The following is a 57,671-nucleotide window of genomic DNA, read 5'->3' as shown; positions in this document are numbered from 1 at the left end:
TGAATATTTCAATAACAGTATGAGGAACTGAGCTTACACCATGTTCTGAAGAAAGTGGACCAAACTCGTTAGCTTCAATCATCTCTCCGATAATATTATCATTTAATAAAGCTGATTGATGTCCAGAAAATACAGCTTTTGGACAGTATGGACATGTTGGAGTTATGAATACTCTAATTCTCATTTTTTTATCAATTGTTTTGATCTTATTTTGTGTTTCTTCAGAAAAGTCTACTCTGTTTCCTGACGATACTGAAAGTATGTCTTGTAATAAAGTAGAAAATTCGTGACCAGAAGGGATTCCATAGAACCTTATTCCGTTGTCATTATTATCTTTATCTAATAAAACAATGGCTGGGGTTAAATCTTTTTCAATGTCATAAACATCAGCTTTTGGGTCGTCAATATTCAACATTTCTAATTCTATTTTAGGTTCTACTTCTTTCAATTCATTTAATAATTCACCTGTTACTTTTGAATATTCATTTTCTCCCTGAAATAAAACAAATTTTACGTTATTTTCCATTTTTGAAAGTAAATCTTTTACCTGTTCTCTTGTGTTGTCATCTAATAAAGCCATTATATAACCTCCATTATTTAATTATTTAATACCCTACATAGGTATTATAACTCCGATATATTTAGTCTACTTTACAACTTTGTATAATTTTCCTGTCTTAAGAGTTTTCATTAATGAAGAAATAAAGAAAAATATAGTAGGTATAATAATTGTAAGTATATTCAATTCATCATGAAAATCCATCAATAAAACATTAAATAAAAAATGAATTCCAACTCCATAAAAAAAACTTTCAAGAATTTTGTTTATTATCTTTTTTGATAAAAAAGATTCAAAATAACTACTTCTTGTATATCCAAAAGATAATATCATAGATCTAAATCTCTCATGGTATTTTTTCCTGGACGAATCAATAGATCTTAAATAATACAAAATATAAATGAAAGTAATTAACATCTCTAAAAGTAAAGCATTATTATAAAATCCTTTGATGTAGATTAAAATTAAAGATATACTAGTTAATCCATATATAGAAAAATACTCAACTATGTTAGGTATTTTGAGATTTTGAATAGTAGCATATTTCATAATAAAATACGCAATTATTGCAGCTATTAAATTTATAATAATAGAATATAAAAACATTTAATCACCATTATTTTTTATTTTCTTTGTTTTCATTTTTATTTTGCAAATCAGTTTTTGTTGCTTCGAACATAGCTGAAACAGAACCTAAAACACCTGATATTTCATAAGGCAAGAAAATCTTACTTGCTTGTCCATTAGAAATGTCTTTTAAAGCATCAAGGTATCTTATTGTAATAAGATCTTGAGTTGGATTACCTTCATGAATTGCTTTGAACACTTTCTCAATCGCATTTGCTCTACCAGCAGCTTCTTCAGTAAGTTTATATTTTTCCGCGTCTGCTACTCTCTTAACAGATTCTGCTTGACCTTCTGCTTTAAGTATTGCAGCTGTTTTGTCACCTTCAGCTTTTTTAATTTCTGATTGTTTATAACCTTCAGATTCTAAAATAGCTGCTCTTTTCATTCTTTCAGCTTTCATCTGTCTACTCATAGCATCCATAATATCATCTGGTGGGTCTATTTTTTTGATTTCAACTCTTGTTACTTTTACACCCCATTTATCAGTTGCATCATCCAAAACTTCCCTTAATTTTGTGTTTATTCTTTCTCTCGAAGTTAGTGTTTGGTCAAGTTCGAGCTCACCAATTACATTTCTTAGATTTGTTTGTGCTAATTTAACTGCAGCTGAAGAGAAATCTCCAACATTATAAATTACTCTGTAAACATCTGTAATTTCATAGTATATTACAGCATCTACAGTTACTATAACGTTATCATTGGTAATAACTTCTTGAGGTGGGACGTCTATAACAGTTTCCCTAATGTCAATTTTTGTAATTCTTTCAACAAAAGGAACTATAAAGTTCAATCCAGATTCAACAGTTCTGTGATATCTACCAAGTCTTTCTACAAGACCTTTTTCATAAGGTCTTACAATTTTCAAACTACCAGAAACGATGAAAATCAAAAATAAAGCAAGTATAATTAATACATACATTGACATGATTATTCTCCCTTATCTATTTTTTTAACATAGATTATATTTCCAGATTTTTTTGTTACTTTTATTTTATCTCCAACATTGAGTTCTTGAGAATCATCTTCACTATAAGCTCTCCATTGATCTCCTTTAATATTTACGATCATTTTACCTTCATTATCAATGGCTCTAATAACCCCTTCTCTACCCTCAAGAGTATCCAAATAAAGCTTGTTTGGGGAAGAGTTTTTATACCATCTTGATACAATTTTTCTTGTTGAGATCCACAATAATAAAGAAACAATTATAAAAATAGCTAAGTTCAATGTAAAAGATTCTATAAACAGAGAAACTACTCCTGATACTAAGGCACCTATTGCGAACCAGAAAAAGAAAAATGTTGGTGATATTATTTCAACGAAACCAAATATTACTGATAGTATTATCCAAAAAGCCCATTGTGGCATAATACTCCCTCCTTTGATAAACCAAGATTAAAAAATTATAATTTATGAGTTTTTTCAGGGTGTATGATACTTATATCAATATTAGGGAATTCTTCTCTAAGTAAGCTCTCATTTATTCTAATTAAAGAATTATATCTACTTGATACATGATAAATTATAACTCTTTTTGGATTACTTTTTCTTATCAATTCTTTTAATTCATTTAAAGAAGTGTGATTTCTTATTTTTCTGTCTTCTTCAACAAAAAAAGTACATTCATGTATTAACGTTTCAGCTGAATTTGCTATCTCTGGTGAAATAGGCAGTGAATCACCAGAAACAGTCAAAATATTTGCTTCATAATAATCGTTCAATTCTTCACGTCCATATTTTTTTACAATATCTATTATTTCATTTTGTGAAAAAGATTGGTATTTTTCTTTTAATTTGTTTCTTCTTTCTATTATTCTATAACCATAAGATTTTTCGGCAGGGGTATGTAAAGTCTTAAACGGTTCAATGAATCTACCATTCTTTAAACCAATTTTATCAAAAAGAGATAAAGGCATTATATCTAATTTATATCTTAAATGATTGTTTGAGTCTAAGATAAACTTTAAATATGATTCAATTTGCCTAGAATTTTCTGGATAATATATTGTTAAATCCTTTTCTCTTGAACCCATTGCGTTGTTTCTTGTATTAATTAGTCCCCAAAGTCCAGCAATATGATCAATATGAGAGTGGGAAAGAAATATTTTTTCTATACCATAAATCTTATTACCCAATTTAGCACTAATGCCTTCTCCACAGTCAAACAAAATTCTATCAGGTTTATAATAGATCCAAGTGGTATATAATGCCTTTGATTTTATGATAAATTCCAAAATTGTTCACTCCTAAAAAAATGCGGTGGTTTAAAAACCACCGTTTATTTAATTGGAATAACGTTAATTTTTATTTCGCCTTTAACATTTTGGGGCAGTTTTACCCTTATAATATGCTTCCCTAATTCTTTTATATTAATTTTTTCGTTAAACCATTTTTTATCAAAATCAATTCCTGCGACTTCTTTTATTCTTTTTGTTAAATCCTTTGAAGTGATAGCTCCAAAAAGTTTACCATTTTCTCCAGCATTTGCTTTTATCTCATAGGTGTGAGATTGTAATTTTTCCAACAAATCTTCTGAAGTTTTTCTTTGGTTTTCCTTTTTCTTTTTTTCCACCTTTTTCATGTCTTTTATGTGTTTTATTTTTCCCGATCCTGCTTCTGTTGCAAATCCTTTTGGCAAAAGATAGTTTCTTGCGTACCCATCTGAAACATCTACAATCTCATTTTTATTTCCAAGATTTTTAACATCTTTAAGTAGTAAAACTTTCATTCCAACACCTCCCTAAATATTTTACCATATGAGTTAAACTAATACAAACGGGAGGCAATAGCCTCCCGCAAATTATTATTGATCTGTTGTGTAAGGTAATAACATTACATGTCTTGATCTATGAATAGCTTGTCTTAATAATCTTTGATGTTTTGAACAGTTCCCTGTGACTCTTTTTGGTAATATTTTACCTTTTTCGTTTATATAATCAGATAATAAATTTAAGTCTTTATAATCAATGTAGTTAACTTTCATTGAACATAATTTACATTTTTTTACTCTTCTTCTCTTTCTTCTATATGCCATTAAATTTCACCTCCATCATCCTATAATGGATTATCGTCAGAGCTTAAATCGCTCTCAATATCTCCAAATGGATCTTCATCGAACCCAGGCATTTCGTCTGAAAACGATTCATCATCTATATCTTGAATAGCGTTCTTCTTTTTATCATTATTGTTTGAGTACCCTTCTTCAACTTCAATGTTCATATCGTCATAAGATTGACTCTCCATTTGAGCCTTTTTTGTTTCCATAAAGGTCATTCTATTAGCCCAAACTTCAGCAGATTCTCTTTTCACATCATTTCTATCAGTCCATTTGTTAATTCTTAATTGTCCTTCAACAAGAATAAGCTTTCCTTTAGAAAGATAGTTACTTGCAAAATCAGCTTGTCTTCCAAAAGCAACTATATTGATAAAATCAACGTCATTATTGTTTTTAGATTGTCTGTCAACGGCTAATGAAAAATTGGCAACATTAGAACCACTAACAGTTGACCTTACTTCTGGATCTCTTGTAAGTCTTCCGACAAGAATTATCTTGTTATACGCAATAGACATTTATAATCACTCCGCTGAATTTTCTTCGGATACTGGTTCTTCTACAGTTATATTTGATTCTTTTGATTTAGCTTTTTTGTCTAAATCTTCTCTTCTTATAGTTAGATGTCTAACTATATCTTGTGTAATATGGAATCTTTCGTCTAAAGTGTTGATTTTTTCAGGGTTAGCTTTATACACAAAATATGTGTAGTCACCTTCGTTTAAGTTTTCTTTTTGAGTTCTGTAAGCAAATTTTCTCAAACCCCATCTTTTTTCTTCTTCGATAGTTCCATCAACAGTATCTGTTATCCAACCTTTTACCTTTTCAGTTAAATTAGTTCTTTCTTCTTCTGAAAGGGTAGGTTTGATAACGATCATTGTTTCGTAGAATCTCTCTCTAGCCATTGTTGCACCTCCTCCCTTGGAATTAGCCCATTTCTGAGCGGGATATATACCTTGACAATTATAACAAAAAATATGTTGAGTTTTATAATATTAACCAAAAAATAACATATTTTAATGTAAAGATAAATAAAGAAAATAAATCTATCATTTTAATTGTATTTATATTATAATATAAGTGACTACAAATTATAATAAGGAATGATTAAATTGGAGATTTATATTCAAAAATTGAGAAGATTTATTTTCTCAATATTGATAATATTTTTAGTTTTTGTTGTGGGGACATCGGGGTACATGATTTTGGAAAATTGGGAATTTACTGAATCTTTATTTTTTACAATTGTAACTCTAAGTACAGTTGGTTATACAATCCCAGAAGGGATTAGTATGTCAACAAAAGTCTTCACTATTTTTATAATATTAAGTGGCATTACAGTTGGAGTTTATGCTTTATCACAACTAACGTCTTTCATTGTTGAAGGGGAAATGAAAAATATTATGGGGGTAAGAAAAAGAATGAAAAAAATAGCTAATCTGGATAAACATTTTATAGTAATTGGAGCTGGTAAAACAGGGGCTTTTGTTTGTAGGAATCTTCTAAAATCTCATAAGGATTTTGTGGTAATAGATAAAAACATGGAAAGATTAGAACAACTAAAACAAGAGCTTGGGGAAGACATTCTTTTTTGCCAAGGAGAAATAAAAGATGAAAATGTAATGATAAAAGCTGGAATGGAGAAGGCATCTACAATAATATTAACCCTACCTTCTGATGTGGACAACTTGTTCGCAGTTTTAACTGCTAAAACAATAAACAAGGACATAAAGGTTATAGCAAAGGCAAACGAACCTGAATCTGTTAAAAAATTAGAATATGCAGGAATAGATAGAATATTAGTGGAATCTGAAATATCTGGAAATAGGCTTGCATATATGGCTACCCAGCCAAATGTTGTTACATTTCTTGAAACTGTAACAAGAGCTGCAAACAAAGAATTACAATTAGAAGAAGTTGAAATTCCAGAAAAATCTTGGATGGTTAATAAAACTTTAAAAGAAATTTCTTTACCATCTTTGGTCAACCTTATAGTTATATCAATTCAAAAAAAAGAAAATAAAAATATATTCAATCCAAGGGCTGAAACTAAAGTAACCAATGGCGATGTTTTAATAGTTCTTGGTGAAGAAGAGAAGATTGGAAAATTAAAAAAGATAGTTACAGAAAGGGGTAATTAAATGTTTTTTGAAAATCCATTTTTATCAGCTTTTGTTCAGTTTGCAATTTTGGGAACTTTAGGTGAGATAGCCGCTAACATTTTATCGAAAAAAAAGATTTCGATATTAAAGACAATTGGATCAATTTTTGTTTGGGGAATACTTGGAATTGCTATTAAATTTGTTTTTTCTGGATTTACCGGATTTGTAGAACACCTCACAAATATAGGGTACTTGCCTGACGGGGAATTCTACAACGCGTTTTTCAAATCAGTATTTACAAATGCCATGTTTGGTCCATGGTTGGTAATAGGGCATAGGTTCTTAGACAACTTGTTACGATTTAAAATAAGAGTTCCAAAGGAAGGATTAAAAGGAGCTCTATTAACTTTGATATGGTTCTGGATACCTGCTCATACGATAACTTTTGCTCTTCCAAGTGATTGGCAAATTACGCTTGCTGCGGTATGGAGTTTTGTTTTAGGCTTAATTTTAAGTTTGTTTGTAAAAAAGCAAGATAATAATAACATATAAAAAATTGGGAATAGATTTCTATTCCCAATTTCAAACGTTCTATTTTATTTTAAAATTATTACCGGCTCATCTCCGTCAACGTTATCGCCTTTACTTACAAGTATTTTATCCACTACTCCTGTAAATTCTGAAGGGATTTCATTTTCCATTTTCATTGCTTCTATTACCATTAACTTATCTCCTGGATTTACTTTGTCTCCAACTCTAACTTTAATATCTATTACCACACCTGGTAACGGAGCTAAAACTTCTTTTTCACTTCCGTCAGAAGATGGAGCTGGCGCAGGCTCTTTTGTTTCTTCATTTCTTACTGGTGAAGGTGTAGGAACAGTTTTTTTGACTTCTTGATTGGGCTCAGGTTTTGATTCTTGATCAGGCTTCTTGTTTGAAGAATTTGATTCAACTTCTTCAACTTCAACATCATATGATTTCCCATTTACCTTTACTTTAAATATTCTAGACAATTTATATCCCTCCGTTATCTATTTGTTCTCCAAGTGTTAACTGGGGGAACAGATCCCCATCTTGAATTATTCACTTTTCTAACATTTTTACTTTTGTTTATACTCTTTATTTTGTATTTTGAACTATCTATAATAGAGTAAATAGCTCCAGATATCGCTGCAATTTCTTCATCTGAATTTTTTGATTCAAGGTTTTCTAATTTAGAAATTGGTTCAGGATTTTTATTTGTTTCTTTTGGTGTCGGAATATTTTTTATATGATCTTTATTTTTACTGTTTCTATTTGCAAAGTAACCAAATAGATAATAAACAATCATTAAAATAATTAAAACAGTAAAAACAGTAAATATTCCGCTAATTGTTATTAAACCAACATTATTCATCTAATACCCTCCAATTATAAAGGTATGTTTCCATGCTTTTTAGCAGGTTTTGCTTCTGCTTTGTTTTCAGCCATTGTTAAAGCGTTCATTAATTTTCTTCTTGTTTCTATAGGATCGATTATATCTTCTATATATCCTCTTGCTGCTGCTTCATAAGGATTAGCAAATCTGTCTTTGTACTCTTCAATTTTTTCTTGTCTTTTTAATTCGGGATTATCAGAGCTTTTAATATCTTTTGCAAAAATAATGTTTGCAGCTCCCTCAGGTCCCATTACTGCGATTTCTGCAGTAGGCCAGGCAAAAACAAAATCTGCTCCAAGGTGTTGTGATGACATAGCTATATAAGCACCACCATAAGATTTTCTTAAAATAACAGAAATTTTAGGAACACTTGCCTCTGAATATGCATACAGCAATTTAGCTCCATGTCTAATGATGCCTCCGTGTTCTTGTCCTACTCCTGGTAGAAATCCTGGAGTGTCAACAAAGGTAATAACAGGTATATTAAAAGCATCACAGAATCTAATAAATCTTGAAGCTTTATCAGATGCGTTAATATCTAAAGAACCAGCTAAAATATTCGGTTGGTTTGCAACTATTCCTACAGACTTTCCACCTAATCTGGAAAATCCAATAACTATATTTTTAGCAAAGTGAGGTTGTATTTCAAAGAAAGATTCTTTGTCAAATATTTCATTTATAACCTCTCTTACATCATAAGATTTTTTAGGATTAGGAGAAACAATATCGTATATTCTTTCATTTAAATCGAACTCTTCAAAATCAACATCAGGTTTTGGGTCTAAGTTATTTTGAGGGATATAAGACATAAGCCTTCTTGAAAGTTGCATAGCGTGTTCATCGTCTTTTGCAATTAAATGAGCTACACCACTCTTAGAATTATGAACCAAAGCGCCTCCGAGTTTTTCTTTATCTACGTTTTCTCCTGTGACAGCTTTTATAACTTGAGGACCTGTGATGAACATTTGGGATGTTTTATCAACCATAATTATAAAATCGGTAATTGCAGGTGAATAAACCGCCCCCCCGGCACAAGGCCCTGCTATAACAGTTATTTGAGGGATAACACCAGATGAGATAGTATTTCTGTAAAAAATACCACCATATCCATATAATGCATCTATAGCTTCTTGAATTCTTGCTCCACCTGAATCGTTTATTCCAATAACAGGTATTCCATATTTCATAGCCAAATCCTGGATTTTCATTATTTTTTTGGCGTGCATTTCTCCCAAAGAACCACCTTGGACTGTAAAATCTTGTGAGAAAACAGCGACTTTTTCGCCATTGATAGTTCCAAAGCCAGTAACTACACCGTCGTATGGAAAAGATTTTTTATCCAATCCAAAATAAGTACTTCTGTGTTTTACAAATTTATCTATCTCTTCAAAAGATCCTTCATCAAGTAAAAGATCTATTCTTTCCCTTGCAGTTAATTTACCTTTTCCATGTTGCTTTTCGATTTTCTCTTTTCCACCACCGTAGTTAAGAGACTCATCTTTTTCACGAAAATCTTCCAATAAATTATCAAAATTTTTATCAGACATTATATAAACCTCCTATTTATTGTGTTGTACTAACTCTGTGAGGATTCCATTGGCTGATTTTGGATGTAAAAATACTATTGTCGTGTTATGGGCACCAGGTTGTCCCTCATCAGTAAGTGGTTTAAACCCCAAATTTTTGGCTTTTTCAATGCTTTGTTCAACGTTTTCTACTTCATAAGCCATATGGTGAAAGCCTGGACCTTTTTTCGACAAAAACTTTGAAACCTGAGAATTTTCGTTCAAAGGTTCTAACAATTCTATTCTTGTATCTCCCATTTCTAAAAAAGCTACTTTCAATCCTCTTTCTTCTAAAACTTCTTCTCCAGATGGTTTAACACCAAGCAATTCACTATACAGTTTTATAGATTCTTTGATGGAATTGACAGCAATTCCAATGTGATCTATTTTACCCTTCATTGAACTCCTCCTTGCTTATTTGCCCAATAATATCCCTTTTTATTTCAAATAAATCTTTATTGTCAGGATCATAATTTTTAACGAACAAATCTATCTTTCTAATTATGTTACTTCTTGCTCTTCTTTTTCTTCTCCTAATGATTCTATCTTTTAAAAGTCCTTCTTCTATTAACTTATCTTTATGATTTAATAAATCTTCCATTAATTCGTCTAAACCATCATTCTTTAAAGCACTAATACTGAATATTTTTCTTTTTGACTTTTCTTCATACTCCAAAGATAGAGTATTTTTCAACTGAGCCAAAAATCCTGAAGCTTCAGGCAAATCATTTTTATTAACTACGTATATATCTGCTATTTCCATTATTCCAGCTTTAAACATCTGTACTTCATCTCCAGAATCTGGAGACATAACCAATAAAATCGTATCAGCTACATACACAACTTCAACTTCAGATTGACCAGCTCCAACAGTTTCTATGATTATTTTTTCAAATCCATAACTATTCATAACGTCCACTATATCATATATCGAATCACATAGGCCCCCAACACTTCCACGAGACGCCACACTTCTTATGTATACATTTTCTCCAGATAAATGTCTCATCCTAATTCTGTCTCCTAAGAAGGCTCCGCCTGAAAAAGGGCTACTTGGATCAACTGCAATAATACCAATCTTGTGTTTTTCAGATAAATCCTTTACTAATTTTGAAGTTAAAGTACTCTTCCCAGCTCCAGGGCTACCTGTTATGCCAATAACATGTGCTTGTTTATTGGGTTTTGGTAGTTTTTGAATAATTTCCCATGCTTCATCTGGATTATTTTCAACCAGCGTTATCATCTTGGCAAGTGCATATTTTTCACCATTATTAAAGCCATCAATTATTTGATCATACTTTTTTGCCCAAGACAATATCTCTCACCTTCTGTATAATTAGTTCTAATGGAGTACCTGGACCAAATACTTCTGCTATTCCAATGTTTTTCAATTCTGGGATATCGTCTTCAGGAATAATGCCTCCCAAAAATACGGGAATATTTTCGACGTGTTTTTCTTTCATTTTGTCTATCAATTTACTACTTAATCTAATATGAGCCCCTGAAAGAATTGAAAGACCAATTATATCAGCATCTTCTTCAATTGCTGTTTCTACAATTTCTGAAGGTGTTTGTCTTATTCCAGTATATATCACTTCCATGCCAGCATCTCTCAAAGCTCTTGATACTACTTTTGCCCCTCTATCATGCCCATCAAGTCCGGGTTTCCCAATAACAACTCTGATTCTCTCTTCCATTTTGTCTTCCTCCTTAATGAAAAACAATTATTAGTTTTATAAAATGACTGATTCGTTGTATTCACCGTATACATCTCTTAAAACATTTGTTATTTCTCCCAATGTTGCATAAGACTGCACAGCTTCAATAATATATTCCATCAAATTTTCATCGCTATTAGCAGCCTTTTTAAGAGCTTTTAAAGCATTTTCAACTTTTTTATTATCTCTTTTTTCTCTCAATTTTTTCAATTTATCTTTTTGTTTTTCTTCAACAGTAGGATCTAATTTAAGAACTTCTCTTGGGTTTTCTTCTTTAGTAGAGAATTTGTTAACCCCAATGATGACATCTTTCTTGTTTTCAATTTTTAATTGGGTGTCATAAGCCGTATTCAAAATTTCTTTTTGAACGTAACCATTTTCAATTGCTTTAACCATACCGCCCATTTCATCTATTTTTTCTATGTATTCCCAAGCTTTCTTCTCTATTTCGTCTGTTAGTGCTTCAACAGCATACGAGCCAGCAAATGGATCTATAGTGTCTGTAACTCCAGACTCATAAGCGATTATCTGTTGAGTTCTTAACGCAATAGTTGCCGATTCTTCTGTTGGGAGTCCAAGTGCTTCGTCATAAGAGTTTGTATGTAATGACTGAGTGCCTCCCATTACAGCAGCAAGAGCCTGTAGAGTTACCCTAACTATATTATTCATAGGCTGTTGTGCAGTAAGAGTTGAACCCGCAGTTTGAGTATGAAATTTCAATTTCATAGCTCTTTCGTTTGTAGCGTTAAATCTTTCTTTCATTATTTTAGCCCATATTCTTCTTGCGGCTCTGAATTTTGCAATTTCTTCAAGAAAATTATTGTGTGCGTTAAAGAAGAACGATAAATTTTTACCAAAAACATTAACATCTTGTCCAGCTTTGATGGCTGCATCAACATAAGCTATACCATCTGAAAGAGTGAAAGCAATTTCTTGAGCAGCATTTGCTCCTGCTTCTCTAATGTGGTAGCCACTAATACTAATTAAATTAAATTTTGGAAGATTTTTTGAACCATATTCAAAAATATCTACAATAACTTTCATTGATGGTTCAGGCGGGAAAACATAAGTTCCTCTCGCAATATATTCTTTTAAAATGTCGTTTTGTATAGTACCTCTTATTTTATCCTTTGAAACTCCTTGTTTTTCAGCTACTGAAATTAACATTGCCAACAATATAGAAGCAGTAGAATTAATGGTCATGGAAACACTAACTTTATCCAAAGGTATTTCATCAAATAAGATTTCCATATCGGCAAGAGAATCAATTGCAACTCCAACTTTACCAACTTCACCATCTGACATCTCGTCATCAGAATCATAACCAATTTGAGTTGGTAAATCAAAAGCTATAGACAAACCTGTTTGTCCTTGTTCTAATAAATACTTATATCTTTTGTTTGATTCCTCAGCATTGGCAAATCCCGCATATTGTCGCATTGTCCAGAATTTACCTCTGTACATAGTAGGTTGAACACCTCTTGTAAAAGGATATTGACCGGGGAACCCAAGATCTTTGCTATAATCCATATTTTTAGTATCTTCTGGTGTATAGAGTCTTTTGATTTCTTCATCAAAAGTACCCTTAAATTCTTCTTTCCTTTCAGGGAATTTTTTAACGGTCTTTTCTACCTGTTTTTCTTCCCATTCTTTTTTTTGTTCGACAATCTTTTCAATGTCATCATTATGTGCCATTATTGCACCCCCAAAAAATATTTAATATATACAACTTTATTTTACAATAATATCTGTAATAATACAAATTCATAAACGCTTATTATAATAGTATTTTAATTACATAATGAAAAAAATTTCACGCTAATTAACTCTCTTTTCTTTATTTCAAATATTAATGAGAAAACTTTTTGTGGTATTATATTATAGAAAGAAGTTTATTGGGGGGGAGTGACAATATGGAAGATTTTATATTTGCTAAAATCGTAGACGGAGACATTGTATTTTACTTTGAAGAAGGTTACACTCAAAAAGATTTGTTTGAGTATTTTCAAAAAAAGTTAAACACGATGAAAAACTTTTTCAAATTTGGGGACAGTTTTTACATTTATTTAAAAGACGAAAGCCAGTATAATCTTCTCCCTAAAATTGCTAAGTTTGCAAGGACTCTTGATCTTAAATTAGCAGGAGCATATTTTGGGGAATTACCTCCTTCAAAGTCTCAAAAAAAAGAACTCGACCTTTCAAGTACAAAAATATATAGAAAACACGTAAGATCCGGACAGGTAATAGATAATCCGGGGGACATTATTATATTTGGAAACGTTAATTCAGGAGCAGAAGTTAATGCAGGCGGGAGCGTTATTGTATATGGAAAAGTCTTTGGAGTTATTAGAGCTGGTTTGACTAATAAAAGAAATGCTTTTATTATAGCTTCTAAAATGGAATCGTCATTAATAGAAATAGCAGAAATACCTTTTTTTAATCATGAATGGCCAGATGCTCCAGTTTCCATAAGAGTTGAAAACGATAAAGCTCTTGTTGAATCTTTAGAAATTTAGTATAAGGAGGTTTTGTAATGGATATTTCCGAGATATTGAAAAAATTGTCAGACAGCTTTGGAGTAAGTTCATGGGAACATAATACATACTCTATAGTAGAAGAAACTTTAAAAGAAATAAATTCAGAAATTGAGATATCAAAAAGAGGGACTGGAAGTCTTGTTGCAAAATATGGAAATGACGACAAAAAAATAGCCTTTTTTGCACATATAGATGAAATTGGTATAGCAATATCAAAAATAGTAGATAAAGATTTTGTTAGAGTAGAAATGGTTGGTGGGGTAGATCCAAGAACTTTAATAGCTAAAAGAGTTATATTCAAAACTGAAAAAGGCGACAAACTTGGTGTTATTGGAATGTTGGCACCACATTTGCAAGACAAAGACAAAAGAGGGCAATCACCTTCTTTTGACGAGCTTTTTGTTGACTTTTCTATCTCTGGCGGAACAGAAGGTTTAAATGTTGGGGATATAGGAGTTGTTGAAGCTAAATCAAAAGAATTAGAAAACAAAACGATATCAGGAAAAGCAATAGATAATAGAGCAGGTGTTGTCTCAATCATAAAAGCCCTCGATTATTTGAAAAAATTCAAATTCGATGGGACATTGTACCTTTCTTTTAATAAAGGAGAAGAAGTGGGTCTTGTCGGAGCCAAAGGTATGGCTTATGATATTCATCCAGACAACGCGATTATAGTAGATGTTACTTTTGCTGAAGATTTGCCTGATAACATAGAGACTATGAAAATAGGTAAAGGACCAGCTATAGGAATAGGAGCTGCTATTAACAAAGAAGTTAATAAAAAGCTTACAGATATTGCAAAAAATGAAAATATTGATCATCAGATAGAAGTTCTTCCTATGGGAACTGGAACTGAAACAGATGTTGTTCAGTTAACAAAAAATGGTGTAAAAACAGGCTTATTATCTATACCAATATACAACATGCATTCACCTGTAGAAGTTGTAAATGTAAACGATATAGACCTTACAGCAAAACTTCTTGCATTATACGCATATGAAGAAGGTGGAAATAAATGAGAAAGTATTTAAAAGAAATGACAGAATTAATGGGAGTATCAGGGCACGAAGAAAAAGTTAAAGAGTTCATAAAAGAAAAAATAGATGGAATGTATGATGACATATATGAAGACGTAATGGGTAATATGATCGTTTTAAAAAAAGGTAAAAATAGCTCTAAAAGAGTTATGGTTGCTGCACATATGGATGAAGTTGGTTTTTTAGTAACAAAAATACACAAAGACGGAAAATTGGGAATATCAATGGTTGGTGGAGTCGACCCAAGAGTTGTAAAATCTCAAAGACTATTGATTAAAAATGAAATCCCTGCAGTAGTTAACTCAAAACCAATTCATTTAGAAAAAGAAACTTCTTCAGTAGCCAAATATGACTCTTTAAAAATAGAATGTGGATTCAAAAAAGATGAAGATGCAAAGAAAAAAGTCAATCTTGGTGACATGGTTACATTTGACGTTAAATATTATGAAAACGGAGACTATGCTCTTTCTAAAGCTTTTGATGACAGAGCAGGTTGTACAGTAATGATGAATATTTTAGAAAGCTTCAAAAACAACAATACTAAACCTGAATACGATACTTATTTTGCTTTTGTTGTCCAAGAAGAAACAGGCCTAAGAGGTAGTGGAGTTGCTGCTGAATACATAAATCCAGATGCAGCTTTGATCTTAGAAGGTACAACTGCAGGAGACAACCCAGAAAATGAGCCAGAAAAATGGGCGACTCATTTAGGAGACGGACCAGTCTTAACCTTTATGCACTCAGGAGTTGTTCTCGAAAGAAAAATATTTGAAAATATAGTGGAAACAGCAAAAGGAATGGGAATAAAATATCAGTACAAAATGAGAACAGCTGGTGGAACAGATGCAGCAAGACTTGCAAAAAGTTTAGGGGGTATTCCAGCTGGAGTAATTTCTGTACCTTGTAGATATTTACATTCACCAAACACAATAATCAATTTAAAAGATTATGACGGTGTGTATAAAATAACTGAGAAATTGTTAATTGATGGGAGGATGATTGCAGAATGAAGGAATTAATTAAAAAAATTACCGAAATATATTCACCAAGTGGAAGAGAAGATGAAATAAGAGAATTCATAAAAAGCGAGATAAAAGATCATGTAGATGAAATAAAAATAGATAAGCTGGGTAATTTAATAGCTATAAAAAAAGGTACTTCAGATAAAACCGTTTTGTTCGATGGGCACATGGATGAAATTGGACTTGTAGTAACTCACATAACCGACAACGGATTTTTAAAAGTGGACGCAGTAGGAGGACAAAATCCTTTAAACTTAGTAGGGACTCAATTTCAATTCAACGGAAACATTGGTGTTGTAGGGATTGAAGGAGAAACAACTAAAGAATTGAGAGAAAATCATTCTCACCTAAACTTAGATGTACTTTTTGTAGATATTGGTGCAAAAACAAGAGAAGAAGCAGAAAAAATGGCTCCAATAGGAACATTTGGAACATACGCAACTGGATTTCACGATCTTGGAGACCATTTAGTGTCAAAAGCTATGGATGACAGAATAGCTTGTGCTACGATGATTCAATCTATAAAGGAAATGGACAAACCAAAAAACAACGTAATATTTGCCTTCACTGTTCAAGAAGAAGTTGGAATAGTTGGAGCTTCTGTTGCTTCATACGATTACGATGTGGATATGGCAATTGCAATTGACGTTACTAAGGCTTTGGATACCCCAAAAGCTATTAAAAGAATGAACATGAAACTTGGTGATGGCCCTTGTATAAAAATAAAAGACAACGCAACTATATCAGATAGAAATGTAGTGGAATTTATTAAAAATGCTGCAATTGAAGAAAAAATCCCTTATCAATTTGAAGTATTATTTGGTGGAGGAACAAATGCCATGGGGTATCAAAGAACAAAATCTGGTATTCCTGTATGTACAATATCAATTGCTACTCGATACATTCATTCACCTCACGAAATGGTCTCTTACGAAGACGTTAAAAATACAGTTAAAATGATTAAAGCAATATCAAACAAAGAGATGTAACCTATGGAAGATAAAAAAATTAGCGTAGCCCTAATAGCTCATGACAAGAAAAAACTTGATTTAGTGATGTTTGCAAGAGAGTGGAAAGAAGTTTTTCATAAGTGTAATTTACATGCAACAAAATCTACAGGAAAATTATTAAAAGAAAAAGTTGGTTTAGATATCAAAACTTATGAATCTGGACCAATGGGCGGAGACCTACAAATTGGTGCTTTACTGGTTACTGGAGAAATAGGCTTTGTAATTTTTTTGAGAGATCCTTTAACTGCCCAACCTCATGAACCAGATGTTTCAGCTTTTCTCAGAGTTTGTGATGTTCATAATGTACCTCTTGCCACAAATTTGGCGACTGCAGAAGCTTTAACAATAGAAATAGAAAAAAAATTAAATGAATAATAAAAAAAATTGGCATATTTAAATATGCCAATTTTTTTAATTTAAGAAGCTATTATTCAATAACAACAAAATTGAGGTGAAAAAATGAAAGTACTAATAACAGGGGCTAATGGGCAATTAGGGAAAGAATTTTCAAAATATTTTTTCATGGGAAAAATAGACTATCTTAGTACAAATAAATCTAATTTTGATATAACTAATTTAGAACAGATGAGAGAATTCTTAAAAAGTTACAAAGATATAACCCATATAATAAATTGTGCTGCATACACAAATGTTGATGAAGCAGAAAATAATTGGAATAAAGCTTACCTAATAAATTCTAAAGGGGTAAAAAATTTGGTAGAAATATCTAAAGAAATAAATTTCGAATTAATACATTTTTCAACAAATTACGTATTTTCAGGTGAAAAAGGGAATTATAGCACAAAAGATAATACTAATCCCATCAATAAGTACGGGAAAAGTAAAGCTCTTGGCGAAAAAGAATTAAAGGAAAACAAAAAAACTTTTTTAATAAGAACAAGTTGGCTATTTGGTCAGAACGGGGATAACTTTGTAAAAAAAGTTATTAGATGGGCTAAAAACAACGAAACTCTGAAAGTCGTAACAGACGAAAAGAGTTCTCCAACTTATACAAAAGATTTGGTAATCGCAACAATGAATTTACTTAAAACAAAAAAATATGGAATATACCACATAACAAATACATCCTGTACAAGATACGAGTGGGCTGAATATATATTAAAAGAGGTAGGTTGGAAAGGAGAATTGATTAAAGCAAAACAAAAAGACTTTGATCTCAAAGCGAAAAGGCCTAAGTCATCTGTCTTAGATATTTCAAAAGTTGAAAGAGTTACAGGAACAAAAATGCAATCTTGGCAAAACGCAACTGATAGATTTTTAAAAGAAGAAACATTTTAAAAACAAAATAACATAAAAACAATATATAAAAAAATAAAATGATTTTAGTATATAATGATAATATGTCAAAATAAAAATCAGGGGGATAATATGAAAAAAATATATTATATAACTATGATTATGACTATTTTTCTCTTGATATTTATCTTGAAAACGATTTTACAGAAACATTTTATATAGCTTTTGATACTTATGAAAAAGATGTAGGAGAATATGTTTTAAAAAATGATTAAGAAATAATGCTGACGACCCCAGTAACTTGGATGCAGTTATAAAAGAATGGAAAAGGATTAAAGTAAGATTACCTTGGGTTTTGCTTCAATTTTCTGACCCAAGTCAAAGTAATATTTTATATGGATATGAAAGCGAACCAAGAGATATAATTACTAATAGAGTTTCAGATGGAATTTCTATGTCTTTTAATTTCTATGATGAATTGAGCGAAACAAATAAGTTCAAAATCCCAAATTGGGATATAATATCTTTTTATGAGCTAGAAGAAAAGAAATCCTTTGATATTTTTATGAGAAATGCAAGATCTTTACCTTTTATAATTAATTAAAAAATGAAGCAGATTAGTTCTGCTTCATTTTTTGTATTTCATTTTATACATCAAATTATCTACTATGTTTAGGTTTTCTTCAATAGTTAAATTTTTGTCTAACTCCAGCAATCCATAAGAAATAGAAAGTTTAAAAAGAGAATTTTGAAGTTTTATGTTTATTCTGTCAATAATCTTTTTTGCTTCTGACAAACTTGTCTCGTTTAAAACTATTAAAAATTCGTCCCCACCATATCTTGCTAAAATGTCAGAATTTCTTATACAATTAAAAATTGTTTCTGCAAAGAAAACTAAGCATGTATCTCCATAATTGTGTCCATGTTTATCATTTATACTTTTAAAGCCGTCGATATCTACAAAAATCAAAACATATTTTTCACCATATCTTTTAGCTTTTTCCAGCGCATTTTCTAAGTATTCGCCTAAAAAAACCCTGTTGTAAGCATTAGTAAGCTTGTCTTTTATGGCGAGATCATATATTTTTTCTTTCTCGTTGTTCAAGTCTTCATACAACTTTGCAAACTTTAAAATGGATAAAATAGTATATGAGAGCTCTTCTAAAATTTTTATTTCAGGTTTTAAAAAGCTATCATAACCTTTTCTTTCAAATAAAATGGCCCCTTTTAAACCATTACCAACATCAAAAGGAATTCCAAATACCGAATAAACTTCTGGTTTTGAAGCGTGAAATATTTTAAATCCTTCCTGCATATCTATTTCTAAAGAATTTTTTATGTAGATACTTTGCTTTTGAGTACTAACATATCCAGTTAAAGAATATTTTGGCAAATATAAATCGGAAAGGTCATGAGCTTTTATTTTACCAAAATTAATGTACATAAAGTCGTCATCTTCTAATGAAATAATAAAAGCATCCAGCATCATTTCTTTTTCTAAAATGGAAAAAATTTGATTAAAAACATCATAACTTTTAAAGTTTGAATTTGAAAGAATTTCAGTAGATAGTTTACTTATGTTTTTTAAAAGTTCAAAAAATTTGTTGTTCATAAGTTTAAGATTTTTATGAAGAGGTTTTAAAGTGAATACATTGTATTTTTCTCCGTTGTGTACAAAACCAGTATAAAAAAGTTCCAAATTACTTTTAGAAAGGGCCATCGTATGATGTGTCCTATCTTCATTATCATTTGAGTTGAATTTTTTATACTTTTCTAATAAGTTCTCTAAAAAAGAATATTTTTTATAAATTTGAAAATCTTGATTATAGTTTTCGTTGATATCTAACAAAGTCTTATAGGAAGCTTCTATTCCCAAAGTGTTAAGATAATTTTTAAAATTTTTATTAATATGCCTTACTTTATCATTTTTCAAGACTAACAGGCCTACATTCTTGCTCTGCATTATGTTTTGGAAAATTACGCCTATCTCTTCATTTGTCATAAAATAAGATCCTCTCTAAACTTTATACAGACCAAAAACATTATATCACAATTTACATTCAATTACAACAGTGTAAAGCGTATAATTATTTTTATTATTAAACACATTAAAAATCTTAAAGTATTGTTTACAAAATTGAATTATATCCGATTAATAACAAATATGAAAAATTAGACCACTTATTTGCTATAATAGTAAAAAGAAAGTTAGGAGATGAAAAAATGAAAATAGATTTTTGCACATGTGAAGATTTTGACTGTCCAAATCATCCATCAAACCATGATAAAGGGTGTACTCTTTGTATAAAAAAGAATTTAGAACTTAACGAAATACCAAGCTGTTTTTTCAAGAAGATAAACAAAGACTTATCAGATCAAGAAGATTTTACAATAGATGGTTTTGTGAAATTATATAACATTAATAAAAAATAAAGGAGGAATAAAATGTATAAAGATATTTCCATTTATTATGAATATATATTTCCTGTAAAACCCTTGAAGATAGATTTTATAAGCGATATATCGAAAGATAAAAAGAATGTTTTGGACATAGGCTGTTCTACAGGAGAGTTGTTAATAAAATTAAAAGAAAAATATCCTGAGAAAGAATTTCATGGTTTGGATTTAAACCAAAATATGATTGAAATAGCAAAAAGAAAGACAACTAACATAGATTTTAAAACTGGAGATATGATGGAAATTGAAACTATTTACTCTAAAAATTTTGATTTGATAATTAGTTTAGGTAATACGTTAGTCCATATAAAAAATAAACATAAAAAAATATTTTTAGAGAAAGTATATAATAAATTACAAAATAATGGAGAGTTAGTTATACAAATTCTGAATTATGATTATGTTTATCAAAATAAAATTGATGAACTGCCATTAATTGAAAACGATAAAATAAAGTTTGAAAGATACTATGAATTTGAAAATGATGCCATTATTTTCAAAACAAAACTATATGTAAAAGATGAAAATAAAAAAATAGAAAATGGAATTACCTTGTATCCAATCAAGAAAAATAAATTAGAAAAATATTTAAAAGAAGTTGGGTTCAAAAATATAAATTTTTATGGTAATTATAAAAAAGAAAATTACAGTAATTCTTTACCACTTATATTACATTGTAAAAAATAGGTGCATAATGGTATTAGGGCAAGAGCTTATTTCTCAAAAGCCATATTCTATTTTTTTTATTAGTATTTTTAAAATATATAAAAAACTTATCTTCTACACGAAATTGCGATTTAATAATTTCCTCAAGATTAGAATCAGATAAATTGTGAAAATATAGTCCAGAAGTTTCGAGATAAAAATTTTTTTGTAGCTCTTCTTTAAAAATCTCTTTATTGCTTAAAACATCTTCGCCTTCTATATAATCATTCAGTTTGATCAATATTTTTCCATCTGGTTTCACAATTCTGTGAATCTCTTCCAAAATAAACATTCCGTCTTCAGGTAAAACATTGTCCAATATATTTGAAAGAATAGCAGAATCAAAAAAATTATCTTGTATTTCATTTAATTTGAGATGATTCCCTTTTTCTATAATATAACTATCTATATTATTCTCTTCAAGGTTAGCCATTCCTTTTTGAACAGCCTCTTGGCTGATATCAATACCTAACCCATTCTCAATACCCAAATAATAACTTCTTGCCAAAAAAACTCCATCTCCACAACCATAATCCAGAACACTGTCAGAACCTTTTGCTAACCAATTCAAAGCCTTTTCCAATTCTGGATAAGGTAAAGGTTTATCTAATTTTTTTGTATTTTCGTTTGAAAAAACATTGTTCCAAAACTTTATAGTATCGTCATAATTCATAATTACATCTCCCTTTGTATATATTATATCATTGAAAATTTGTATCATAAAAGTTAAAAATGTTATAATTTAAATAAAAAGGGGGTGATTTATATGGGATTAATTGAAGACTATATAATCTCTTTAGTTAATCTACAGGGCATTATTCAAAAAGACATGGTTATAAAAATATATAATCGCCAAAATGATGACAAAATAAAAAATATAAGCTTAACAGAAATGAAAGTAGATAATCAAAAACTAGATGAAGAATATCTTACACAAAATAAAATAGAAGCAGTAGATGATTATTTTGTGCATTATGTAGTAAATGAGACGAAATATTTGAAAAATTGAAAGGAAATAAAGAAGAAGCTCCGTATTATATTCCTAAAAAAGAAATTCTACTCAAATATAAAGATGACAAATATTTTGAAGATTATGAAGAATATTATGATTTGAAAAATTATATAAAAGAAAATTACTTAGATGATGAAAAAAAGCTAAATGATGTAATGGCAATACTTCGTAATTTAGTAAAAATATACAAAAAAAATGATGATTTAGTAGAAACTTTTAAAAATGAATTGAATATTGAAAATATAACTAAAAATTCTCTTACAACTTTATCAGAAAAATTATTAGAGTTTACTTTTCACACAAAATCTTGGTGGAAAAATGGTTATTCAACTGAAGAATTACTAATAATTATGAGAGAATCGAATGATAAATACAAAAAAAGCGAAAGTGAGATGAACGAAGTAGAAAAATACTTAGTCGCTGCTGTAAATTTATATGGAACAATTCATAAAGATAAATTTATAGATATTTACAATGTTAACGATGCTCTAATAAACTATGAAGATACAGTGGAATACCTAAAAATGAAAAAAAATAAACCATATTACATACCAAATAAAACTGAATTTATAAAATATCTTGATTCATATTACTTTGAAAAAGACAAACATTACTACGAGCTACTGAATTTTGTAAAAAAAGAAATAGTAAAAGATGACAAAGAATACGCAGAAGAAATATTAGACGACATACAAATAGGCTGTTCTATGTCGAACAAATTCAGCACAATAATTAACGAATTCCAAAGAAGGGGAATCATTTTTGATAGTGAAGATCAAGTAAGAAAATTATCCGAATTAGTCATAAAATTCTATAACAATACAAGAATGTGGGAAAACAACGGACACACTCCAAAAGAAATAAGAAGATTATCAAACTTAAATAAACCTAAAAAGGAAATCGGTAGAAACGATCCATGCCCTTGCGGTAGTGGCAAAAAATGTTGTATGAATAAAGAGAAAAATTGAAAGAAATAAAAAATAAAACTAAGCATCCTTTAAAAGGATGCTTTTTATATAGATAATAACCAACACTTGCCAAAATGAAATCAATATTGGCAATTGTTGGATAAGAAAAATTATTATTGAATCTTTAGATAATAAAATTAACCTATCAACTGTTTAACTAATTAACATAGTTTTGTTGTAGAATTTAAGTGAAGTTAGAAAATAAGGAGGATTAAAAATGTCAAAGTACGAAGTTAACAATAATTCAATTGAAACTATTTTATCTTGGATCAAATCAAAAGAAATTGCTATACCTGAAATTCAAAGACCTTTTGTTTGGGATTCATCAAAAGTAAGGGATTTGATAGATTCATTATACAAGGGTTATCCTATAGGATATTTGATCACTTGGAAAAGCGCTGAAATAAAATTAAAGGATGGTTCAAAATCTGAAGGCAGAAAAATAATTATAGATGGTCAACAAAGAATAATGGCTCTAACGGCTTCTTTATTAGGACAAAAAGTTATAAACAAAGACTATAAGAAAAAGAATATTACTATTTCTTTCAACCCAAAAGAAGAAAAATTTGAAGTGGCCAATCCAGCAATAGAAAAAAATAAAGAATGGATATATGACATTTCATTAATTCACAAAGAACAAATCAGTACAAGGCAATTGACAAGAAAATATTCTAAGTTAAATGGAATAGAAGACATAAACGAAGTAGATAAGATAGGGGATGCATTAGACAACCTATATCATATAAAGCATAAACTTATTGGTATGATAGAATTATCTCATTCTTTAGATATAGAAACAGTAACAGAAATTTTTATTAGAATAAATTCAAAAGGGGTAGAACTTTCTCAAGCTGATTTTGTCATGTCAAAAATAGCTGTTAATGAAACGTTCAAAGGAAATACTATAAGAAAGATTATTGATTATTTTTGTCATTTAATAGAAAACCCAACTGATTTCGATATTATTTTTAATAATGATAAAGATTTTGCTAATACTGAATACCTCAATAAAATAAGATGGGTATCTAAATATAACGAAGACGTATATTCCCCCGAATACAAAGATCTTATAAGAGTTGTTTTTGCTAAAAATTTTAATAGAGGTAGATTGACAGATTTAGTTAGCTTACTATCTGGTAGAGATTTTGAAACTAGGGAGTATAAAGAAGAAATAGTAGAAAATTCATTTTCAAAGTTAGAAGAGGCGGTACTAGACTTTATTAACGAAAATAATTTCAAAAGATTTATCATGATTCTAAAATCCGCAGGAATAGTTTCGAGTTCACTTATAAAATCAAAAAATGTTTTAAATTTTGGATATCTATTATATTTAAAACTAAAAGATAAAAAGGTAAATCCTGCAGAAATAGAAACTTATGTAAGAAAATGGGTCATTTTCAGTATATTAACAGGAAGATATTCTGGTTCGCCAGAGTCAGCTTTCGATTATGATATAAAAAGAATTGAGCAAAATCACGTTGAATTTATAAGAAATGAAATAGAAAATGCTTTATTTGATAACTTTTGGGAAAATATACTACCTTCTAAGTTAGAAGCATCATCGAGAAGAAGTCCTTTTTTTAGTGTTTTTATAATAGCTCAAGTTAAATTAGGAGATAAAGGTTTTTTGTCAAAAGATATTACTGTTAAAGATTTAGTTGAGGAAAAAGGTGATATACATCATATTTTTCCTAAAAAATACCTTCAAAAAAATGGTTTTAATACTAGTTCCATCTATAACCAAGTAGCAAATTATGTATATATGCAATCGGAGATTAACATAAAAGTAAAAGATAAATCTCCTCAAAAGTATTTCAATGAACTTCTAGAGCAATGTAGAACTAAAGATAGTATATATGGAGGAATAATTGATCAAAATGATTTGAAAGAAAATTTAGTAGAAAATGCTATACCTTTAGAAGTATTTGAGATGACTTTTGAAGACTATGATGATTTTCTAAAAAAAAGAAGAAAGTTTATGTCAGAAAAAATCAAAAAATATTTTTTTAGTCTATAGTTTTGTAAAGATACCTCCAAAGTAGACAGGTAATTAATAAAAATTACAAAACTGCTTTGGAGGTATGTTAATTATGTCGATAAGAGGGAAATATAGAAAATAAATATAAAAAGTATGTGAAAATTACATGAGTCTGTAAAATAAATTGTGTAAAAACACCGAATAGGTAGTAAAATAAAACCAAAGAAGGGTTTTTTATTTTACACATTTTTTTACACTCTCAAAAATCTTCTGTTTTTTATGCATTCTTGCATATCAAAAATGAAATGACTATGTAAATGCGAATATCAATTTTGAACTGTATACAGCTTATTGAATAATTCTTATGTGATTTTAAAGAATCATAAAAAATCACAAATGGTTATAATGTCATAAAATTTTATATTTACCTTTTCCAAGAAAAAGTATAAATTTTTTGTCTCTTAATATTTGTAATTGTTGTCTTATTTTTGCTTTTATATTTTTGTTACTTTGATGTCTAGTTTGAAGAAAAGATTCAAAATTATATATGTCTCTTAAAGAAAACTCATTTTTATTTATTTTATCAATGCAATATAAAATATCATAAATCCAACTTCTTTTTTTTAAATCATTCATGATGTTTGAAAAATTAGTTTTTTGCCATTGTTCTTTAACAGCGGAATTTTCAATTTTAGTACTATTTTTAATATAATATATTTTTGAAAATTTAGGAATTTCAGATATTAATATATTACATCCCACCCATCCTTTTCTACGGGCATTGCTACTTAATGGTTTTCTTTTTTCAATTATTTCTGGTACAAAAATATCTTTTGATACACCAAAAAAGTTATTTATAATATAATTTTTATTATAAATTAAGAAGAAAAAATTTGGATTATTAATACTTGTAATTCTATCTATCATAGTAGAATAAGATCCATCAATTATTTTTTCCCCTTCGCTTTGACCTTTTTTAGCTTTTAATTCATAATCTTCTTTGCATATATCACAAAAAAAATCTGCAACAGGTCTATTATTCTCATATTTTTTTAAATTATTACCACAATTTGGGCAAAATATATTTTTCTGGACCCATTTTTCTGTTATTACTCTTGTTATTTGGCTTTTGCTTTTATAATTTTTTGCTATTGATAAATCAAGTTTATTAATCATAGACTCCTCCAAATGCAAAAACATTAATAAATAAATGTCTTATTTACTATTATTATAAAACAAATTTACGTTAATTAATTAAACAGTTGATAGGGTTAATTCCTCATATCTTGAGTTGACTCAAGAAATAAAAAAATAGCGCTAACAAAAAGATCATTAAACGATTATTCAAAAAATTGTGAGGAATTGAAATGTTGAAAAGAAATAGACTTGAAGAGAAGAGAGTTTATAACGCAAAGAATTATTTATTTGAAAAACAAAAAATACTTGATGAAATAAATAAAAAAAGGCTATTTTGATATCGAATCATCAGTAATAAAAGAGTATAGAGAACCAAGGCTAATGACAAAGTTTGATCACAAAGTTAACTTGCCTCAAATCTTTCAAAAAAATAAACTTTCCATATTGCCTTTAACTAGACGTTCTTATAGAATAGGACATTATGATATCTTTAAAGAAATTAAAGATATAAACAAAAAGATAAAAAATTTTCAAATACCTAATAATATAAAAAGTATTGACCCAAAAAATTTATATTCTGAAACATCTGTATTACACTCTGCTTATGCAACAGGGATGCTCCATGATTTATTTAATATTGAAAATAATGATTTTCTAATTCCAACTATCTCTGGAAGAATGTCTTCCAAAAATTTTGAGTTTAACATAATAAATCAAAAATCTGGAAAAAAAGATAGAATTGAAGTAAATAATTCTCAAATAGAAATAGACGCTGGATACGAATCAAAAAATGAACTAATAATAATTGAAGCCAAAAATTTTAAGTCAGAAGATTTTGTTATAAGACAATTGTATTATCCGTATAGATTATGGAAATCCAAAATAGACAAAAAAGTAATTCCTGTTTTCCTAAATTATTCAAATGATATTTTTTCTTTTTATGTATACGAGTTTGAAACCTTAGAAGACTACAATTCATTAAAACTTATAGATTAAATGAGATACAAGATCTCTTCAAATGAAATATTAGAAAAAGATATAGTAAATATATTGAAAACAACAACTATTAAGCAAGAACCAAATATACCTTTTCCTCAGGCGAATGATTTTGAAAAGGTTGTAGATCTTTTAGGTTTTTTAAATGATTCGGAATTAGAGCAAGAAGAAATAACTTTGAACTTTAGCTTTGATCAAAGACAAGCTCATTATTATACTCGAGCTGCCAAATATTTAAATTTAGTTGAAAAGAAAAATAATAAATATCAATTAACGAAATTGGGTAATAAGATTATAAATAGTGATTTTAAAGATAAGTATTTATCACTTATATCTAAAATATTAGAGCATGAAGTATTCAATAAAACTTTAAAAAAATATTTTAATGATAATAATAATATTTCAAAAAATGATGTAATAAAAATAATGAAAAAATCACAGATTTATAATTCAAAAACCAAAAATTTTGAAAAACTTTCAGAATCCACAATTGAAAGACGTTCACAAACAGTTCTTAAATGGATAGAATGGATAGTAAAACAAATTTATAAAAATGATTAATAGATTAATTATTTTACAGAGAATTATTCATAAAAAACAGGAGTCTGTAAAACAAATTGTGTAAAAAACACCGAATAGGTAGTAAAATAAAACCAAAGAAGGCTTTTTTTTATTTTACACATTTTTTTACACTCTCAAAAATCTTCTGTTTTTTATGCATTCTTGCATATCAAAAATGAAATGACTATGTAAATACGAATATCAATTATGAACTGTATACAGCTTATTGAATAATTCTTATATGATTTTAAAGAATCATAAAAAATCACAAATGGTTATAATGTCATAAAATTTTATATTTACCTTTTCCAAGAAAAAGTATAAATTTTTTGTCTCTTAATATTTGTAATTGTTGTCTTATTTTTGCTTTTATATTTTTGTTACTTTGATGTCTAGTTTGAAGAAAAGATTCAAAATTATATATGTCTCTTAAAGAAAACTCATTTTTATTTATTTTATCAATGCAATATAAAATATCATAATTCCAACTTCTTTTTTATATTAAATTCTAACCAACAATTACCAAAATGAAATCAATATTGGCAATTGTTGGTGCTATAATAAATTAATAGTTTCATATAAATAGAAGAATGCTTCTGGATTTATTTTTTTAATTTTATTTAATTTATTTATTTTGTATTTTCAATAAATTTATCATTTAAATTTTCACCTTTTTTAAACTTTTTGATTTCAAGATTATTATTTTTTAATAATATAGAAATATATGCTGCTTTAGCCGCATATGTATAAGATGAATTTAAATTAAATGAACCATCTATAACATAAGAGTTAAACCTTTTAATTCCATTTTTTAATTTTAAAAAACTTTCTCTATTTAAATATCCATTATGACATAATGTAATGGAAGTCTCAAATATATCATTTAAAACATCTATACTATTTATATTTAATTTTCTATATTCAATTTCTTTTGCAGCTATTTTTTCAAATGTTTTTTTTACTGATGTTAAATCTTTTGCATAATCGAAAAGAATTCCAATATCAAACATTTGTTTAATTATTTCTAAATTTTTATTAGTGTCATAAAGAATACCTGTAGTACTTGGAGCAAATGCGGTTAATTTATCTCCTAAAATATCTTCAACACAAGGAATATCAACTTCTAAATAAGGCTCTTCTGTAGATATGAATTCACAGTTAATATCTTTTTTGATAATATTAGAATAATTATTTTTTTCATATAAAATATCTAAAAGAATATATTTCTCAGAATTGTCATAAAAAGAATTATAAAAAAATTTATAATGTGATTTTGGTATATTATGATTATTTCTTCTTATTTGTTCTTCATATTTTATAAAAGATGAATCATTAATTAAATTATTAAAAAAATTATCTAACTTATCGGATTGATTTTCCAAAATAATATCTACGTCAATTGAAAATCTGTACAATTTATCAATAAGTAAAGTTAATGATGTGCCTCCTTTAAAAATAAAATCCAATTTTACTTTTGAGAGACTTTCTAATAAAGTTAAAGCCATAATTACTCTTTAAATTAACAACGGATCAGCTTTAATAAAATTTTCTTTCAAATCATTTACCCATTCTTTAGAATAAGTACTTTTATTTATCATTTTTTATCATCCTTTTATTTCTGAAAATAAATTTTTTGAAGATCTTCTTTTTAAATAATTATTTAATGTATTTTGATTTATATTATATTGTTTGCTTATATTATTAAAAATATTTGTCATTTCTTTACCTTGGTAAAAATAAAAAAGATTTTTATCAACTAATAAATCTACTAATATTTTTTCTAATTTAGGAGTTTTAATTCCTTCATAGTTTATAATAGGTGATCTACTAATAATATTTTTAACTATTATGCATTTTTTCTTACCTATAATATATTTTTCTATATCTTCTTTATCAGGATCTAAAAAAACTGAATTATAATTTTGTTTTAGTTCATCAAATACAAACTCTTTAATATCTTTATCAACTTCAATAATAATTAGTTTAGAAAATGGTTGATGTTCCATGAAATCATTTAAAAATTTACTATCCCAAATATATATATCTGAATACATAAACTTATTATTTAAGAAATTATAAATATTTTTTACCTCATCAGAAATAAAAGGTTTATTATCCTTTTTATTATTCATTATATATTTCCCTCTACCTACCGAATGAATAATATTGTTTGATTTTAGCTTATAAACAATCCATCTAATTGTAGAATCAGGAACATCTTCTTCTAGAGTATGATAAAATTCTCTAAATTCCTTTAAATTAAATGTTTTATTATGTTCTAACCAAGAAATTATTTTATTGTAATTTTTCAAAATGATCACCTTTCTTTCAAAAAAAGTTGTAAATAAAAATTAATTAATTCATATAAATTATATCATTATTGCCAACAATTACCAAAATAAATCCAATATTGGCAAAAGTTGGTGAGGTAATATTAAAAAACTAAAAAAAATATATATAATTAATAAAAATAATTATTAATTTTAATTATTAACACAAAATATTATTTCGACATAATAAATTAACATATAAGAAAAAATTACGCAACTTAAGATGTAGTATAATCATACTAAAAAATATCGTAGTATATAAATACTAAAAAATTAGGAGGGCTATATATGAATTATTTTGAAAGAATTCAGGACCTCGCAGAAGAAAAAGATATTAATAAAGTATTTGATCAAGTGATCAATTATTATGAGAAAATCCAAAAAGATGAACCATTAGAAAACAAAGAAAATGATAAAAAGATTTATGATTTAATAAAAGAAAGATATGATGAAATAGACCTTTTTGAGGTTTATAGAGAATATATAGAGGTGTATTTAAGAAGATATGATGGAGTTTCGCATAAAGCATATGCATATTACTCAAACTATATAAAAGAATTAACAAACCACAGCAAAATAAAAACAGCACTAATCTGTGACTCTTATGATTTTTTAGAAATTATTCCAGAATTACTCACTAAATTCAAAAAAATAAACTTCACTTTACTCTCACAAAATAGTGATCTTCAAAAAATCACATTACTAATGCAAAATAAATATAAAAACATAGAAATAAAAGAATTAGAAAAATATGATTTAGTAATTTCAAATGTTCATGGATTAGCGTATAAAATAAGTAGTTCTCAAACTGATTATGAATTTGAAAAATATATTTCTGAAAAAAGAAAAAATATATCCAAAGAAATAATATGGAATTACCAAAAATCAAAGAAATACATAAACATATTAACAGAACCAACTATATTGAAAGACGAATATAACTTCACAACAAAAGAATTCATAAAAGAGAATTCAAGCATTCAAAAAATAATAGATTATTCTTACTGGAATGCTAACAATAATGTAAAAGAAAAAATGTTCTTTGAAATGACTACAGATCCATCTGAGCAAAATCAAGTGGATATTGGAAATTCTGCGAGAAGAACAGTAGCGATAGAATTTGATTCTTTATTAAATGATTATCATCTCTCCAAATACGACAATATAAGACCTATAACAAATTACGAAGAATACTTGAAAGAATTCGACAATGTAAAAAAATTAAAAGAAATAGCAGATATAAAAATCACATCAAAAAGAATATTTTTTGGTGCTAATGGTGACATAGAAATAAAAGTAATCCATCCACATAATATTAAAGATAAAAACGGTATATTTGAATATTATTCATATAAAAATGAAAATGTACATAAAAAAATCTACGATAAATTGAATTTTGTAAAAAAAGGTGATATACTGATCCCAACATTTGGTAGATTACACAGGATAATAAAAATAAATGAAGATCACAAGAATTTGACCTGTTCACATTCATATGCAATACTAAGAATAAAAGACCAAAAAGCCATAAAACCAGATTATGTATATTCTTTTTTACAAACTGATATGATGACTAAAAAAATAAAAACACTCTCATATAACAGGTTGATGCCAACAATAAACCCAGAAGAACTAAACGAAATAAAAATACCCATAGTATCATTAGAAAAACAAGAAAAATTCACAAAAGAATTCTTAGAAAATAAGATAGAAAACAGAAAAACACAAGAAAAATTAGAAAGATTAGTCAGCAAACTAAAAGGGGCATAAAAATGAAAAGCAAAACAACAAAAAAACTAAAAGACATTGCATATTTAAAAAGAGGATATAATATAATAACAAGAAATTTATACGATGATAATGGTGATTATTTCCTTGTTAATTTGGGGAACATAGATGATTTTGGGGATGTTGTGTACGATGGATTAAAAAGAATTACAATCCCAGAAAATAAATTGAAGAATTTTAAAGAAAAATATCTTTTAGAAAAAGATGATATACTTCTTACTTTGAGAGGTAGAGCAGGTAAAACGGCGTTTATAAAAGAAAATGTTGATAAATTAACAGTCTCCTACAACTTTTTAATTATCAAAGTAAAAAATACTGAAGAAATTCTGGTGAAATACTTATTTTATTATTTAAGAAAAGAAAAAAATGTTAATAGGATAAGAGATTTATCTACCAAAAAAATAATAGATGTTGTATCCACAAAAGATATTGAAAATTTTGAAATAACATATCCAGACATTGAAACTCAAAAAAAATATGTAGATGAAATAGAAAAAACAAAAAAAGAATACTTTGAGGCGAAAGAAAAATATGAAAGATTAATAAAAGAAATCTAAAAGGGGTGATCCTTTGATAAATTATAAAATACTTAATCCTCATCTGAGAAATGGTTATGATGGAATTGACAAAATATGTAGAGTAAAACACAATTTTGAAAAAATAGATACATTTTATATACTCTTTGCTGCAGTAGAAAAAAAGTATTTATACAATAAAATAAAATTTAATCCAAAAGTTTTTAACAAATTAGTTAATAACTTTTTATCCTTTGCGTTAAATGAAGACATAGAAGATAATAATATAAATAAAAATTTAGATAAATATATTTATCGATACATAAAAAAAGAGAAAAATAGAGAAGAAATAAGATTAGAAGATATATACTTTATATTAGAAAAATTTTCTGAATATTCTGGATATAATGTACATATATATATTTCTTTGGAAATTTATATAAAACTTGGTTATTTACACCTATCTATGCACAATGGAGATATAACTTTAGACGAAGAAGCAGATAGAATATTAAGAGAATACCATTTAAGAATACACAAAATTCTACCTCCAGAAGACAATAACGATTATTCTCATTATGAAGAAGATGACAAAGCATATAAAAAATATTTTGGTAAATATTATTATTACAAAGCATACAGCGAAAATTTTAATTATCTTTTAGAAATAATGGAATTTGAAAAAATGATAAAACCATTATACAAGTAAAAATCAAAAACCTGCATCTGTTAATGGATGCAGGTTTTTAATTATGATTACCAAATAAAACTAAATCAAGAAACAAATTTTAAAGTTAGTCTTATGTCATGTCGACTAAACGAAGTGCATGGAGACATCTGATCAGTAAATTTCACGTAGTGAAATTAAGTTTTTAAAATCATTCATTTTTCTGCGAAAATTTACTGAAGAGTCCTTTCGACAAGCTCAAAGTGACATACACAAAAGCTTTTAACAATTGTATTTTTAAACAATAAACCAACAACTGAAATCACCTGTCATCCTGAGCATCGTCAAAGGGTATAATTTTAGCTAATCCCCTCTGAATGTGTTAGAGGGGACGTGCGAAGCACAGGGGTGTTTAGGCTCTTGATTTTTTTACCTTCAACTTCCAACCTCGATCCTCCAACAGAAATCACCTGTCATCCTGAGTAACGTCGAAGGATCTGTGATTTTTATACTATCAACCAACAACAGCAAATTTTTTTCTCACTTGACAGAAAAGGATATAATTATGTATAATTATACAAACATATTCACAAAAAATCAAACAAAAATTTGGTATAATTGAGGTGAGAGATGGGGGAAGAAATAAGAAAAATAATAAACCAACCACACGACACATTCTTCAAAAAAACCTTTGGGGATAAAGAAATATCAAAAGAATTCATAAAAACATATATAGAAGAAGAAATAACAAGAGAAATGGATCTAAATCAATTAGAAATAATAGATGGAACATACATAGACAAAAAGCTAGAAAAAACATATTCAGATATACTGTATAAAACTAAAATAAAAAATACAGATACTTATGTCTATATACTATATGAGCATAAAAGCTATCCAGATAAAAAACAACATTCCAACTATTAGAATACATAAACAAAATAATGAAAAAAACATTAAACCCAAAAACATCAAAAACAAACATAATAATACCTGTACTGATATACCATGGAAGTCAAAAATGGAACATGAGCAACAAGCTAATAGACCACATAGAAAACAGAGAAAAATATCCAGAAAAAATAAACAAATACATACCAAACTATGAATACGAAATAATAGAACTAAACGACAAAACAAACCAAGAAATAAAAGGACCGATACTATTAAAAATAATCTTAGAAACATTAAAAGCGATAAAACAAAAAGAAAAAAACAAATTTATAGACAACTTCAAAAAGATATTAAATCTAATGGATAGTTACGAAAAGATAGACTCACAAAAAGCAAGAGAAATATTTGGGTTTATAATATACTACATATTAATAACAAGAGACGATACAGATGAATATGAATTAAAAGAAATAGACATAAAAAGAGGTGATTTGATTATGACAAGAGGTAGACAACTTTATGAGGATGGAATTAAAAAAGGAATTGAAAAGGGTAAATTAGATGCTGCTAGAAAACTTTTGAATAAGGCTTTAGATAAAAAAACCATATCAGAAGTTACAGAATTATCAATTGAACAAATCAAAAAAATTGAAGAAGAAATGAATCAAAATAAGAATTAATACACTGCCTCCTTTAAATAGGAGGCATTTTTTAATTATTAAATAAAAAAGCAATAAAAATTAACCTATCAACTGTTTGATTAATTAACATGAATAAGGCATATAATTTTAGTGAATAAAATAATCAGGGGGTGTAATAATGGGTTATTTTGATGATGTGGTTAGAATAGATTTTGAAATAGGTGGATTTTTTGGTGGGTTTGAAACGTATACAATAAATTTCAAAACAAAACAAGCCTGTTTATATGAAAGGATAAAAGATAAATATACCAAAACAAAAGATCTAAGTGATGAAAAAATTAAAAAGATAAAAAACAAACTTGAAAAATTTGATATTGAAAATTGGGAAGATAGTTATGTTGAGCCTGAAATTTGTGATGGGGAAGAATGGGGTTTAGATATTTTATTTAAGAGTAAAATAAAAAGGAAAATATATGGACACATGAGATATCCAGATAATTTTGATAAAGTAGAGAATTTTTTTAAAAATATAATAAAATAACTTAAATAAAAATGAGTACTGAAAAAGATAGGGGGGCGTAAAATGAACAACGAAGCAATATTAAATAAAATCTATAAAGATAAATATATTGAAATTGCTATCGAAGCATATAAACTGTATATCGAAACAGATAATTATAAAATGATAGAAAAAAATGTGGACGATATGAATATAAAAAATTTCTGCAAAAATTTTGAAATTAATTTTGAAGATTTTGAGGTAAAGGATCTTAAATTAATAATAGATAATTTGTCTGAAAAATACAGTCTATCTAAATCTGAAATAAAAACTTTTCTACAATTAATGAGTGATGAAAACGAGTATAAGTTCAATATATATACTGCTATAAAATATTTGAGTCATCATTCACAGTTATTATATAAACTAAAAAATAATGAAAGTGACTTACTTGTTTACATAAATGATTTAGATTATGATTATTTAAAATCATTAAAAGACAAATATGCAAATAATGAAAAAGTAAACAAGATAAGACATGAAGTTATAGAACATCTCCTAGAGAATAAAAAAATAAACATAAATACGTTAGAAAACATAAAAGATAATATAGAAAAACAATATGATAAAAATATATTGCATAGTTGGAATAATTTTACAATCTTATTTCCTCTCTATTATTATAAATTTCAATTTAGAGTTCAAAATGAACTTTATAGAATTTCAGATTTTATAAAATCGATAAATAAAATAAATGAACAAAAATTAAAAGAAAAAATTGTTGGATTTTTTGGAGGTCAAAATTTTGGGAACGATTCTTCTTGGTTAGTTCTCTATCCTGAAAATAATAAAAGTCATAAAAATTCACAATTACTTGCTTTTGCTGTGGAAAATAAAGAAATAAAATTTGGCCTAGATTTTGGAAACAACATAAAAAAAGAAAGAGATATGGAAAAAGTAAATGTAGACCATATTGACTTTGACATTACCAATAAAATGAAAGAAAAATATTTGCAAGTTTATAATGAATTTATTAATTTTAAGCAGATGGAAAATAAATATGATGAAAATATAATAAAAACATTTATTCAATTTGAATTTATTGAACCAATTGATATATTTTTTGAAAGGGTAAAAAAATATATATGATGATTTAAATTTAAAAGAAAAAAACATAGCTACATATACCTTAACAAACACACAGGATAATAAACTTTCATTAACATTAAACAGTAGATTAGTATTTAGATTAGAGATAAAAAATAATAATCTATCTTTTGCTATTATGATTGATAAGGATTATTATTTTGAAAATAGTGATTTATTAAAGGATTATTATAAAGAAGAATTTAATAATAAAGGACCAGAAAGTTATTTAATATGGATTCCATTTAATGATATTGTAGATAAAGAAATGTTTTTTTTATTTGTTCAAATGAAATTATCATCAAAGAAATATTATGATTCAACAAAAAATTGCCCATATAAAAAATATGAGAATAAAATATTGTGGGATTTAGTAGTAGATGAGCAGTTGAGAGAAAAGTATTATAAATATTGTGATTTGAAAAGTTCTATTATTAAAACTACAAGACAATACTGTTGGTTAAATTCAAATCCATCAATTTGGTCGGTAGATAAGTTAGATATAGGTCAAGAAATAAATTATGAAACTATTAATGAAAGAGGGAATAAAAGGAGAATTTACAAACATTTTGAAGCTGCTAAAAAAGGGGATTTAGTTTTTGCTTATGAATCGACTCCAACAAAGAAAATAAAGGGACTTTATGAAATATCAAAAGAGTTAAACAATAATGAATTAAATTTTAGATTAATTAAAAAGTATAAAAACATGGTTTCTTATGAAGAACTGAAAGAAATTAATGATCTAAAAAATTCAGAACCAATGATAAACAATCAAGGTAGTTTATTTAAATTGACTCAAGATGAGTTTGAAATAATATATGATCTAATAGAAGAAAAAAATGGCAAAGAAAAAGAAAAAACACCATACGATTTTAAAACAGATCCAGACACACCATTTTTATCAGAAGAAAAATTCTATAACATAATAGAAATGCTAAAAAGAAAGAAAAATATTATCCTACAAGGACCTCCTGGTGTGGGAAAAACTTTTATAGCAAAAAAGATAGCTTATCAAATGATGGGTGAAAAGAACAATGAGAATATAGAAATGATACAATTCCATCAGTCATACAGTTATGAAGATTTTATACAAGGTTATAGACCAACTGAAGAAGGTGGTTTTGAATTAAAAAATGAAGTGTTTTACGAATTTTGTGAAAAAGCAAAAGGATTTCCAGAAGAAAATTTCTTTTTCATAATAGATGAAATAAACAGAGGAAACATGAGCAAAATATTTGGTGAACTAATGATGCTCATAGAAGCAGACAAGAGAGGACCAGAAAACAGAGTAAAAATAACTTACAGTGAAGATTATTTTTATATACCAGAAAATCTATACATAATTGGAACAATGAATACAGCAGATAGATCGCTTGCAATAGTAGACTACGCACTTAGAAGGAGATTCGCTTTCATAGATATAGAACCAAATTTTGATAATAAATTTGAAAACTTTTTAAAAGATAAAAAAGACTTTGAATATGAATTTATACAAAAACACATAAAATCAAAAATAATAAATTTAAACACAAAAATAGAAAATGACAACAACCTTGGAAAAGATTATAAAATAGGCCACAGTTATTTTTGTACATACAGCTCAAATAACAATAACCACAAAGAAAAATGGTTAAAAGAAGTATATGAATACGAAATAGTTCCACTGTTAGAAGAAATGTGGTTTGATGAACAAGAGCAATGTAAAGAAGAAAAGAAAAAATTATTAGAAGGATTAGATGAACAATGAATTTCAAAGTTCCAATAAAAAACATATATTTCATGCTTTGCTATTCTTGGGGTTTCTTGGAACAATTAGACGAAACAAAACTCGAAAGCATAGATAAACAAAACTTCTACGATTTTTTCACAGAAGTCTTGATCAAATCATTACAACCTTTAATCAAAAAAGGATTTGATAGAAATTACATACAAAAAAACGAAGAAATAAAAACTATAAAAGGTAAAATAGACTTCTCAAATACATTCAAAAAAATGAGCCTAAAAACAAAAGGAACGATTTATTGTGATTTCGAAGAATATAGTTATAACGTACTCCAAAACCAAATAATAAAAACAACAATAATAAACCTTCTAAAGATAGAAAAATTAGATAAGGATTTAAAACAAGAGCTACATAAAATTTCCATATATTTCAGTGAAATAGACAGAATAAAATTAGATCAAAAAATATTCAAAAAAGTACTCTTTCATAGAAACAACACAATATACAAATTCATAATAAACATATGCCAACTAATATATGAAAATCTTCTTTTAAACGATGAAAAAGGAGAACATATATTCAGATCATTTGAAGAAAATGAAGAAAAAATGGCAAGATTGTTCGAAGATTTCGTTAGAAAATATTACCAAAACCACAGACCAGAATTAAAACCAAAAAAAGAACAAATACTATGGAACTTTCAAGGTGAAAATTTTGAAATGCTCCCAATAATGGAAACAGACATTTCTCTATTAGACAAAAAATCAAATACAAAGTACATAATTGATACAAAATATTATAAAGATGCTATGAGAAGCAATTATAATAAAGACAAGTTCATATCAGCAAACCTATATCAACTATTCGCCTATTTAAATAATTATAATAATGAAAAGAATTACCAAATGAAGGGTATTCTGCTATATCCAGAAAACGGAAAAGAATTGGATTATAGTTATAAATATAAACACATGGACATTGAAATAAAAACAATAAACCTAAACCAAGATCATAAAAATATCAAAAAAAGATTAGAAGAAATAATATAAATTCCTGATTGGGGAGTTGAAGAAAAGAATTTTATAAAGTAAGGCGTATGTAATGTCGACTAAACGAAGTGCATGGAGACAACCCATAAGTCTATTTTAAAAAAATTTGATATAATTGAATTACAAATGATATTAATCCGAGGTGATTATATGAACAAAAATATACAAAATGAAATTGAAAAAATTACTAATAAAATAAAAGATACAGAAAATATAAAAAGAATATACCTTTTCGGATCATATGCTTATGGTAGTCCAAACATAGATAGTGATATAGATCTTTGTATAATCTCGGAAGGAAATAAAAGAAAAATAGAAATAATGAACGACATAAGAGAAAAAATTGGTTATTCTATTGATTACCCTTTAGATATAATAGTATATAAACCAGAAGAGTTTAATGAAAGAGCAAACTCAAAAACAAGTTTAGAAAATAAGATTTCTAAAAATGGAGTTGTTATCTATGAAAAAAGAGTATCTTAAATGGATGTAAAAGAGAAGATGCTGAAATAGCTTTGAAAGATATAATGAAAATTATTGATTTAATTAATAAAAAAATAAAATAAAAATATAGCCTCCTTTTTATGGAGGCATTTTTTATGCATTTTTGAATATCAAAAGTGAAATTGCTATGCAAAAATGAATATCAAAATTGAGCTATATGCAGCATTAGAAGGTTCTTATAAAGGATTAAAAAACTATAAAAAATAACAAAAAAGTGAAACATTTATTTATATAATCTTGAAAACACGTGTTAACACACGTCAGCAAATTTCATAAAAAAGAATAAATATAAGATAATATATCGACATCGATGTCTTTGGGTTTGAAAAGCTTCAGTAAGGGATAACTATAAATATATTAAACACCCAAAGGGGGAAATATGATTATGAAAGATAGTTTAGAACTAATAACGGCAAAAGTTTTCTCAAAAAAATATTACTTGGATTATAAGGATGTGTTATCATATCTGAAATTATCCAGAATAAAACCAATGTACAAAGCAATAAACATAACATTATACGAAGAACAAGAAATATATAACCACATAAAAACAATGGATCCAGATTTAGAATGAACAAAAGATAATTAATCATCTAAAACATATAACATATAAAAATAAAAACTAAAAATATGATATAATAATATTAAGAAAAATAAAATGATAGGTGATTAATCATGCGAAATAATAAAATTAAAAATAAAACAATTATTTAAGAGTTCTCCTTTAGGAGAACTCTTTTTTTTAATTAACCTATCAAGTGATATACAAATAAGTTCAATTTTCAACAAAATTGATTAATTAATTTTTTGGAGAGATTTTTGTGAAAAAAGTGTTATTTTTAAGTTTAGTTTTGGCGGTTAGTTTTTTGTTTGTTGGATGTACTGGAGGAATTTTTGCTTCAGACGAAGATTTAGCAAAAAATGCAGTTTTAGGTTTTTATAATGACTTAAGTGGTGATGAAGTTTCAGCTTCAAAAATAGTTGAAGATTATTTTTATATGGAAGGATTAACTGCTACAGAAACAGATCAAATAGCTGCATTAATGACTTTTGCAAGAAGTATGATGGAAGATCAAAAAGTTTCATTTGAAGTAAACAATGTGACTGTAAAAGAAGCACCAACTTCAGCTCCAGGAAAAGTAGAAAAATTAGCAGATGTTGAAGCATTAAAAAAATATGAAGATGAAAATATGGAAGATGATTTAGAAACTATGACCATTGCAAAAATAGAAGGAGCTTGGTATTTATATTATATATATAAAGAGAATAGCGAAATGCATAGTTACCCAGAAGATTTAGTATCAAGTGGAACAAACTGACAAACAAAAACGGATGATCTTAAATGATCATCCGTAATATTTTTTATTCAACTCCCATTGCTTTGAAAGCAGCATCTATTGGATCTGAATAGAATATAGGAGTAAATTTAACTATTAAATCTTGTGGTATTGTCTGATAATCTGCAACAGAAGAGGCAGGTATAAGTATTTTTCTTGCTCCTGCATCTACCGCAACAGAAACAGCATCAGCAAAATTCTCTATTTTTGGAATTGTTCCACTTACAGTCATATTTCCCATAATTGCTAAACTTTCTAAGACAGATTTACCCAAAGCAGCTGAGACAAGACCAACTAATTCTCCAATTGCCAGTTCTCCAGATAAACCGTATCCTTGTAAATCAGAAATTTGCATTAAAAAATTATTATTTTTTACGCTAATAGAACTACTAAAGCTATTGTGGTTAGATCCAAAATATCTAAAGGCTATATCTATGCTTTCTTTGGCTCCACTGTTATTTCCAACACTGGTCTTGGTAAACTTACCATTTCCTGTTGAAACACTGTTCTCGAGCTTATAAACACCCTTCATGCCACTATTATTAGAGCCAACTACATAAACATCTCCTGGTTTAAGCTTTCCATTTGGAATAAGTTTTCCTCCACCCATTTCTGGTACAGAGACAAATTCTTCTTGATTAGTTTCTCTATCCAAATAAGAAAAATGAACGTCATAAAACTCCATTCCTCCTATTTTTTTCAACTGTTCTTTTACCCTTCTTCTTCCTACAAGAGCATATTTTAAAATTTCTTCAATATCTTCTTTTTCAAAATTACCATCTGGATAAATCAATTTTGTTAATCCAGAAATAGTTTTTCTAACAGCAGTGACGTCCCTTTGGTTTAAATCACTACCTAATTTATAATATTTTTCAAAAGCATCTGAATAAGATATTTTTCTCATTTCTCTGAAAAATTCAGCCAAATAGTCAACAATAAAACCATAATTATCTGTGATGAGTTTTGGGCTTAATTTAGGCATTTCCCATCCAGGAAGATAATAATGCATTCTATCAAAAAAAGCTGAATCAGTAGACATTTCTGGTGGAAAAGGAGCAAATAAATGAGATGTTTTTACCAGTGAATCAATACTTTGATTAACATTACCCACAAAGACCATAGAAGCAGTACCTTGTTTTTCATCACTACCCCTTACAAAAGAACCAGAGTTCATATAATCTTTCATAATTTGAATACCGTCTTTGTCTTTAAATTTTATTCCCGCTACTTCATCAAAGGCTACTGTATCCCAAAGTCCTACCAAACCAATTTTTTTAGTAGACATATTAAAAAATAAATTTGCAACTGTTGTTTGTCCTCCTGAAACCAAAATGCTGTTAGGAGAAATTTCCTTATAAACATGCGATTTACCAGTACTTCTTGGTCCAAGTTCACAGAGGTTATAATTATTCTCTACCAATGGAACCAGTCTTTCAAGCAAATGCCATCTAACATTTTCTTCTATATTACTTGGTTCCATTCCTGTTGATCTTATTAATACATCGATCCATTCATCTTTGGTAAAATTTTTTCTGTTTTCTTTTATCTCGTTAATATCAACATTAGGAAGTTGAATAGGCTTTAAAGAAGATATAATAAAAGGGCTTTCATCTCCTGCTTCTTCGTAAAAATATTCCATGTCTACAATACACCAAATTCCACCACCAAGTAGTTTTTCAAACTTAGTGACATATTCAGCACCAATGGTTACACCTTTAATGCCAAGGTTTGAGAATTCTGCTTCGTATCTATCTTTTTTAAAATTTAATTTAGCAGTTATCTTGTCTATAATTTTGTAAATTCCATTCTCTTTTATCTTTGACTTTATCCTTTCTGCTTCATCTGGTCGTACAAAATTATCATACAAAATAGATTTAACTCTTTTTACCCCTTCTTCTATTTCTTGTTCATCATCAGTTGAACAATATGAACCAAGCAGATATTCAAGAACATAAATAGGTACATTTAGCCCTTCTTTTATAGAATTAGTCAAATCTTTTCTCACTATTCTTCCAGCAAAATCTTGTTTTAATTTTTCATCTAAATTAAAATTTTCCATAACTATCCCCCTGATTAAAAGCCAAAATCATCAGAAATTAAAATATCTATAGTAAAATTATACCTTTTTTCTGTATCTGTTGTGGTATTTTTTATAACAAGATAATAATCTTTAGATTTATCGAAGTTTTCGTTCTTTAAATTGAATCTTTCAGAATAAGTTCTATTTTTATTATCTTTATCTGTGCTATTGGCAACAATTTTTACCAAATTAGACACGATCTTTTCTTTTGAATCAACAAGATATATCTCAAAATCAGAAGGATTATTTTTCCCTCCAACAGGCTCTTTCTGATAAAAATTCAAACTAAAAAAAGTATTTGTAATTTTCTTTAAATCATTTACTAATTCTAATTCAACATTTTTTGATTCATATTTATCTGAATCCTTTCTTGTGCTTTTAACTGGTTTAAAGATTAATTCTGGGATAACTATCTCTTGTAAACTTAGTCCACCATGAACAAAGTTAGAACCAGCACCTTGCGTGTTGAATCTTATATTCCCCTTTGGGAAATAAGCAAATAAATCTTGATTAGCAAGATAATCAAGTTTAAAACTCAAGTAATTGTGGTTTTTAATTTCTTTATTTGTTATAAAATAACGTCTCTTATAGCTTATATAATCTATTTTTTCTCTTGGTAATTTTTCATATGATTCCATTTTCGATTTTTGGTATAAAAACCCATGGTCAGAAGTTATTATTATATTTGTAAAACCTATATTTTTCAAAGCCCTTGAAAGATTGTAAATTTCATCTATAGCTTCTTTACAAGCGTTAAAAACTCTTTCTTCAGAAGCAGCGTTATCCCCTGTTGCGTCAATACTGTTATGGTATATATAAATTAAATCATTTTGTTTTTTAAATTCTTTTTGTTCTTCAAGGTTCATATCCATAAAATTATTGAACTTTATAGCTGTTGATTTTTCTCTATCACTTTTTAAAATCTCTTTTCTATTATCAATATTAGAAGTTGGTTTATCTCCTATTAAGACAGATCCATCATCTTTAATATTTATATTTTCATTGTTAGGGAGTAAACTCGCCATACCAATACTTGTTATAGAAGGAATACTTGAAACTCTTGTGTTTAATTTTGTTTCACTACGAAAATTTTCGTTTAATTTTTCTTCTAACTCTTTTGCAACTTCGAACCTCAAAGCATCAGATATTATAACCACAGATTTGACTTTGTCAAACTCTCCAGAATTTTGACTATAGAAATTTCTCTGTGCTTTAATACCATAAAATTCCCAATCTCTTTTTAATTTTAAAGTCCTTACCCATGCTTCATCTAAATTTGGTATAAACCAATTAACGTATATATTTTCAATTTCGTTTGCAATATTTTTTATAAATTCTGGTTGAGAATATTTTCCGAATTCGTAAAAAAATTTTCTATAATAGTAATCCATTTTGTATAGCTCTTCAGTATATCTCTTTATTCCTTCTTCAAAATCACTTAGAAAAGAAGAAGAACTATAAACTTCTTTAAAAGATAGAATTTCTATATAATAGTGTAACATCTTATAATATTTTCCATATTTATCGTTCCAAAAAGAAGATTGCCTTTTATTTATAATTTCTTTGAAATCATCAAACTTGTGAACTTCAGATTTTAAAAAGTTATATATTTTTTTGATAATTTGTTTTTCTGCACATTCAAAAAGAAAAATGTTTTTTATTGAATCTAAGTCAGAATCTTGTAAAACTGATTCAATTTCTAAAAAAGAATCTATCTTTTGGGAGACTTCTTCAAAAGAAGAAGGGTTTCTATGTTTCCAGTGATCCAAAAATACAAATATTTGTGGAATATAATTTTCGTTTATATAATTTCTGAATCTAGAAAGTATTTTATTGTCAAAATCATTTGCAATACCATTTACAAAAAGATAGGCAGCGAATTTTTTTAATGTATGTTCTCCAGAATATCCGTACATTTTTCTTAACATATTCCAAAATATTTCTTCTTCTATATAATTAGCTATTTTTTCATAGTAATCATTTTTTTCCAAGCCAGAAGAAAGTAATCGTATTATCATCTCTTCTTTATCTGGATAATTCATATCTAACAGAGCATACATCATACCAAGATAAAGATTATCAATAATTTCATAATTCAAGTTATATGTTTTTAATTTTTCTATTCTTTTGTTTCCAAAAAACTGTCTATTTTTTCTAATAAAAGAATAAATATCCCCAGAACCAAAATCTATTTTCAAATTTTTTAATATTAAAGAAATTTTGTCTGCTCTAAAAATTTTCGAGTGAATTTTGATATCAGCAACAAAATCATCATCTTCAACATCAAAATCTGTATAGACAATATAATCCTTATCTTTATTTTGATAAAATATTTGGAATTTTGATCCCAACCTGTTGTTTTTGTTCAGGTAGATTTTTTCAACATTATCTATTTCAATTTCATCGAATATGTCTTCAAAGTCTTTTTCTTCATCTATCCAGAGGACAATAGTTCTTACTGGACCAGGTTTGAAATAATCTTTTATATTTTTAATAATGCTTTCTCGATTATCTGCCATAATAATACCCCTTATAATTTGACATTAACTAAAATATCTTGAAAAATAGAATAATTGTTTTTAACCCCATCATCCAAGTCAATCTCTATTCTCTGATCAGCAAAATGATGAACTTTTTCTTCGTAATCTCTTGTTTCTTTCAAATCTTTCTTCAAATCTTTTAATTTGTTTTCTAATTCTTTTTTATCTCTTGCAGTCATGTTATCACTGTTTTCAAGTCTTGATTGTATAAAAGATATTTCTGTTTCGAGTTTTTGTTGGTATTCGTGGATATAGTCAGTTCTTAGTTTAGATATAGTGTCTTTGTTATATCTGTGTAGATATATCAGAGCTTTAAAAGAATTGTTATTTCCAGAATCAAACATCCAGTATATTGGTCTCTTTTTATATGTTTTTACATGATCCTTGTAAAAATCTTTTATAAAATATTCTCTTATTGTTTGTTTTGAGTCTTTGTTATTTTTCTTTAGTGTATCTGCAATGAAATCCAGGTTTTCTTTTAAGTGTTCTTCACCAAAAGTGTATTTAACAAATTCTATGAATTTTTCTACTATGTCGTCGCTAAAAAGGTTGTGTTTTAGAACAGGTATTATTCCGTCTTCATCTGGTTTGTATTTTGGGTATTCTTCCATGTTGAATTCTCCTCCAGCATAAATAAGTCCTTTTTTATCTGGAGAATATCTTCCTGCAATACAACCAACAGCATAAGATATAAAAGATTTTATATCTCTTTCTTTATCTGCTTTGTTTATAGTAACGTCTTTTTCTTCTACGTCTGGTGTCATTTTATCTTCTAAATCGTATATTTTCAAGAATATTTTGTTTAGTTTTTCTTCATTTTGCCAGAGTTTGTTGAACTGTTTTTCTGCAAAATCTTTCCAGTTCTCAAAAGCATTTTCTATATTTCCGTCTGTATTGTGTTCTAAAATTGGATGTGTTTTAAAATCCCAGCTTGTTTCAAAACTATCCCAATCTTTTTTTGATATTTCTATGTTTTCTTTTACTATTTCGTCTATTTTTTCTTTTGTTTCTTCGTTTTTTGGGAAGATTATTGGGATATTTTTTATTTGACCAACTTCATAATTCAGTGTTGGAGACATAAAATATAAAAAATTTAGAGATAATTTTGAGTTTAATACTCCATTTAAATAGAGTATGTTTTCATCTGGGAAAAAAGTAGTTCCAGCAACATCAAAAATATTTCCATTGAATTTCTGTCTAAATGAAATTTTTGAACTGGAAATTTTTGACCAAGTTAAACCTTCTCTAAAATAATAATTTGTATTTTGTGGTCTTGATCTTAGTTTACCTCTATCATCGAAAAAGTTTCTTATTTCATAACCATCATTTTCCCAATTAACAATATAATCATTGTTACCATACCATTTTCTAAAATCTCCTCCTTTATTATATGGGAACCATTTTAGGCCTGATTCTTTAGCTTGTTCTCTATTTTCATATCCAAAACCAACATTGTTTTTGCTCACTTCGTGCCATAATCTTAAAAACCTTTTATTATCTGAAGTAGCAAGACCTTGTCTAGCATCACCAAATTCAGAGAGTTTTTTTGAATTTTCAAAAATATCATAAATTTTATCGCTAACCCAATAGGCGATTGGTGAGCCTGGGATTTTTTTGAAATCATTTTGTTTTGCTGTGTACCAATTTTCTTCTTTTTTAAATTCAATTTCTTTTAGTTCAGCATTTTTATAATCAACCAATCTAGAATAATTTGCAATATAATCTAATGTTTTAATATTTCTTTGAGAAAAAGAAACTGCTTGTACAACCTCACCACTAATCTCTTTAAAAGCTCTTGGCCCTAAATGATTCATATTTATTATAGTAAAATTGTTCAATAGATATCCTCTTAATTTTTCAAAGCTGGACAAAAACATCCAAGATTGCATAGTTATCATAGCATTAAATCCATTTGGCTTTAAAAAATCTAAGTTTCTTTCTATGAATACAGCAAACATATCAGTTTTTGAATCTTTAAAATATTTTTTCAAATAATCTTTTAATTTTTTATTCATACCCTTAGACCCCAAATAAGGAGGGTTAGTAGAAACAACATCATATTTGTTTTTTAGAATGTTAGCTTGCTTGATTATGTCTGGTAATAGTTCTTTTAGTTTTTTAATATCATTTTGTTCAAACACTTTTTGTGATTCTAGGTTATTAAGTTTATCAATGATAAAATCATAATCATTGTCTTCTACTTCAAGAATAGAACCATATTCTTTTGCATCTATGAATTTGTTTATTATGTATTCTGTTTTTTGTTTTTCTTCATTGTTCATATCTTTAGTTAGTAATTCTATAGATTCTTGAATAGTATTTGTTTCTTTTATTTCTTGTATGTGTGGTGTTATATTTTCTTCCAGTATATTTCTGTTTTTTTGTCTAGCTTTCATAATAACTGCAAAGTTTGCAAGTTGTGCTGCCCTTTTGTCTATGTCTAATCCAAACAGATTATTTTTTAGTATTTTTTCTGGAATTTCTGATTTAATGTATCCTTTTTCTTCGTACATGGAATAGAATATATCAAAAGCATATACAAGAATATGTCCAGAACCACAAGCAGGATCCAGAAAAGTTATGTTTTCTGGATTAACGTTTTTGTACCTTATTTTTTCGAGTTGTTTTTCTACTTCTTTTTCTTGCTTTTCTTCTTCTATATAGTATTCCATTTTTTCTTTTAAATGAGTTTCTGGGTATGATTCTACCCATATTTTACCCAGTGAGTTTTCTACCATATATTTTACTATCCATTTTGGTGTGAATAGTTGGGTTACTGCTGGAACTTCATTTTTTTTGTAAGCTTTTTTACTATTCATAAGAATATCTTTTTTATCAGCTATATAAAATTGATATAACCAACCCAATAGCTCAATTTGTTCCCAATCTTCTTTTTCTATTTCTTTTTCCATTTTTTGGTGGAATTCTTTGAAAAGATAATGAGATGGGAAAAGAAGTTCTGTGTAATCTGCTATTTCCTCGAACATGAAAGGCATGTTTTTGTTTAATCTATTACAGAGATGGACCATTATGTATTTGAAAAGTTTTGGTTTGTTTTGTTCGTATAGTTCAGCAGTTTTTTGATTATCTAAATCTAATATATATTTTATTTCAGATGGATTTTGAGTAATTTGTGGTTCTGTTGTTTTTGATTCTAATATTGAAACATAACTTGGGATGAACTTTGGGAAAAGTTTATTATGTTCCATATATTTTATGGCTATTATTCTGTTGAACCATGTGTATGCTATTTCTTCAATTGTGTTTTCAAAACCATCTTTTTTCATTTTTTGAAGAAGTTCTTTTCTTTGGAGTTTTGTGTTTTGGTTTATTACTTTTCCGTCTATTATTTCTGTATCTTCATTCAAGTTTTTGTAGTTTTCTTTTGTTATTCCGAGTTTAGTTGCTTCAAGTTCAACTGCTTTTATTAGTTCTTCTCTTGATGTTGTTGCGAATCTCTTTATTTTATTTGTGTTCATTTATATCCCCCTATCAATCGATTATTTCAATTTCTGAGTTATTTTTCAAGTCATCTTCAATTTCTTTTCGAATCTCATATAACAATTTTTCTAAATCATCTTCATTTTTTATTGATTTTGTTTTTATTAGGTTTGCTTTTCTAATTTTTTTTACAATTTTTTCTTTTGCTATTGGTTCATTAGGGGTTTCAACAACAGGAGGTTTACTTTCTATTATTTTTGGTTTGTTTTTTACAATATCTTCTTCAATATTTTTGTTGAACCTGTATTTATATGTATCAATTGAAAAGTTAATAGTGGACAATCTTGTTAAATCATTTGATTCGTTTATTTTGTTTAAGATATTTTGTTTTGTGTTTTTTATGTTTTCTTTGGTTTCACTGTCAACGTAATCTTGATTTGCATAGTTTTCTAATTCATCAAATGTTTTTTCTGCTTTTTTGAATATGGTCTCTTTTTGTTCATTGATGTATTCTTCTTTTGCTTTTTTTAGTTTGTCTAATAAATCAGGGATATTGACTATTTCTCTGTAAGGTCTTTCGGAATTTATTATTTCTTTTAACTTTTCGTATAATTCAGATGTATGATTTTCGTTCACTATGAAATCGTCTTCAACGATTATAGAAGGAAAAGATTTTGCAAATTCTTTGGCTTTAAGCAATATTTCTTTTTGATATTTTCCGTCTCTGTAGAAATCGAGAGTTTCTCTATAATCTTCTTTCCATTGTAAAATGTCTTCTGCTCTTTCTGCAAAAGCTTTTAGTAGTTCGTTTTCTTGGTTTATTCTCTGCAAGTCAGAGAGCATGTCTTGGCCAATTTTTAATTCTTTTTTCCCTGGAAGATCTTTTGATTCCGATTCATAGACATAATTATCGATGACCCCTGCATATTCTTCTAATTTTTGGTTTAACTTTTTGTATATTTCATTTGTTGAATTACTTGTGTACATTTCTGAGAAGAGTTCAGACATTTTTTTTGTAACTATTCCCAAAATTTTGTCATTTAATCTTTCTCTTTTTTGTACAATTATTCTTTCGCTGTCTTTTCCCAACAATCGGTCTATATCCTGGTTATTTTCAACACTTATTATTTCAGAACTTTCTTTTAGTTGAATTAATTCTTTCTTATATAATATTAAAATAAGGCTAAGTGTTTCTATTTCTGTCCAGCCATATGGAGGATTTTCAAACTTTGTATATAGATCTTTTAATGTTTTTTGGCTATTGTAGGAGGTGTTTTCTAAATAGTTTTTCATTTCTTCTGTGGCTTTTTTATTTCTGTATTCTTCGCTGAATGTTCTGTATTTATTATTTTTTATTATTTTTATTAGCTCTTTTTTGTCTATTGATTCTACTAAAACGAGTTTGGAATAAACATTTTGAATAAATTCTTCGAAACTGTTGTTCAGCTTTTCTTTTTCTTTTCCAGAACTTTTAATTTCACGTCCAAAACTATAAAATTCTGAATTAACCAATATATCTTCTATTTCTGAAATGGCTCTGTTTTTTCTTTCTGTTATTTCAGATAATTTGTCTTGTACTATTCTTCTTTGTGTTTCTGTTATATTGTTTCTATTTATACTGTTTGAATATTTATTTATTTTCAAATATTCTGTTATTTCATTTAGTGTATTTTCAAGGTTGTTCAGTTTTATTATAAGTTTTTTTGTTTGAAGTGATGAATAAGACATAAGTCTGTTCTTTGTAAAATCAGCCTTTTCTCCTAAAGGGGTTATCACTTCAACAGATATTTCATTTCTATTTCCAAATTCTTGTTCGTCTATTGCTACATCAAATGAAAAAGAATGGTTTCTGTCATTTTTGTTATATCTCATTTTGTAGTTACTACTGTTTATTTCGTCGAATATAAGTTCCTTTATTTCTTTTCTAATTTCTATATCATCTATTTCGATTCTTTCTATTCTTTGATTTATTTCTTGTTCTTCGTTTGTTAAGAAGAAATATTGTTCTCCGTTTTGAGAAATTAAAGCTTGTGTTTTTAATCTTTTTAAAGATTCTGTTATTTGTTTTTTAAGTTCTAATTTATCTTGTTCTATTTTTTCTAACATTAAAGTTGTTATGTTTTCTATGTTTTTTTCGAAGTTTTCTACATATCTTATTAAAAACAACGTTTTCAGTACTTTTATATCTTCTTCTTTTATAGCTGCAGAATCAACAAGGTCTTCAGCATTTTCAAATACTCTTATTATCTGACTTTTTAAGAAGTTTTTAATTGTTTCATAAAAAGAATGGAAGGGTATTAGAGTATCAGTTTCTTCTTCTTCATATATGATTGCTGATTCCTGGTAAGCAGAAAGAAGGGATCTTTCTCCTTCTGAAAGGTATCTTCCTGCTACACTGTTTTTTCTTATATCTTCAAAAACATTTTGAAGAAGTTTTATTTGATAAGGAATGAAAGGGTATGTTTCAATAAAGTCATCTTCCGATTTAAAACCATTATACATAGAAGCTTGGTTGTTAAAAGATATTGCGTTTCTCAGAGTTTGTTGTTCATCGTGGTATCTTAACTTTAATTCATCTTTTGCTACATCAGTTTTGTCTAAAAGCCTCTTTTTTATAACTTCATCCACGGATATTGAAGAAAAATTCAGCCTTGTTTTGTATCTAGCTTGAATTCTTGAAAAATCTGCCTGTCTTCTTCCTGTTAAATCTTGGATTTCTTCTTGAGAAGTTACTACTATCCATGCTTTACCATGACATTGATTTGCTAATTCTTCAGAGAGAGTTTGTAAATTTAGTATTAGATTTTGGCTTTCTGATATGTATTGCCCTACTTCATCTACAAGAAAAACAACGTGGTGGTTGTTTCCTTTTGATTTTATGTATTCTTGTATGTCTTGTGCAAATTTTCTTATAGAGTTGTCAGATTGGAGGTTGTCAAATGACAGGTCATTTTTTTCTTCTTCAGACAAACCCAGTACTTCAGCAAAAATATCTTTTACTTTGTTTTTGAAAATGAAAAATGTTTGTCTCCCTTTTTCTGTCCAACTATTATTAGTTTTTTCTTTATACAACTTTTTGAAATCATCGAACTTACCCATTTCAAATAGCCTTTTTTCTATTTCAAATATCGTTTTATTGCTCGCGTCTATTCCAAGTTTTTGGTAAAACATTTTTTTGAAGACGTTTAAAAGACTTTCTTCTCTATCATCAGAGTTACTTTCAGAATCTATGTTGAATATAATCACATCTTTAGATTGATTTGCTGCTTTTTCAAGTTCCGCAAAGCTTTGTTCGTCTATCTTGTCCCTAAAAAATTCAACAGATTTTTTACCTTTAATTTCCTCGTTTTCTAAAAGGTAAGATAGGATTTTTAGAAAATGTGATTTCCCTGAACCATAAAATCCAGATATCCATACTCCTATATCATGAATTGGTTCGTCAAAACTTTTGTTGAATTCATTTATAAATTTTATTAAGTTTTTTCTAATATCTTTTGTAACTACATATTCTTCTAATTCTTGATAAACTAATTCTTCTTCTTTGTTTACTGTTATTACTCCTCGTATTTTTCTTTCTATATCTCTTTTAAATAGGTCTTTTATTTTCATTATATAACCCCCTAATCATATTATTAATGTTACTGTATCAAAGGTCTTGCTCTGTAATATCTATGATTGTTTCCTTTGTGAAATGATTTTAGAACATCTCCAGTGAATTCTCCCGGGTAGAAAAGCACTACAGGTTTTTTATCGCCTACTACTTCGTGTAATTTTGATAGCAATTCGTGAGACTTTATTATTGGGTGAATGTGACTTATCCCTGTTATAAATATTATGTGATAACTGTTTAGTGCTTCTCTTATTTTGTCAATGAAAATTTCTTTTCTTGCGTAATTTATTAGTGTTTCATATAGTTCTTGGTCATTTAAGTCTTTTTCCAAGTTGAAAACCTCTTCAAGTACTCCATCTTTTTTCATATTTTCAATTAATATTTTATATAGATTAATTTCAGCAATTTTTCTATCTGTATATTCTTCGTCAAAATGTTTTATCAATGTGGGAATATATTTTTCAACTATGGGTTCATCTTTTGGATCATAATCAAAAATATAAAAAGCTATTTCGTTGGCAAGCCCTTTCATTTTTGTAAATTCAGGTTTTGATATCTTTTCTCTTACTTTAGTAAGTCTTTCATTTATTTGCATCTAATCACCTACTTTGAAAAAATATAAGAATTCTTTTTCATTTTGCTTTTCTAAATATTCCTCAAAAACAAAATCTAAATTTATTTTTTGTATTTTTGTGTATTTTTTATCTGTGACAATTTCGATTTCGAACAGTATCTTTTTCATAACTGAAATTAACTTTTGTTTTGTTTTTTCTGTCCATTTTGCTACTTCGGGATATTGTTCTGATTTGTAGTTAAAATATTTGTTGAAATCTTTTTGAAGAATTTCATAATCTCCTGTTTTGATCTTATTTGCTAATATTTCGTTTAAAAAATCTAATAATATGAGATTATTTTTTGTAATTAAGTAGAAAATTATTTGTTTTTTAGTTTTTGTAAATGAGTTGATGTAAATTTCTAATAATTCATCATCTATCATTTCAAGCCTCTTTTTTATACCTGTAAAAGATCTTCTAAGTGAAGTAGTCTTTTTGTAGTTAAAAATGTTTTCTTCTAAAACTTTTTGTTTTATTTCATCTATGGATAATCCTTGATTTAATAATTCAAAACATCTGTTAGTTTCATAGAATAAAAAAGGTGCTCCTGTTAACCCCGCAGTGTATCTTTTCATATGATCTCACCTCATGAAAATATAAAATTTTAATTAATTTTTTATCTTTTGCCCATTAATTATTCTATCATAATTCTAGAAATATTTATAACTGAAGTCCTCTTATAAAAAGCATTAATAAACAAATTAATTAATCAGTTGATATATTTATTATAATATTATATACAATATTTTAGTATTCTATCCCTACTGAAAGTAAATAGATATTCTTTTTAATGTAACGCAAAATTAATATGTTGATGATATATTTAATATGTTAATAACTATTCAATAACTAACCATTGACATAATAGGAGGGAGTAATAATGCAAGATAAAAAAAATATATTAGAAGAACTAAAAAAAGAAATTAAAGAAATGGGGATAACATCTGAAGAATTTTTCTTTCCTGAAGCTTCTTATGATAGTCTGAGAGAAAAACTACCTGAGGGTTTTATTTTTCCAATAGGTTATTCATTAAGTTTAATAAATATCTTGGAAAGAAAAGAAACTTTATTACATTATGAGTCAAAAGAATTTAAAAATGCTATTAAGTATTTAAGAAACATATTTGAAGAAAAAACAAATTTAAATGAAATATTTTATTTGGATTTTGTTGAAGATTATCATAATGATTTCTTAATAAAAGAAAAGTACTTCAATAAAAAAGTTGAATATATTTTTTATAGTGTAATAGATTACTACTTTGAAAATAAAATCAATGAAAAAGATTTATTAGACTTTTTAAAAAACTCTCTATCTATTTACTCTATGCTAAATAATCCTTTTCGTATTATTATATTTAATTCAAAAGAAGATATAGAAGAATTATTGGAGAAACAGGGAATTAATAAAAAATATGAAACATTACAAAAAGCACAAGAAGAGATTTATAAGCAAATTTATTATATTATAGAAGAAAATTATAATAATCTTAGGAATATAAATGTTATAAATCAAAAAAAGATAATCGATATTCAATCTTTGTTGAAGCATATAAAAAAAAGTAAATTTGAAGAAAAAATAAAAATTGATATTTCTTTAGATTTTATTTTTACACCAATTTCAGAAAAACATCTTGGTAAAAATTATATTGAAATATTTATAGAATATTTGCAGTTCATTATTAAAATAAGTTATTTTTCCAATCTTGAAAAAACTATTAATTTCATAAAAGCTAATAATTATATTCAAAATATACTTAGCGATAAACAAGATAATGATTTAATTAACCAACTAAAAGAAGAAAAAATAAAATTAGAAGATAAGTTAAAATTAATAGTTGAAGATAACATAGAGTATAAAAAATTAGAAGATTTATTGTATATGAATTTAAATAATCTAAGTTTAGCTACAGATAAGTTAGATGAAGCATATACATATGATAAATTAGATAAATTGGATTTGATTAAAGAGAAAATCAATACAACACACACATTTACTTATAAATTATATAACGATTTAATTGATTTTGATGTTTTTATAAATGTAGAAAAAATTTCATTAGATAAATATTTTAAAAATATAGAAGAAAAAATAAAAGATTTAGAAACAAGTATTAAAAATATCAAAATAGATAAGAAATATTAGGGAGTGAATTCAATGGGTGAAAAATTTGAAAATATAAATGAATTGGAGGATCTTTTAGACGATAAAAAATGGTTGGAAAAAAGAAAAAACAAAGCAGAAAATGCTCTTTTAAAACTTTCTGATAGTTTAATAAATAATTTTGAATTAATGAATTTAGAAGAGAAAAAATCAATAAGAACAAAAATGAAAAAAGTAATAGAACTTTTAGAATATTTGGAACAAAAAGAAGATGAGATTTTAGATGAAGAAATTGATTATGATTCGAAAAAATATTATACAAGGCAAGAAGCAATAGAAGAATTAGATATTTCTTTATCTACATTAATAAGATGGGAAAAAGAGGGAGAAATAAAACCTTTAGAATCTACCAAAGGTAAAAAAGGTAAAAAAGGGAAAGTTTTATACCCAAAAAAAGAAATAATGAAAGTCAAGGAAATAAAAAAATAAAAGGGGTGATAGGAATGTTGGAAAATAATAGGGAAAAATTGACTTTGAAAGATAATTTTACAAACAAACATCCTATGAAATTTACTTTTTTTGGGAAAACACTCGAAGTTAATTATTGGAAAGAATGTTTAATAGACATTTATAAAATATTTCATGATATGGATATAAGAAAATTTGAAACTTATGCTAAAAAAACTCAATCAAGTGGAAGAAAAAGGGTCATAAGCAAAAAAGATAACGGATACAAATATCCAAAAAGTTTTTATGGTTATATTATAGAAACTAATTTAGATTCAAACAAAATTAAAGATGCAATTATAGAAATTTTTCAAGAATATGAAATTTCATTAAATGAAATAGAGTTTTATGTAAGATAACCATCAATAATTATGAGAAGTAAAAAAATCCCCCTTGCTAATTTACAGCAGAGAGTATAAGAAAAATTGTGTAAAATAAAAAAAACACCGAATTTGGTAGTAAAATAAAACCAAAGGAGGTGTTTTTTAAAATGAAAGAAGAAACAAGGAAAAGAAGAGAAAAACATAAATTTTATAGAGAATTGATCAAAAGAGAGGGATTGAAAACAGCAGCAGATGTAATCGGCCTGACCCCAACATATTAGACGAGAGGTATAAAGAACTCACTTTTTAACAGAAATAGAAAATAAATCATCGACAAACAAATCAACAGAATCATGGTTAAAAGAATCATGAAAAGAAGCAGGAGTCATATAATTCAAAGAACCATGAGGTCTGAGATAATGATAAAAATATAAATAAGCTTTGTATCTGAGATATGCATCCTCAGTATCTTCAATATCTGGATTAAGAGAAACAAATTCTCTTTCAACAGAAGAATGATGTGATTCAATAAAAGCTTGGGAATTGGGGTTATTCTTGTACCCAAATTCATGAGAAACATTAAATTCATTCATAAAATCTTTAGTTAGTTTAGATACAAATTGAGGACCGTTATCCGTTCTAATAGTTAAATTAGAAGGATCAAGATTCCTAAACTCAAAAGCACTTTTAAGTGTAGAAATAAAATCTTTAGACTTACAAGAATCACCAATAAAAGAACCAACAATATTCTTGTCAAAAACGTCAATAACATCTAATAAAGGAATGTATTTATTGTTAGCGGGTATAAACTTAATATCTGCTTCGAAAAATTGATTTGGTCTGGTAACTTCATGGTTGTTAGGTCTTTTCTTTGGATGTTTAAAGTGATTAACATAAGCTCTTACATAACCAAGTTCTTTTCTAATAGAATGAACCTTCTTGTGGTTAACGATAATATCGTGCTCATTTTTCAAAAAAGCAGAGATTTTCTTAGACCCCAAAGTTCTGACATAGTAATAAGGGTCATTTGGATCATCAATAGAATAAAGTTTATTAAACAACTCATATAAATCTGAATCAGAAAAAGTGGAGCCTGAAACAGTGAAAGAAAATCCTCGTCTATTAGAATTAGAACTATTAAAAAAATTCAAACTAAAAAACAATCTATTATTATAATAAAAAGTACTCTTTTTAATCTCAAAAAAATTCAATAAAAAGCTCATAGAAAGCCCGTACTCTTTGTACTTATTAATTAAGAAATACCAGGCAACAAAAGAAAAATCCTCAGAAAAAACTATTTCAGATTTTTTTTTAGAATCTCGTTTTGTTCTCTAAGAAGCTGATTTTCCAACTCTTTTTCCAAAAGACTCTTTTCATACATGCTGAGTTTTCTTTTAATAGAGGTAATATCTTCATTATAGTTATTAGACCTTTCAATACCAGCTTTTTCATATATAATAGGTGGAACCTTAGAAAAGTCAGAAATGATAGATTTAGATTTACTTTTTCTAGTTTTAAAAACATCCTCATCATATCCAGATTCTTCATACTTTTTGACCCATTTAGTCAATGTACTAGAAGAAACATGATATTCTTCAGATATTTCAGCATATGTTTTTTCTGTATTTAAATAATCTTTAAC

60 protein-coding genes and 1 pseudogene (1 of these 61 running past the window's edge) are annotated in these 57,671 nt (G+C 27.3%); 31 read left to right on the top strand and 30 right to left on the bottom strand.

The genetic code is table 11. From position 1 onward, the window contains the following. From pdo to rpsF, 9 genes are all read right to left on the bottom strand, one after another. Positions 1-580 carry the 5' portion of a protein disulfide oxidoreductase gene (pdo, locus tag BLS00_RS06680; RefSeq protein WP_091403949.1) on the bottom strand. The gene continues 89 nt to the left of window position 1, outside the view, so the window shows 580 of its 669 coding nt (coding positions 1-580); its start codon is at positions 578-580; the stop codon falls past the left edge of the window. 66 nt (positions 581-646) lie between these two features. Then, on the bottom strand, positions 647-1,108 hold the full coding sequence (locus tag BLS00_RS06675) for a hypothetical protein (RefSeq protein ID WP_167849030.1): 462 nt from the start codon (positions 1,106-1,108) through the stop codon (positions 647-649). Positions 1,109-1,175: 67 nt separating this feature from the next. Then, positions 1,176-2,105 (bottom strand): SPFH domain-containing protein, encoded by a 930-nt coding sequence (locus tag BLS00_RS06670; protein ID WP_091404376.1) that lies wholly within the window; start codon positions 2,103-2,105, stop codon positions 1,176-1,178. A gap of 8 nt (positions 2,106-2,113) precedes the next feature. Then, positions 2,114-2,554, bottom strand: coding sequence for an NfeD family protein (locus BLS00_RS06665; protein WP_091403944.1), 441 nt, complete (start codon positions 2,552-2,554; stop codon positions 2,114-2,116). 35 nt (positions 2,555-2,589) lie between these two features. Beyond that, positions 2,590-3,420 (bottom strand): MBL fold metallo-hydrolase, encoded by an 831-nt coding sequence (locus BLS00_RS06660; RefSeq protein ID WP_091403941.1) that lies wholly within the window; start codon positions 3,418-3,420, stop codon positions 2,590-2,592. A 44-nt stretch (positions 3,421-3,464) separates the two neighbouring features. Further along, a complete protein-coding gene (rplI, locus tag BLS00_RS06655) occupies positions 3,465-3,914 on the bottom strand; it encodes a 50S ribosomal protein L9 (protein WP_091403940.1) in 450 nt (149 codons plus the stop codon). A 75-nt stretch (positions 3,915-3,989) separates the two neighbouring features. Beyond that, positions 3,990-4,220 (bottom strand): 30S ribosomal protein S18, encoded by a 231-nt coding sequence (rpsR, locus tag BLS00_RS06650; RefSeq protein ID WP_091403937.1) that lies wholly within the window; start codon positions 4,218-4,220, stop codon positions 3,990-3,992. Between the two features lie 20 nt (positions 4,221-4,240). Next, positions 4,241-4,756: a single-stranded DNA-binding protein gene (locus tag BLS00_RS06645; RefSeq protein WP_091403934.1), complete on the bottom strand. Its 516-nt coding sequence runs from the start codon at positions 4,754-4,756 to the stop codon at positions 4,241-4,243. Positions 4,757-4,762: 6 nt separating this feature from the next. Then, entirely contained in the window at positions 4,763-5,143 is a 381-nt protein-coding gene (gene rpsF / locus BLS00_RS06640; protein ID WP_091403931.1) for a 30S ribosomal protein S6, read from the bottom strand. Positions 5,144-5,341: 198 nt separating this feature from the next. Between rpsF and BLS00_RS06635 the strand changes: the two genes are divergently transcribed. Both BLS00_RS06635 and BLS00_RS06630 read left to right on the top strand, forming a co-directional pair. After that, the gene (locus BLS00_RS06635; RefSeq protein WP_091403929.1) at positions 5,342-6,379 is read left to right on the top strand and encodes a potassium channel family protein; all 1,038 of its coding nucleotides are present in this window, start codon (positions 5,342-5,344) and stop codon (positions 6,377-6,379) included. Beyond that, positions 6,380-6,892 carry a hypothetical protein gene (locus tag BLS00_RS06630; protein ID WP_091403927.1) on the top strand — a complete coding sequence of 171 codons (513 nt, stop codon included), beginning with the start codon at positions 6,380-6,382 and terminating at the stop codon, positions 6,890-6,892. A 44-nt stretch (positions 6,893-6,936) separates the two neighbouring features. Here the strand turns inward: BLS00_RS06630 and BLS00_RS06625 are convergent, their stop codons facing one another. The 7 genes from BLS00_RS06625 to BLS00_RS06595 are packed head-to-tail and all read right to left on the bottom strand — an operon-like array spanning position 6,937 to position 12,738. Continuing rightward, a complete protein-coding gene (locus BLS00_RS06625; protein ID WP_091403925.1) occupies positions 6,937-7,356 on the bottom strand; it encodes a biotin/lipoyl-containing protein in 420 nt (139 codons plus the stop codon). 14 nt (positions 7,357-7,370) lie between these two features. Next, entirely contained in the window at positions 7,371-7,739 is a 369-nt protein-coding gene (locus tag BLS00_RS06620) for an OadG family protein (RefSeq protein ID WP_091403923.1), read from the bottom strand. A 14-nt stretch (positions 7,740-7,753) separates the two neighbouring features. Continuing rightward, positions 7,754-9,307 (bottom strand): acyl-CoA carboxylase subunit beta, encoded by a 1,554-nt coding sequence (locus tag BLS00_RS06615; RefSeq protein ID WP_091403921.1) that lies wholly within the window; start codon positions 9,305-9,307, stop codon positions 7,754-7,756. A 12-nt stretch (positions 9,308-9,319) separates the two neighbouring features. Further along, positions 9,320-9,724, bottom strand: coding sequence for a methylmalonyl-CoA epimerase (gene mce, locus BLS00_RS06610; protein WP_091403919.1), 405 nt, complete (start codon positions 9,722-9,724; stop codon positions 9,320-9,322). Further along, complete coding sequence (gene meaB / locus BLS00_RS06605; RefSeq protein ID WP_091403917.1) at positions 9,714-10,640, bottom strand: methylmalonyl Co-A mutase-associated GTPase MeaB; 927 nt, start codon at positions 10,638-10,640, stop codon at positions 9,714-9,716. The genes mce and meaB overlap by 11 nt, the downstream gene beginning before the upstream one ends. Continuing rightward, positions 10,618-11,022, bottom strand: coding sequence for a cobalamin B12-binding domain-containing protein (locus tag BLS00_RS06600; protein ID WP_091403914.1), 405 nt, complete (start codon positions 11,020-11,022; stop codon positions 10,618-10,620). Before BLS00_RS06600 ends, meaB begins: the two co-directional genes overlap by 23 nt. A 36-nt stretch (positions 11,023-11,058) precedes the next feature. Continuing rightward, positions 11,059-12,738 carry an acyl-CoA mutase large subunit family protein gene (locus BLS00_RS06595; RefSeq protein WP_091403912.1) on the bottom strand — a complete coding sequence of 560 codons (1,680 nt, stop codon included), beginning with the start codon at positions 12,736-12,738 and terminating at the stop codon, positions 11,059-11,061. 218 nt (positions 12,739-12,956) lie between these two features. Here BLS00_RS06595 and BLS00_RS06590 point away from each other — a divergent pair, with 218 nt between their 5' ends. The 7 genes from BLS00_RS06590 to BLS00_RS06560 all read left to right on the top strand — a co-directional run bounded on the left by BLS00_RS06590 (position 12,957) and on the right by BLS00_RS06560 (position 18,510). After that, positions 12,957-13,559: a septum site-determining protein MinC gene (locus BLS00_RS06590; RefSeq protein WP_091403908.1), complete on the top strand. Its 603-nt coding sequence runs from the start codon at positions 12,957-12,959 to the stop codon at positions 13,557-13,559. Positions 13,560-13,576: 17 nt separating this feature from the next. Continuing rightward, positions 13,577-14,599, top strand: a complete 1,023-nt coding sequence (locus BLS00_RS06585; RefSeq protein ID WP_091403906.1) for a M20/M25/M40 family metallo-hydrolase — start codon at positions 13,577-13,579, stop codon at positions 14,597-14,599. After that, the gene (locus BLS00_RS06580; RefSeq protein WP_091403903.1) at positions 14,596-15,627 is read left to right on the top strand and encodes a M42 family metallopeptidase; all 1,032 of its coding nucleotides are present in this window, start codon (positions 14,596-14,598) and stop codon (positions 15,625-15,627) included. The genes BLS00_RS06585 and BLS00_RS06580 overlap by 4 nt, the downstream gene beginning before the upstream one ends. After that, positions 15,624-16,628 carry a M42 family metallopeptidase gene (locus BLS00_RS06575; protein WP_091403900.1) on the top strand — a complete coding sequence of 335 codons (1,005 nt, stop codon included), beginning with the start codon at positions 15,624-15,626 and terminating at the stop codon, positions 16,626-16,628. Before BLS00_RS06580 ends, BLS00_RS06575 begins: the two co-directional genes overlap by 4 nt. A 3-nt stretch (positions 16,629-16,631) precedes the next feature. Next, the gene (locus BLS00_RS06570; protein ID WP_091403898.1) at positions 16,632-17,024 is read left to right on the top strand and encodes a methylglyoxal synthase; all 393 of its coding nucleotides are present in this window, start codon (positions 16,632-16,634) and stop codon (positions 17,022-17,024) included. 84 nt (positions 17,025-17,108) lie between these two features. Further along, a complete protein-coding gene (gene rfbD, locus BLS00_RS06565; RefSeq protein ID WP_091403895.1) occupies positions 17,109-17,948 on the top strand; it encodes a dTDP-4-dehydrorhamnose reductase in 840 nt (279 codons plus the stop codon). Positions 17,949-18,207: 259 nt separating this feature from the next. Further along, positions 18,208-18,510: a hypothetical protein gene (locus tag BLS00_RS06560; protein WP_091403893.1), complete on the top strand. Its 303-nt coding sequence runs from the start codon at positions 18,208-18,210 to the stop codon at positions 18,508-18,510. A gap of 24 nt (positions 18,511-18,534) precedes the next feature. On the opposite strand, the gene BLS00_RS06555 is transcribed toward BLS00_RS06560, so the two are convergent. Continuing rightward, positions 18,535-19,908 (bottom strand): GGDEF domain-containing protein, encoded by a 1,374-nt coding sequence (locus tag BLS00_RS06555; RefSeq protein WP_091403890.1) that lies wholly within the window; start codon positions 19,906-19,908, stop codon positions 18,535-18,537. A 221-nt stretch (positions 19,909-20,129) separates the two neighbouring features. On the opposite strand from BLS00_RS06555, the gene BLS00_RS06550 reads away from it, so the two are divergent. Together BLS00_RS06550 and BLS00_RS06545 are read left to right on the top strand one after the other, a co-directional pair. Beyond that, positions 20,130-20,339, top strand: coding sequence for a DUF6485 family protein (locus BLS00_RS06550; RefSeq protein ID WP_091403888.1), 210 nt, complete (start codon positions 20,130-20,132; stop codon positions 20,337-20,339). Positions 20,340-20,351: 12 nt separating this feature from the next. Further along, entirely contained in the window at positions 20,352-21,050 is a 699-nt protein-coding gene (locus BLS00_RS06545) for a class I SAM-dependent methyltransferase (protein WP_091403884.1), read from the top strand. Positions 21,051-21,063: 13 nt separating this feature from the next. Here the strand turns inward: BLS00_RS06545 and BLS00_RS06540 are convergent, their stop codons facing one another. Beyond that, positions 21,064-21,741, bottom strand: coding sequence for a class I SAM-dependent methyltransferase (locus BLS00_RS06540; RefSeq protein WP_167849031.1), 678 nt, complete (start codon positions 21,739-21,741; stop codon positions 21,064-21,066). A 93-nt stretch (positions 21,742-21,834) separates the two neighbouring features. Here BLS00_RS06540 and BLS00_RS06535 point away from each other — a divergent pair, with 93 nt between their 5' ends. The 3 genes from BLS00_RS06535 (at position 21,835) to BLS00_RS06525 (ending at position 25,065) form a co-directional block, all read left to right on the top strand. Then, positions 21,835-22,077 carry a hypothetical protein gene (locus tag BLS00_RS06535; protein ID WP_091403876.1) on the top strand — a complete coding sequence of 81 codons (243 nt, stop codon included), beginning with the start codon at positions 21,835-21,837 and terminating at the stop codon, positions 22,075-22,077. Continuing rightward, a complete protein-coding gene (locus BLS00_RS06530; protein WP_091403873.1) occupies positions 22,074-23,048 on the top strand; it encodes a hypothetical protein in 975 nt (324 codons plus the stop codon). Before BLS00_RS06535 ends, BLS00_RS06530 begins: the two co-directional genes overlap by 4 nt. A gap of 217 nt (positions 23,049-23,265) precedes the next feature. Next, on the top strand, positions 23,266-25,065 hold the full coding sequence (locus tag BLS00_RS06525) for a GmrSD restriction endonuclease domain-containing protein (RefSeq protein WP_091403870.1): 1,800 nt from the start codon (positions 23,266-23,268) through the stop codon (positions 25,063-25,065). Between the two features lie 369 nt (positions 25,066-25,434). Here BLS00_RS06525 and BLS00_RS06520 read toward each other — a convergent pair whose 3' ends face one another. After that, complete coding sequence (locus BLS00_RS06520; RefSeq protein WP_091403867.1) at positions 25,435-26,202, bottom strand: DpnI domain-containing protein; 768 nt, start codon at positions 26,200-26,202, stop codon at positions 25,435-25,437. A gap of 342 nt (positions 26,203-26,544) precedes the next feature. Here BLS00_RS06520 and BLS00_RS10730 point away from each other — a divergent pair, with 342 nt between their 5' ends. Continuing rightward, positions 26,545-27,159, top strand: coding sequence for a type II restriction enzyme (locus tag BLS00_RS10730; protein ID WP_218119801.1), 615 nt, complete (start codon positions 26,545-26,547; stop codon positions 27,157-27,159). Further along, a complete protein-coding gene (locus BLS00_RS10725) occupies positions 27,160-27,720 on the top strand; it encodes a DUF7226 domain-containing protein (protein WP_218119800.1) in 561 nt (186 codons plus the stop codon). A 283-nt stretch (positions 27,721-28,003) separates the two neighbouring features. Here BLS00_RS10725 and BLS00_RS10915 read toward each other — a convergent pair. The 3 genes and pseudogenes from BLS00_RS10915 to BLS00_RS06500 all read right to left on the bottom strand — a co-directional run. Beyond that, a pseudogene (locus BLS00_RS10915) lies at positions 28,004-28,204 on the bottom strand (DpnI domain-containing protein); the annotation flags it as partial. Positions 28,205-28,349: 145 nt separating this feature from the next. Further along, positions 28,350-29,225, bottom strand: a complete 876-nt coding sequence (locus BLS00_RS06505) for a nucleotidyl transferase AbiEii/AbiGii toxin family protein (protein WP_091403865.1) — start codon at positions 29,223-29,225, stop codon at positions 28,350-28,352. A 99-nt stretch (positions 29,226-29,324) separates the two neighbouring features. Continuing rightward, a complete protein-coding gene (locus BLS00_RS06500; RefSeq protein WP_091403863.1) occupies positions 29,325-30,032 on the bottom strand; it encodes a DUF6577 family protein in 708 nt (235 codons plus the stop codon). Positions 30,033-30,338: 306 nt separating this feature from the next. Here BLS00_RS06500 and BLS00_RS06495 point away from each other — a divergent pair, with 306 nt between their 5' ends. The 12 genes from BLS00_RS06495 (at position 30,339) to BLS00_RS06440 (ending at position 40,795) form a co-directional block, all read left to right on the top strand. Beyond that, positions 30,339-31,820, top strand: a complete 1,482-nt coding sequence (locus tag BLS00_RS06495; protein WP_091403860.1) for a restriction endonuclease subunit S domain-containing protein — start codon at positions 30,339-30,341, stop codon at positions 31,818-31,820. Positions 31,821-31,822: 2 nt separating this feature from the next. Then, on the top strand, positions 31,823-32,395 hold the full coding sequence (locus tag BLS00_RS06490; protein ID WP_091403858.1) for a restriction endonuclease subunit S: 573 nt from the start codon (positions 31,823-31,825) through the stop codon (positions 32,393-32,395). Positions 32,396-32,408: 13 nt separating this feature from the next. Then, entirely contained in the window at positions 32,409-33,062 is a 654-nt protein-coding gene (locus tag BLS00_RS06485; protein WP_091403855.1) for a hypothetical protein, read from the top strand. Positions 33,063-33,650: 588 nt separating this feature from the next. Next, complete coding sequence (locus tag BLS00_RS10825) at positions 33,651-33,947, top strand: Rpn family recombination-promoting nuclease/putative transposase (RefSeq protein ID WP_091403853.1); 297 nt, start codon at positions 33,651-33,653, stop codon at positions 33,945-33,947. A gap of 17 nt (positions 33,948-33,964) precedes the next feature. Then, positions 33,965-34,594, top strand: a complete 630-nt coding sequence (locus BLS00_RS06475) for an Rpn family recombination-promoting nuclease/putative transposase (RefSeq protein ID WP_091403850.1) — start codon at positions 33,965-33,967, stop codon at positions 34,592-34,594. Positions 34,595-34,733: 139 nt separating this feature from the next. Continuing rightward, complete coding sequence (locus BLS00_RS06470) at positions 34,734-35,096, top strand: DUF6438 domain-containing protein (RefSeq protein ID WP_091403849.1); 363 nt, start codon at positions 34,734-34,736, stop codon at positions 35,094-35,096. Between the two features lie 42 nt (positions 35,097-35,138). After that, the gene (locus BLS00_RS06465; RefSeq protein WP_091403847.1) at positions 35,139-36,203 is read left to right on the top strand and encodes a hypothetical protein; all 1,065 of its coding nucleotides are present in this window, start codon (positions 35,139-35,141) and stop codon (positions 36,201-36,203) included. Positions 36,204-36,339: 136 nt separating this feature from the next. Continuing rightward, complete coding sequence (locus BLS00_RS06460; protein WP_091403844.1) at positions 36,340-37,947, top strand: AAA family ATPase; 1,608 nt, start codon at positions 36,340-36,342, stop codon at positions 37,945-37,947. Then, on the top strand, positions 37,944-38,972 hold the full coding sequence (locus tag BLS00_RS06455; protein ID WP_091403842.1) for a 5-methylcytosine restriction system specificity protein McrC: 1,029 nt from the start codon (positions 37,944-37,946) through the stop codon (positions 38,970-38,972). Before BLS00_RS06460 ends, BLS00_RS06455 begins: the two co-directional genes overlap by 4 nt. A 150-nt stretch (positions 38,973-39,122) precedes the next feature. After that, positions 39,123-39,455 (top strand): nucleotidyltransferase domain-containing protein, encoded by a 333-nt coding sequence (locus BLS00_RS06450; protein WP_218119799.1) that lies wholly within the window; start codon positions 39,123-39,125, stop codon positions 39,453-39,455. 406 nt (positions 39,456-39,861) lie between these two features. Next, positions 39,862-40,050: a hypothetical protein gene (locus tag BLS00_RS06445; RefSeq protein WP_091403841.1), complete on the top strand. Its 189-nt coding sequence runs from the start codon at positions 39,862-39,864 to the stop codon at positions 40,048-40,050. 247 nt (positions 40,051-40,297) lie between these two features. After that, positions 40,298-40,795: a hypothetical protein gene (locus BLS00_RS06440; protein ID WP_091403836.1), complete on the top strand. Its 498-nt coding sequence runs from the start codon at positions 40,298-40,300 to the stop codon at positions 40,793-40,795. A gap of 43 nt (positions 40,796-40,838) precedes the next feature. Here the strand turns inward: BLS00_RS06440 and brxL are convergent, their stop codons facing one another. The 6 genes from brxL to BLS00_RS06410 are packed head-to-tail and all read right to left on the bottom strand — an operon-like array spanning position 40,839 to position 53,673. Continuing rightward, positions 40,839-42,872 carry a protease Lon-related BREX system protein BrxL gene (gene brxL / locus BLS00_RS06435; RefSeq protein WP_091403833.1) on the bottom strand — a complete coding sequence of 678 codons (2,034 nt, stop codon included), beginning with the start codon at positions 42,870-42,872 and terminating at the stop codon, positions 40,839-40,841. Between the two features lie 14 nt (positions 42,873-42,886). Next, a complete protein-coding gene (pglZ, locus tag BLS00_RS06430) occupies positions 42,887-45,412 on the bottom strand; it encodes a BREX-1 system phosphatase PglZ type A (RefSeq protein WP_091403831.1) in 2,526 nt (841 codons plus the stop codon). Positions 45,413-45,423: 11 nt separating this feature from the next. Beyond that, positions 45,424-48,912 (bottom strand): BREX-1 system adenine-specific DNA-methyltransferase PglX, encoded by a 3,489-nt coding sequence (gene pglX, locus BLS00_RS06425; RefSeq protein WP_091403829.1) that lies wholly within the window; start codon positions 48,910-48,912, stop codon positions 45,424-45,426. 13 nt (positions 48,913-48,925) lie between these two features. After that, positions 48,926-52,483, bottom strand: coding sequence for a BREX system P-loop protein BrxC (gene brxC / locus BLS00_RS06420; protein WP_091403827.1), 3,558 nt, complete (start codon positions 52,481-52,483; stop codon positions 48,926-48,928). Positions 52,484-52,512: 29 nt separating this feature from the next. Next, positions 52,513-53,079 carry a BREX protein BrxB domain-containing protein gene (locus tag BLS00_RS06415; RefSeq protein ID WP_091403824.1) on the bottom strand — a complete coding sequence of 189 codons (567 nt, stop codon included), beginning with the start codon at positions 53,077-53,079 and terminating at the stop codon, positions 52,513-52,515. Then, positions 53,080-53,673, bottom strand: coding sequence for a DUF1819 family protein (locus BLS00_RS06410; RefSeq protein WP_091403821.1), 594 nt, complete (start codon positions 53,671-53,673; stop codon positions 53,080-53,082). Between the two features lie 305 nt (positions 53,674-53,978). Here BLS00_RS06410 and BLS00_RS06405 point away from each other — a divergent pair, with 305 nt between their 5' ends. From BLS00_RS06405 to BLS00_RS06395, 3 genes are read left to right on the top strand one after another with little or no spacing between them, the layout of a single operon-like run. Beyond that, entirely contained in the window at positions 53,979-55,241 is a 1,263-nt protein-coding gene (locus tag BLS00_RS06405; RefSeq protein WP_091403820.1) for a hypothetical protein, read from the top strand. Between the two features lie 12 nt (positions 55,242-55,253). Next, positions 55,254-55,688, top strand: a complete 435-nt coding sequence (locus BLS00_RS06400) for a helix-turn-helix domain-containing protein (RefSeq protein ID WP_091403818.1) — start codon at positions 55,254-55,256, stop codon at positions 55,686-55,688. Between the two features lie 14 nt (positions 55,689-55,702). Next, entirely contained in the window at positions 55,703-56,065 is a 363-nt protein-coding gene (locus BLS00_RS06395; RefSeq protein WP_091403815.1) for a hypothetical protein, read from the top strand. 263 nt (positions 56,066-56,328) lie between these two features. On the opposite strand, the gene BLS00_RS06390 is transcribed toward BLS00_RS06395, so the two are convergent. Beyond that, positions 56,329-57,180, bottom strand: a complete 852-nt coding sequence (locus BLS00_RS06390) for a DDE-type integrase/transposase/recombinase (protein ID WP_176759859.1) — start codon at positions 57,178-57,180, stop codon at positions 56,329-56,331. Between the two features lie 143 nt (positions 57,181-57,323). Then, on the bottom strand, positions 57,324-57,671 hold a 348-nt coding region (locus BLS00_RS06385), incomplete at its 5' end, for a helix-turn-helix domain-containing protein (protein ID WP_091403807.1).

This window comes from Geotoga petraea (assembly GCF_900102615.1).
Taxonomy (GTDB): domain Bacteria; phylum Thermotogota; class Thermotogae; order Petrotogales; family Petrotogaceae; genus Geotoga; species Geotoga petraea.
The sequence above is the reverse complement of the archived record's forward strand: the minus strand, read 5'-3'. Positions and strand labels throughout refer to the sequence as shown.

Coding starts and splice junctions, on each gene's coding strand:
- BLS00_RS06675 (WP_167849030.1), bottom strand. CDS start 1,108: ATGAAATATGCTACTATTCAAAATCTCAAAATACCTAACATAGTTGAG.
- BLS00_RS06670 (WP_091404376.1), bottom strand. CDS start 2,105: ATGTATGTATTAATTATACTTGCTTTATTTTTGATTTTCATCGTTTCT.
- BLS00_RS06665 (WP_091403944.1), bottom strand. CDS start 2,554: ATGCCACAATGGGCTTTTTGGATAATACTATCAGTAATATTTGGTTTC.
- rplI (WP_091403940.1), bottom strand. CDS start 3,914: ATGAAAGTTTTACTACTTAAAGATGTTAAAAATCTTGGAAATAAAAAT.
- rpsR (WP_091403937.1), bottom strand. CDS start 4,220: ATGGCATATAGAAGAAAGAGAAGAAGAGTAAAAAAATGTAAATTATGT.
- BLS00_RS06645 (WP_091403934.1), bottom strand. CDS start 4,756: ATGTCTATTGCGTATAACAAGATAATTCTTGTCGGAAGACTTACAAGA.
- rpsF (WP_091403931.1), bottom strand. CDS start 5,143: ATGGCTAGAGAGAGATTCTACGAAACAATGATCGTTATCAAACCTACC.
- BLS00_RS06635 (WP_091403929.1), top strand. CDS start 5,342: ATGATTAAATTGGAGATTTATATTCAAAAATTGAGAAGATTTATTTTC.
- BLS00_RS06630 (WP_091403927.1), top strand. CDS start 6,380: ATGTTTTTTGAAAATCCATTTTTATCAGCTTTTGTTCAGTTTGCAATT.
- BLS00_RS06620 (WP_091403923.1), bottom strand. CDS start 7,739: ATGAATAATGTTGGTTTAATAACAATTAGCGGAATATTTACTGTTTTT.
- BLS00_RS06615 (WP_091403921.1), bottom strand. CDS start 9,307: ATGTCTGATAAAAATTTTGATAATTTATTGGAAGATTTTCGTGAAAAA.
- mce (WP_091403919.1), bottom strand. CDS start 9,724: ATGAAGGGTAAAATAGATCACATTGGAATTGCTGTCAATTCCATCAAA.
- BLS00_RS06600 (WP_091403914.1), bottom strand. CDS start 11,022: ATGGAAGAGAGAATCAGAGTTGTTATTGGGAAACCCGGACTTGATGGG.
- BLS00_RS06595 (WP_091403912.1), bottom strand. CDS start 12,738: ATGGCACATAATGATGACATTGAAAAGATTGTCGAACAAAAAAAAGAA.
- BLS00_RS06590 (WP_091403908.1), top strand. CDS start 12,957: ATGGAAGATTTTATATTTGCTAAAATCGTAGACGGAGACATTGTATTT.
- BLS00_RS06585 (WP_091403906.1), top strand. CDS start 13,577: ATGGATATTTCCGAGATATTGAAAAAATTGTCAGACAGCTTTGGAGTA.
- BLS00_RS06580 (WP_091403903.1), top strand. CDS start 14,596: ATGAGAAAGTATTTAAAAGAAATGACAGAATTAATGGGAGTATCAGGG.
- BLS00_RS06575 (WP_091403900.1), top strand. CDS start 15,624: ATGAAGGAATTAATTAAAAAAATTACCGAAATATATTCACCAAGTGGA.
- BLS00_RS06570 (WP_091403898.1), top strand. CDS start 16,632: ATGGAAGATAAAAAAATTAGCGTAGCCCTAATAGCTCATGACAAGAAA.
- rfbD (WP_091403895.1), top strand. CDS start 17,109: ATGAAAGTACTAATAACAGGGGCTAATGGGCAATTAGGGAAAGAATTT.
- BLS00_RS06555 (WP_091403890.1), bottom strand. CDS start 19,908: ATGACAAATGAAGAGATAGGCGTAATTTTCCAAAACATAATGCAGAGC.
- BLS00_RS06550 (WP_091403888.1), top strand. CDS start 20,130: ATGAAAATAGATTTTTGCACATGTGAAGATTTTGACTGTCCAAATCAT.
- BLS00_RS06545 (WP_091403884.1), top strand. CDS start 20,352: ATGTATAAAGATATTTCCATTTATTATGAATATATATTTCCTGTAAAA.
- BLS00_RS06540 (WP_167849031.1), bottom strand. CDS start 21,741: ATGAATTATGACGATACTATAAAGTTTTGGAACAATGTTTTTTCAAAC.
- BLS00_RS06535 (WP_091403876.1), top strand. CDS start 21,835: ATGGGATTAATTGAAGACTATATAATCTCTTTAGTTAATCTACAGGGC.
- BLS00_RS06525 (WP_091403870.1), top strand. CDS start 23,266: ATGTCAAAGTACGAAGTTAACAATAATTCAATTGAAACTATTTTATCT.
- BLS00_RS06520 (WP_091403867.1), bottom strand. CDS start 26,202: ATGATTAATAAACTTGATTTATCAATAGCAAAAAATTATAAAAGCAAA.
- BLS00_RS10730 (WP_218119801.1), top strand. CDS start 26,545: ATGACAAAGTTTGATCACAAAGTTAACTTGCCTCAAATCTTTCAAAAA.
- BLS00_RS10725 (WP_218119800.1), top strand. CDS start 27,160: ATGAGATACAAGATCTCTTCAAATGAAATATTAGAAAAAGATATAGTA.
- BLS00_RS06505 (WP_091403865.1), bottom strand. CDS start 29,225: ATGGCTTTAACTTTATTAGAAAGTCTCTCAAAAGTAAAATTGGATTTT.
- BLS00_RS06495 (WP_091403860.1), top strand. CDS start 30,339: ATGAATTATTTTGAAAGAATTCAGGACCTCGCAGAAGAAAAAGATATT.
- BLS00_RS06490 (WP_091403858.1), top strand. CDS start 31,823: ATGAAAAGCAAAACAACAAAAAAACTAAAAGACATTGCATATTTAAAA.
- BLS00_RS10825 (WP_091403853.1), top strand. CDS start 33,651: ATGGGGGAAGAAATAAGAAAAATAATAAACCAACCACACGACACATTC.
- BLS00_RS06475 (WP_091403850.1), top strand. CDS start 33,965: ATGAAAAAAACATTAAACCCAAAAACATCAAAAACAAACATAATAATA.
- BLS00_RS06470 (WP_091403849.1), top strand. CDS start 34,734: ATGGGTTATTTTGATGATGTGGTTAGAATAGATTTTGAAATAGGTGGA.
- BLS00_RS06465 (WP_091403847.1), top strand. CDS start 35,139: ATGAACAACGAAGCAATATTAAATAAAATCTATAAAGATAAATATATT.
- BLS00_RS06460 (WP_091403844.1), top strand. CDS start 36,340: ATGATTGATAAGGATTATTATTTTGAAAATAGTGATTTATTAAAGGAT.
- BLS00_RS06455 (WP_091403842.1), top strand. CDS start 37,944: ATGAATTTCAAAGTTCCAATAAAAAACATATATTTCATGCTTTGCTAT.
- BLS00_RS06450 (WP_218119799.1), top strand. CDS start 39,123: ATGAACAAAAATATACAAAATGAAATTGAAAAAATTACTAATAAAATA.
- BLS00_RS06445 (WP_091403841.1), top strand. CDS start 39,862: ATGAAAGATAGTTTAGAACTAATAACGGCAAAAGTTTTCTCAAAAAAA.
- brxL (WP_091403833.1), bottom strand. CDS start 42,872: ATGGAAAATTTTAATTTAGATGAAAAATTAAAACAAGATTTTGCTGGA.
- pglZ (WP_091403831.1), bottom strand. CDS start 45,412: ATGGCAGATAATCGAGAAAGCATTATTAAAAATATAAAAGATTATTTC.
- pglX (WP_091403829.1), bottom strand. CDS start 48,912: ATGAACACAAATAAAATAAAGAGATTCGCAACAACATCAAGAGAAGAA.
- brxC (WP_091403827.1), bottom strand. CDS start 52,483: ATGAAAATAAAAGACCTATTTAAAAGAGATATAGAAAGAAAAATACGA.
- BLS00_RS06415 (WP_091403824.1), bottom strand. CDS start 53,079: ATGCAAATAAATGAAAGACTTACTAAAGTAAGAGAAAAGATATCAAAA.
- BLS00_RS06410 (WP_091403821.1), bottom strand. CDS start 53,673: ATGAAAAGATACACTGCGGGGTTAACAGGAGCACCTTTTTTATTCTAT.
- BLS00_RS06405 (WP_091403820.1), top strand. CDS start 53,979: ATGCAAGATAAAAAAAATATATTAGAAGAACTAAAAAAAGAAATTAAA.
- BLS00_RS06400 (WP_091403818.1), top strand. CDS start 55,254: ATGGGTGAAAAATTTGAAAATATAAATGAATTGGAGGATCTTTTAGAC.
- BLS00_RS06395 (WP_091403815.1), top strand. CDS start 55,703: ATGTTGGAAAATAATAGGGAAAAATTGACTTTGAAAGATAATTTTACA.